The organism is Streptomyces sp. NPDC003027, assembly GCF_053591435.1.
In genome coordinates this window covers 168,455-224,512 of sequence record NZ_JBSFTU010000001.1, presented here as the reverse complement: position 1 = coordinate 224,512, position 56,058 = coordinate 168,455, and the positions used below count along the sequence as shown (strand labels likewise).

Sequence of the window (56,058 nt, the reverse complement as noted above, 5' to 3'; positions counted from 1 at the left end):
GGCGGGGCCGCCAGCGGAAGCCGGCGGCGCGCAGCGACGGCACGAGGGCGAGGGCCTGGAGCGCGATGCCGGCGGTGGTGCCCCAGCCGAGCAGCGCCGTCTCGCCGGGCGTGAGCCCGCCGCCGTCGGTGACGGCGAGGTACAGCCCGAAGACGGCCACGACGACCACGTTGTTGAGGACCGGCGTCCACATCATCGCGCCGAACCGGCCGCGCGCGTTGAGCACCTGCCCCAGCAGCGTGAACAGCCCGAGGAAGAAGATCTGCGGCAGGCAGTACCGGGTGAAGGCGACGGTCATGGACGCCTGCGCGCCGGTGTAGCCGGTGTACGCCTCGACGATCGCGGGCGCCGCGTACACCGCGCCCGCGGTGAGCGCGGCGAGCGCGAGGACGCAGACGGTCAGCAGCCGGTCGGTGTAGGCGGCGCCGCCGTCCTCGTGCTCCTTCGCGGCCTTGACCAGCTCCGGGACGAAGACCGCGTTGAGCGCGCCGCCGAGCAGCAGCATGTACACGATCGTGGGGACGGAGTTGCCGACGGAGTACCCGTCGGCGACGAGCCCGGTGCCGAGTGCTGCGGCGACGACCGCCGAGCGGACGAAGCCGGTGGCGCGGGAGACGAGCGAGCCGGCGGCCATGACCGCGCCGCTGCGCAGCACGGACGGGGCCCGGCGCTCCGTCGGGCGCTCCGCGATCAGGGCCGTCACCGGCGGGCCAGGTACGCCTGGAAGGCGCGGTACAGCGTGTGGTTGGTCGTGCCGTCCATCGGTGTCTCCCACTCCCCCAGCGTCTCGACGGCCTCCCCGCCCGTACCGAGCTTCCAGCGCAGCAGTCCGTGGGCGCGGTCGTCCGGATCAAGGGTGGAGGGTATCCCGCGCATGTCGTAGACGTCGGCCCCGAGGGCGTGGGCGTCGACCAGCATCCGCCACTGCAGGGCGTTGGACGGGCGGACCTCGCGGCGGTGGTCGGCGCTGGCGCCGGTCTGGTACCAGACCCGGCGGCCGACGGTGATCATGGTGTGGGCGGCGAGGACCTCGCCCTCGTGGCGGGCGAGGTAGAGCTTCATCCGGCCGGGTTCCTCGGCGTTCAGCACCGCGTACTGGCGTTCGTAGTAGGCGAGGGAGCGGCCGAGCCGGAAGCCGTCGCGCTCCTCGGTGATCCGCAGGAGGCGGTAGAACTCCGGCAGGTCGGCGGCGGAGCCGACGACGACCTCGACGCCCGCCCTGCGCGCCTTGCGGACGTTGCGCCGCCACTCCTGGTTGAGGCCGTTCCACAGGTCGTCGGTGGTGCGGCCGGCGAGGGGCACCCGGTAGACGTGGCGGGGCTGGGCGTCGGCACCGTCCGTGCCCTCGGCGGAGTCCCCGCCGCAACGGCGCCAGCCCCGCGCCCGCAGCCGTTCGGCGACGGCGGTGCCGAGCGGGTCCACCTCGTCGGCGAGGACGTCGGCGAGACGCCGGCCGGGCCCGGTGTTCGCCTTGAGGGTGGCGGCGTTCCAGCGGCGGAAGGCGGGCGAGGGCCCGATGCGTACGGCGAAGGCCCCGGCGGCGCGCAGATGGGCGAGCAGCGGGGTGAGCCAGTCGTCGATGTCCGGGTCGGACCAGTCGGCGACCGGACCTTCGGGGAGGTAGGCGAAGAACTTGCGGGTGCCCGGGAAGGGGCGCAGCAGGACGAGGGCGACGCCGGTGAGTTCGCCGGACTCGGGCCCCCATCCGAGGAGTTGGTGGCGCCAGCCCTCCTTGACCGCGGCCCAGGAGGGGAGTTGCAGGAATCCGGCACCGGCGCCGGTCCTGGTGAGGAAGGAGCGGTACGCCTCGGCGGTGAGGGGCTCCGGGGTGAGGGGGGCGCGGTGCGGTGCGGCCGTCATGAGCAGAGCTGACACAACGTGAGCCTCCTGGTTCCGCCCCTCGGTCGGGGGCGCACAGGATGCTCACAGCCGTCCTTGACCGGTCCGCGCGGTGAATGTGACCGGACGATGACCGTTCCTCTTCAGCCCTTGTCACACGGCGTGGGGGGCGCGTGCGGCGGCCTACAGTCCGGGCATCCCATGACTTTTTCGGAGGCTTCCGTGATTCCCGTACGCATGCGCCCGCGCACCCGGATACGCCCCGCCGTCGCGGCCGTCGCGCTGTGCTCGGCCCTGACCGCCTGTACGGCGGGGGCGGGGGCGGTGGAGTGGGCGGGCACGCCGTCCGCCACCGGGAGCCCGGCCCCTCCGGCGAAGGCGGCCGTGGCGTCCCCGGCGGCCGGCCGGCCGGTGACGGTCACCGCCTCGGGCGGCGCCTTGACGACGGTGAGGGTGGTCGACGCGGAGGGCGGGGTGCTCGCGGGCCGCACGGCCGCCGACGGCGCCTCCTGGGTCTCCGAGCGGAAGGCGGTGCCGGGCGCCTCGTACACCGTGGAGGCCACGGCCCGGACCGCCGACGGCAAGGAGTCGACGACCCGGTCGGCGTTCTCCACACCGGCGGCGAAACTGGTCAACAAGCTGACCCTGGCGCCCGGGAAGGACACCACGGTCGGGATCGCGCACCCGCTGTCGATCGTCTTCGACCGGCCGGTGACGCACAAGGCGGAGGTGGAGAAGCAGCTCAAGGTGACCACCTCGAACGGCACGGCCGGATCGTGGGGCTGGCTGAAGGACTGGTCGGGCAAGGACCGGGTGGACTGGCGGCCCGAGGAGTACTGGAAGCCGGGCACCCGCGTGACCCTCGACGCGCGGCTCGACGGGACGGACTCGGGCGGGGGCTGGTTCGTACGGGACTACCGCACGGGGTTCACCGTCGGGGCGGCGCAGGTCGTCCGGGTCGATCTCGACCGCAAGCGGCTCGCCCTGGTCCGGGACGGCAGGACGGTGCGCACGATCCCCGTCTCGGGCGGTACGCCGGGCGGCGACAAGCGGTCGTGGCGGGGGACGGCGGTGCTGATGGCGAAGGAGGGCACGATCAACATGAACTCGGAGACGGTCGGGCTCGGTGACGCGTACGACAAGATGGTCGACCACTCGATGCGGCTGACGTGGTCGGGCATGTACGCCCACGCGGCACCGTGGAACGCCCGGTGGTTCGGGCGCGCCAACAGGAGCTCGGGGTGCATCGGGATGAGCGACGCCGACGCCGCCTCCTTCTACGCCGCCGTGCGGGTCGGCGACCCGTTCGAGATCACCGGCGCGGACACCAAGGGCACGGTGGCTCCGGGCAACGGCTACGGCGCGTGGAACCTGACCTGGGAGCGGTGGAGGGCGAAGAGCGCGCTCGGCTGATCCCCGCGCCTCACGGCGCGCGCATCTCCCAGAGGAGGACCTCGGCGTCCGTCGTCGCCAGCAGCGCCAGGTCCCGCGCGTCGGTGACGCGGGCCGCGTCGCCGGGGGACAGTTCCTCGCCGTCCAGCCGGACCGTGCCCCGCACGACGTGCGCGTACAGGAAGTCGGCGTCGGGGACCGCGGTCCGCCCGCCCGCCGCCAGGCGCCGGACGTGCAGCATCGCGGCCGCCCGCGGAAGCGCGTACGGGGTCGAGTCGGCGATGCCGGGGACGATCTCGTACGAGGGGTCGCCGCCCGGCTCCAGGGGAGCGAGCCACATCTGGACGAAGACCAGCGGCACGTCGGCGTCGTTGCGCTCCTCGTGCCGTACGCCCGCGGCGGAGCTGAGCCGCTGGACGTCCCCGGGGCGGACGACGGTGGTGTGGCCGGCCGAGTCGCGGTGGGTCAGCTCGCCCTCGACGACCCAGGTGACGATCTCGGTGTGACGGTGCGGGTGCTCGTCGAACCCCGTGCCGGGCGCGAGCCGCTCCTCGTTGCAGGCGAGGAGCGCGCCGAAGCGGAGGTTGTCGGGGTCGTAGTGAGGCCCGAAGGAGAAGGCGTGCCGTGTCTCGATCCCGGAGGCGGGGTCCCCTCCGGGATAGCGGTCCCCCGCGCGCTGAATGCTCATCACGGCAGTCACGGTATCCGCTGTGCCCGCGCGTTCCGGCCCGGCGGAACAAAGGCCCCCAACACCCCAGGCCGCACATCGGCGTCCCGATAAGGCACCCTTGGTCCGTGCCTGAACCCACGAACGCCGCTCATCCGCACCCCGCGACCCTGAAGCGCCTGGAACAGTCCTCCGGGCGGCTCGCCGCCAACGCCATTGCCCGCATGGACGAGACGCTGCCGTGGTACCGCGCGATGCCGCCCGAGAACCGGTCGTGGATCGGGCTGGTCGCCCAGGCCGGTATCGCCGCGTTCACCGAGTGGTTCCGTCATCCCGAGACCCCGCAGGCCATCTCCACCGATGTCTTCGGCACCGCCCCGCGCGAGCTGACGCGCGCGATCACCCTGCGCCAGACCGTCGAGATGGTCCGCACCACGATCGAGGTGATGGAGACCGCGATCGAGGAGGTCGCCGCCCCCGGCGACGAGTCCGTCCTGCGTGAGGCGCTCCTCGTCTACGCCCGCGAGATCGCCTTCGCGACCGCCCAGGTCTACGCCCAGGCCGCCGAGGCACGCGGCGCCTGGGACGCCCGCCTCGAATCGCTCGTCGTCAACGCCGTCCTCTCCGGCGAGGCCGACGAGGGCGCCGTCTCCCGCGCCGCCGCCCTCGGCTGGAACTCGCCCGACCACGTCTGCGTCGTCCTCGGCACGGCCCCCGACGGCGACAGCGAGCTGACCGTCGAGGCGATCCGCCGCGCCGCCCGGCACGCCAAGCTCCAGGTGCTGACCGGCGTCCTCGGCGACCGGCTCGTGGTCATCGCCGGCGGCAACGACAACCCGCTCCAGGTCGCCAAGGCGCTGATCGGGCCGTACGCGGCGGGGCCGGTCGTCGCCGGGCCCGTCGTGCCCGACCTGCTCGCCGCGACCCGGTCCGCGCAGGCGGCCGCCGCCGGACTCAAGGCGTGTTCGGCCTGGCAGGACGCCCCGCGGCCGGTCCTCGCGGACGATCTGCTGCCGGAGCGCGCGATCGCCTCCGACCCCTCGGCTCGCGAACAGCTGGTGGAGGAGATCTACAGACCGCTGGAGGAAGCGGGCTCGGCGCTCCTGGAAACACTGAGTGTCTATCTGGAGCAGGCGAGCAGCCTCGAAGGCGCCGCACGGATGCTCTTCGTCCACCCCAACACCGTGCGATACCGGCTCCGACGTGTGACCGACGTCACCGGCTGGTCACCCTCCGATGTCCGTTCCGCGTTCACGCTCCGGATCGCGCTGATCCTGGGGCGCTTGGCCGACGGAGATCCGCAGTCCTAGACTTTTGTCGAACACCAACAATTCCCCCGACGGTTCTTCGTCCTTGTCCCCACGGGCGCCCGGGACCGTCCCCAAGAGAGAGTGTGAGGGTGCTCGTACTCGTCGCTCCCGGCCAAGGCGCTCAGACGCCCGGCTTCCTGACCCCCTGGCTCGAACTGCCCGGCGCCGCCGACCGCGTCGAGGGCTGGTCCGAGGCCATCGGACTCGACCTCGCCCACTACGGCACGAAGGCCACCGCGGACGAGATCCGCGACACCGCCGTCGCCCAGCCGCTGCTGGTCGCGGCCGGCCTGCTCTCGGCCGCCGCGCTCGGTGCCGTGTCCCCCGGCGCCGTCGCCGGCCACAGCGTCGGTGAGATCACCGCCGCCGCGTTCGCCGGCGTCCTCGACGACACCGCCGCGCTGCGTCTCGTACGGACGCGCGGTCTGGCGATGGCCGAGGCCGCCGCCGTCACCGAGACCGGTATGTCGGCGCTGCTCGGCGGCGATCCCGAGGTGACCGTCCCGCACCTCGAGAAGCTCGGTCTGACCCCGGCCAACGTGAACGGCGCCGGCCAGATCGTGGCCGCCGGAACGCTGGAGCAGCTCGCCGCCCTCGCGGAGGACAAGCCCGAGGGCGTCCGCCGGGTCGTCCCGCTCCAGGTCGCCGGCGCGTTCCACACGCACCACATGGCTCCCGCGGTCGAGAAGCTGGAGGCGGCGGCGGAGGAGCTGACCGTCGCGGCCCCGACCGTGCGCTACGTCTCGAACAAGGACGGCCAGGTCGTCACCGAGGGCGCGGAGATCATCGCGCGTCTCGTCGGCCAGGTCGCCAACCCGGTCCGCTGGGACCTGTGCATGGAGACCTTCCAGGCGCTGGGCGCCACCGCGCTGATCGAGGTGTGCCCCGGCGGCACCCTGACCGGTCTCGCCAAGCGCGCGCTCCCGGGTGTCCGCACGGTCGCCCTGAAGACCCCCGACGACCTCGACGCGGCCCGCACGCTGATCGCCGAGACTGCAAGCGCAGCCTGAGAAGGAGCCGAGAAGCATGTCGAAGATCAAGCCCAGCAAGGGCGCCCCGTACGCGCGGATCCTGGGTGTCGGCGGCTACCGCCCGACCCGGGTCGTGCCCAACGAGGTGATCCTCGAGAAGATCGACTCGTCCGACGAGTGGATCCGCTCGCGCTCCGGTATCGCCACCCGCCACTGGGCCTCTCCCGAGGAGACCGTCGCCGCGATGTCGGTCGAGGCCTCGGGCAAGGCCCTCGCCGCCGCCGGGATCGATCCCGAGCGGATCGGCGCCGTGATCGTCTCGACGGTCTCGCACTTCAAGCAGACCCCGGCCGTCGCCACCGAGATCGCCGACCGGATCGGCGCCGGGAAGCCGGCCGCGTTCGACATCTCCGCCGGCTGCGCGGGCTTCGGCTACGGCCTGACGCTCGCCAAGGGCTTGATCGTCGAGGGCTCGGCAGAGTACGTCCTTGTCATCGGTGTCGAGCGGCTCAGCGACCTGACCGACCTGGAGGACCGCGCGACGGCCTTCCTGTTCGGCGACGGCGCGGGCGCGGTCGTCGTCGGCCCCTCGGACGAGCCGCACATCGGCCCCTCGGTCTGGGGTTCGGAGGGCGACAAGTCCGAGACGATCAAGCAGACCGTGCCGTGGAACGAGTTCCACGTCGGCGACGTCTCGAAGCTCCCCCTCAACGAGCAGGGCGAGATCAAGTTCCCCGCCATCACGCAGGAGGGCCAGGCGGTCTTCCGCTGGGCCGTCTTCGAGATGGCGAAGGTCGCCCAGCAGGCGCTGGACGCCGCCGGCATCTCGGCGGACGACCTGGACGTCTTCATCCCGCACCAGGCGAACATGCGGATCATCGACTCGATGGTGAAGACTCTGAAGCTGCCGGAGCACGTGACGGTCGCCCGTGACGTCGAGACCACCGGCAACACCTCGGCCGCCTCGATTCCGCTCGCGATGGAGCGGCTTCTGGCGACCGGGCAGGCGAAGAGCGGCGACACCGCGCTCGTCATCGGCTTCGGGGCGGGTCTCGTGTACGCCGCGACGGTCGTTACCCTCCCCTAGGCACCCCGGATCTTCCGGAAGCCCTTTACCGAAGCAATCACAGAAGGAGCGCCAACATGGCCTTCACCCAGGAAGAGATCGTCGAAGGTCTCGCGGAGATCGTGAACGAGATCGCCGGCATCCCGGCCGAGGACGTCCAGCTGGACAAGTCCTTCACCGACGACCTGGACGTCGACTCGCTGTCCATGGTCGAGGTCGTTGTCGCCGCTGAAGAGCGCTTCGACGTCAAGATCCCGGACGAGGACGTCAAGAACCTCAAGACGGTCGGCGACGCGACCGACTACATCCTGAAGCACCAGGGCTGATCCGACCCCTGCTGACTCGGTCTGCCACCCGGCGGTGGCGCCGTCATTCGACCATCACACACGTGGAGAAAGAATTCCTGTGAGCTCGACCAATCGCACCGTGGTCGTCACCGGTCTCGGCGCAACCACACCGCTGGGTGGCGATTCCGCATCGACCTGGGAAGGTCTGATCGCGGGACGCTCCGGCGTCAAGCCCCTCGAGGGTGAACGATTCGCCGAACTGCCCGTCCAGATCGCCGCGCCCGCCGCGGTCGACCCGGGTGAGGTTCTGCCCCGTCCGCTGGCCCGCAAGCTGGACCGTTCGGCGCAGTTCGCGCTGATCGCGGCCCGCGAGGCGTGGGCCGACGCCGGCTACACCGCTCCGGCCGGTGAGGACGAGAAGATCGCGCCCGAGCGGCTCGGCTCCGTCATCGCCTCCGGCATCGGCGGTGTCACGACGCTGCTCGACCAGTACGACGTGCTGAAGGAGAAGGGCGTCCGCCGCGTCTCCCCGCACACCGTTCCCATGCTGATGCCGAACGGGCCCTCCGCCAACGTCGGTCTGGAGGTGAACGCCCAGGCGGGCGTGCACACCCCGGTCTCCGCGTGCGCGTCGGGCGCCGAGGCGATCGGCTACGCCGTCGAGATGATCCGTACCGGCCGGGCCGACGTGGTCGTGGCCGGCGGCACGGAGGCGGCGATCCACCCCCTGCCGATCGCGGCCTTCGCCAACATGATGGCGATGTCCAAGAACAACGACGAGCCCACCAAGGCCTCGCGTCCGTACGACACGGCCCGTGACGGCTTCGTGCTCGGCGAGGGCGCGGGCGTCGTGGTCCTGGAGTCCGAGGAGCACGCGAAGGCGCGTGGCGCGCGGATCTACTGCGAGGTGCTGGGCCAGGGCCTGTCGGCCGACAGCCACCACATCGCGCAGCCCGAGCCGACGGGCCGGGGCATCGCGGCCGCGATGCGCAACCTCCTCGACACGACGGACCTCAAGCCGTCCGAGGTCGTCCACCTCAACGCGCACGCCACGTCGACGCCGCAGGGCGACGTCGCCGAGATCAAGGCGCTGCGGAAGGTCCTGGGCGACGACCTGGACCATGTCGCGATCTCCGCGACGAAGTCGATGACGGGTCACCTCCTGGGTGGCGCGGGCGGCATCGAGACCGTCGCGACGGTCCTGGCGCTGCACCACCGGGTCGCCCCGCCGACGATCAACATCGACGACCTGGACGAGAACGTCGACGCGGACATCGTCCGCGACGAGCCGCGCGACCTGCCGCAGGGCACGATCGCCGCGATCAACAACTCGTTCGGCTTCGGCGGCCACAACGTGGTGCTGGCGTTCCGCACGGTCTGACCCGCACTCAGGTGAGAGGCCCACTCCCCGCCCGGGGGTGGGCCTCAGCCATGTCTGCCGGATGGGTCGGTCGGTCAGCGGAACGGCGGCCGTGTCGTGGCCGCCGTGTGCCGGGAGCGGTCGGTCAGACGACCTGGTGGAGCCAGCGGACCGGGGCGCCTTCGCCCGCGTAGCGGAAGGGCTCCAGTTCGTCGTCCCACGGCTTGCCGAGCAGCTTGGCGATCTCCGCCTCCAGCTGCGTCTCGCCCTGCGCCGAGCGGACCAGCGCGGCCCGCAGGCGGTCCTCCGGGATCAGGATGTCGCCGTGCATGCCCGTCACCGCGTGGAAGATGCCCAGTTCGGGGGTGGCGCTGTAGCGCTCGCCCTCGGCGGTGGGGCAGGGTTCCGCGGTGACCTCGAAGCGGAGCATCTGCCAGCCGCGCAGCGCCGAGGCGAGTTTGGAGGCGGTACCGGTCTCGCCCTGCCAGGAGAACTCGGCTCTCCAGGTGCCGGGGGACGCCGGCTGGCGGATCCAGTCGAGCTGGACCCTCGCACCGAGGACACCCGCCACCGCCCATTCGACGTGCGGGCACAGCGCGCGCGGTGCGGAGTGAACGTACAGAACTCCACGTGTCGTCACCGGGACCTCCAGTGTGGGACGAGGTTCGCCTTTCCCAGCGGCCTCAGTAAACAGCATCGGGAGCAAAACTTCGCAAACCCCCGAAAAAGGGACAGCATGTGACGTGATGTAATTTACCGGAGCCGATTGGCAAAGGTGCCTCTGGTTCGACGGGGAAAAGCTACCGTGCCGCGCCGCCCTTGGGGTGACGTACGGTCGGTCCGAGGGCGGGTGAACACCAAGCTTTCACTCGCCAGGACGCCGAACGGACGCCGAAGGAGGGGCCGGGGCATGCGCGGCCGACAACGTTTCCGCACCGCCGTCGCCGCCGCGGCGGCGCTGCTGCTGGGCGCGGGCGCGCTGACCGGCTGCGACACGGCGGCGCCCGAGGCGGCCGCGCCGTCCGTACGGGCGAAGCCGAGGCCCGCCGTTGTCTGGGACCCCTCCCCCTCCTCCGTGGCCGCCGTCGGCGACTCCATCACCCGCGCCTTCGACGCCTGTACGCTCCTGGCCGACTGCCCCCAGGCCTCCTGGGCGACCGGCACGGACGCGGCGGTCAACAGCCTCGCCCTGCGGCTCCTCGGCCCGGAGCGGGTGTCCGCGCACAGCTGGAACCTGGCGCGGACCGGGGCGCGGATGGCGGAGCTGCCGGCACAGATGGAGCAGGCCGCCGCCGCGAAGCCGGAGCTGGTGACGGTGATGATGGGCGCGAACGACGCCTGCCGGGACCGTACGGAACTGATGACCCCGGTCGCGGAGTTCCGCACCTCGTTCGCGGCGGCGCTGGCCGCGCTGCGGGCGGGCGCGCCCAAGGCGCAGGTGTACGTGGCGAGCGTGCCGGACCTGATGCGGCTGTGGTCGACGGGGCGGGTCAGCGCCATGGGCCGGGAGGTCTGGAAGCTGGGGCTCTGCGCCTCCATGCTGGCCGACCCGCAGAATCTGGGCGCGGCGGCCGAGCGGCGCCGGACGCTGGTGCGGGACCGGGTGGTGGCGTACAACACGGTCCTGAGGGAGGAGTGCGCGAAGGACGCGCGCTGCCGGTACGACGGCGGGGCGGTCTTCGCGTTCCGTTTCGGCGGGGCGCAGCTCAGCCCCTGGGACTGGTTCCACCCGAGCAGGGACGGGCAGGCGCGGCTCGCGGAGATCGCGCACCGGCGGGTGACGGCCGTCGAGCCGCCCGCGTAGGGTTCCGGATCATGAGGATCACGGGTGAACCCTTCGGTTCGGTCGACGGTACGGACGTACAGCGCTGGACGCTCGAACGGGGCGCGGTGCGGGTGCGGGTGTTGACGTACGGCGGCATCGTGCAGTCGGTCGCGACACCGGACCGGGACGGCGTGCCGGGTGAGACGGTCCTCGGCTTCCCGGACCTGGGCGGCTATCTGAAGCGCCCGGAGCCGTACTTCGGCGCCCTGGTGGGGCGTTACGCCAACCGGATCGCGGGCGGCACCTTCACCCTCGACGGCCGCACGCACCGGCTGGCCCGCAACGGCGGCCCGCACAGCCTCCACGGCGGCGAGCGCGGCTTCGACAAGCGCGTGTGGGACGCGGAGGAGATCACGGACGGGGTACGGCTGTCCCGGGTGAGCCCGGACGGCGAGGAGGGCTTCCCCGGTCGGCTGGACGTCTCGGTGACGTACCGGCTGACGGCGGACGGGGCGCTGCGGATCGGCTACCGGGCGGGTACAGACGCCCCGACGGTGGTGGCGCTGACGAACCACTCGTACTGGGACCTCGGCGGGGAGCACGAACTGCGGGTCTCGGCCGGGCACTTCACCCCCATGGACGCGACGGGCATCCCGACCGGGGAGATCGCCCCGGTGGCGGGCACCCGGCTGGACTTCCGTACGCCCCGGGCCGTCGGTGCGGGGATCGACGACAACTTCGTGCTCGACGCGGGTGCCGCGGACGCCTGCGAGCTGTACTCGCCGGTGACCGGGCGGGTGGTGAGCGTGCGGACGACCGAGCCGGGGCTCCAGGTGTACGCGGACGCGATGTTCTCCGGGGTCGCGCTGGAGACCCAGCGTTTCCCGGACTCGCCGAACCGGCCGGAGTTTCCCTCCGCGGTGCTGCGTCCGGGCGAGGTGTACGAATCCACCACGTCCTTCCGCTTGGGGACGCGCTGAAGGCCCGGGACGGCTGTCGGGTTCCGCCCCGGGGCCGGTCTGCGCGGTGACGGTCGTCAGACCTCCAGGGTGGCCGTCAGGCGGGTGTCGTCGAGCGCGTGGGCGGCCCTGACCTCGTACGTTCCGGGGACGAACGCCCAGGCGCCCTTCTCCTCGTCCCAGATCTCGAAGGCCCTGCGACGCAGCGGGATCTCGACCTCGACGCTCGCGCCGGCGTCCGCCTCGACGCTCGCGAAACCGGCCAGCCAGCGGGCCGGCCGCTCGACCGGGTCCGCTGCCGGCGCCAAATAGATCTGGACGACCTCCCGGCCGGTGCGGGCGCCGGTGTTGGTGAGCCGGACCGTGGCCCTCTCGGGGGTCGTCTCCAGGGAGTCGTACGACCAGGTGGTGTAGCCGAGGCCGTGGCCGAAGGCGTACGCGGGTACGGCGCCGGTCCTGTCCCAGGCGCGGTAGCCGATGAACAGGCCTTCCTCGTAGGCGAGTTCGCCGTCGGTGGGGGTGGTCTCGGTGACCGGGGCGTCGGCGAGCGCGGCCGGCCAGGTCGTGGGCAGGCGTCCGCCGGGCTCGGCGGCGCCGGTCAGGACGTCGGCGAGCGCGGCGCCGCCCTCCTGGCCGGGGAACCAGCTGAGCAGGACGGCGGCGACGTCCTCGCGCCAGTCCATCTCGACCGGGGAACCGGCGTTGACGACGACGACGGTGTCCGGGTTGGCGGCGGCCACGGCCCGTACGAGATCGTCCTGGCGGCCCGGGAGGGCGAGGTCCGCGCGATCGAAGCCCTCGGACTCGACGCGCTCGGTGGTGGCGACGACCACGACGGCGGTGTCGGCGGCGCGGGCGGCCTCGACGGCTTCGGCGATCAGTTCGTCGGGGTCACGGCGCGGACCGAGGTGGACGAAGGAGAACATGACGGCCGGCAGCGGCGCGGCGAACTCCTTGTCGAGGGAGTGGAGAAGGGAGACACGCACGCTCTCGCCTGCGGTGAGCGCGACCTTGGCGCGTTCGACGGGAGCGCCGAAGAGCGCCTCGAAGGGGTCGGTCTCCGGCCCCATCGCCTGGACGCCGTCGAAGAGGGTCTCGCCCGCGACGGTGAGGGTGAAGGCGCCGAGGCCCCGGGTGCCGAAGGAGTGCTCGCCGCTCTCGCGCGGGGTGAACGTGCCGACGACCTCGACGGAGGCGAGGGCCTCGTGGGTGACGCCGGCCGGGAGGTCGTCGCCGATCCACTGGACCTGGCCGTTGGGCAGGCTGCCGTCACCGAGGATGTTCCCCTCGGCGTCGCGGCAGACCGCGCGCAGGGCGAAGCCCTGGTCGGCGGGGGCGAGTTCGTCGCTGGGGTCGGCGCCGAGGCAGAAGGTCAGGGCGCCGTCGGGCAGGGCGGCGGTGAGACCGTCGAGCGGGGAGACGGTGTGGTCGGGGAAGACCTGGGCGGAGCCGCCGCCGAGGACCCGGGCGTCGCGGGCGGCCGCGCCGGAGAGGGCGACCGTACGGCCGGGGGCGATCGGGAGGGGCGCCCGCCCGTCGCGTATCTCGTTGCGGACCAGGACGAAACCGCGGTGGGCGATCTCGCGGGCCAGCGCGTCGCCGTCGACGGGCGCGGGGGGCTCGGTGACGACCGGCGGGGCTCCGTCGAGGGCGCCGACGCGGGCGGCGAGCCGCAGGACGTTGCGTACCGCCGTGTCGACGGCCGACTCCTCGACCTCGCCGGAGCGGACGGCGGCGGCGAGCGCCTCGCCGTAGACGGTGCGCGGGCCGGGCATGGCGACGTCCAGGCCGCCCTCGATGCCGCCGGTGGTGGAGCGGGCGGCCATCCAGTCGGAGACGTTGAAGCCGTCGAAGCCCCACTCGCCGCGCAGGACCTCGTCGACGAGGTGGTGGTGCTCGGTCATCGTCACGCCGTTGACCTGGTTGTAGGCCGTCATGATGCCCCAGGGGCGGGCGTTGCCGACGATGGCCTCGAAGGGGGCGAGGTACAGCTCGCGCAGCGGGCGCGCGGCGACCTTGTTGTCGACGGTGAAGCGGTCGGTCTCGGCGTCGTTGGCGACGAAGTGCTTGACGGTGGTGCCTACGCCGCCTTCCTGCACGCCCCGGACGTAGCCGGTGCCGATCTCGCCGGTGAGGTACGGGTCCTCGCTGTACGCCTCGAAGTGGCGGCCGCCGAGCGGCGTGCGGTGCAGGTTGACGGTGGGGGCGAGGAGGACGTGGACCCCCTTGCGGCGGGCCTCCTGGGCGAGGAGGCGGCCGGCGCGGCGGGCGAGGGCCGGGTCCCAGGCGGCGGCGAGGGCGGTCGGGGACGGCAGGGCGACGGACGGATCGTCGGCGGTCCAGCGGACGCCGCGGACGCCGATCGGGCCGTCGGACATGACCACGGACCTCAGGCCGATCCCGGGCAGGGCGGGGAGCGACCACATGTCCTGTCCGGCGAGCAGCCGCGTCTTGGTGTCCAGGTCGAGCCGGGCGAGCGCCGCCTCGACGGCTCGCTCCCGGACGGCGTCCCCGCCGGTGTCCGTACCGCCCTCCGCGCTGATCTCCACCACGGCCGTACCTCCTCGTCGAAGTGCTGGGGGCCCATGGTGGCGCTGATACCTGTAGATCGGTAGGTTACGTTATCCCTTCGTTACTTCACGATGACGTACGGTCCTCTGCGACGGGACCTGCGGAAGGGACCACGAAAGGGGCCGGGCGATGGCGCGGGCCAGGAGCGAGGAGCGGCGCGCGGACATCCTGCGGGCGGCACTCGAAGTGATCGCCGAGCGCGGCTACCGCGGCGCCTCGCTGGGCTCGGTCGCCGAGCGGGTCGGCCTGACCCAGCAGGGGCTGCTGCACTACTTCCCGACGAAGGAGGCGCTGCTCGTCGCGGTCCTGGAGGAGCGCGACCGGTGGGACACGAGCGGCGGCCGGGGGCGGGAGGGCTGGCGGCTCGACCTGCTCGACTCCCTCGTGGAGTACAACGCGATGCGCCCGGGGATCGTGCAGACCTTCTCCGCGCTGCTCGGCGAGAGCGTGACCGACGGCCATCCGGCCCGGGAGTTCTTCACCGAGCGGTACGCCCAGGTCCGCGGGGAGATGGCGAAGGTCCTGCGGATGGAGTTCGGCGAGCGGCTGCCGGGCGGCCTCACCCCGGAGCGCGCCGCACCCCTCCTCACGGCGGTGATGGACGGGTTGCAGTACCAGTGGCTGCTGGACCCGGCCGCGGTGGACATGCCGGCGGCGTTCCGGGACTTCCTCGCGCTGCTGCGGGGCGACGGCGAGGCGCGAGGCGAACGGGGGTCCGGGGCCTGAGGCGACCGGGGCGCCTGGGACATATGAGGGCGCCGTAGCGGGAGTCGCGGACGGGACGGGATACTTCGCGGGCCCGTTCCCGGTCCCCAGGAAGGCTCGCCCGTGCCCCGGATACGCACCGCCTCGCTCGGACTCGCCCTGCTCACCACCGCGCTCACCCTCGTCTCACCACCGGCCTCGGCCGACACGGGCGGCGGCACGGGCCGCACCACCGGCACGGTCGAGGAGGCCCGGCTCGACCGCGCCGCGCCCCAGGAGATCCTGCGGCGCAGCGGATTCGACACCGTGGCACCGGAGTTCGCCCGCGCGCTGGCGGGCGCGGACTCCTACCGGGAGGCCGAACGGGCCGTGGCGCACCAAGGCGCCCGCCTGTGGCGGCGCGCGGTCGACCGCGCCCAGGGCCGGGGCCCCGCGCACGGGGACCTCAGCCGGGACGACGACCGGCCGCTGTACTGGGCGCGGCTCGGCATGACCCGCGAACTGCGCTCCTGGCGACCCGAGTTCCCGCTCGACGCCGCCGCTCGCGCGCGGCTGCTCGACCGGCTCGAACGCTCCTCGCGCGGCCAGGACTCGATCCACCACCCGGCGGGCAAGGGCGTCAAGCGGGTGCTGATGACCGGCTTCGACCCGTTCACGCTCGACCGTGACGTACGGATCAGCAATCCGTCCGGGGCGACCGCGCTGGCCCTGGACGGCACCTGGATCCGTACCGCGGACGGCACCCCCGCCCGCGTCGAGACGGCCGTCTTCCCGGTCCGCTGGGCGGACTTCGCCGACGGCACGGTGGAGCGGACGCTGCGCGCACAGCTGCCGCGCGTGGACCTGTTCACCACCGTGAGCCAGGGGCGGGTGGGCCGCTTCGACATCGAGCGGTTCAACGGAGCCTGGCGGGGCGGCTTCCCCGACAACGAGAACGCCTCCCGTACGGAGACGGTCCCGGTGGCGGACCCGGCGACGCAGCCCCAGTGGACGGCGACCACCCTGCCGTACCGGGCGATCGTGGCGGCGGACACCGGGCGCTTCCCCGTGTACGACAACACGGCGGTGACCGAGATCCCGGCCGGATCGACCGTGCCGGTGGCGCGCCCCGACGGGCCGACGGCGGGCTCCACCGCCCGGGCCGGCGGTGGCGGGGACTACCTCTCCAACGAGATCGCCTACCGGGCCACGCTCCTGCGCGACCGCCTCGGACTGACGCGGCTGCCCGGCGGCCATGTCCACACGCCCGTCCTCCGGTTCGGGGCGGGCAACACCGATCCGGCGACGGGCTCGGTCACCGATCCGGAGTTCGTACGGAACCGGCTCGACATCATCGCGCAGGTGCGGGCGGTCATCGGGGTGGCCGCCGCCTCCTCCTGAGAGGGTTCCCCCGGGGCCGGGCGGCGGAGATGATGGGGGAATGATCGTCGCAGCAGCGCAGTTCACCCCGGAACCGGGGGACATCGGTGCCAACGTCCGCACCATGGCGGATCTGATCCGGTCGGCCGGCGCCGAGGGCGCCCGGCTCGTCGTCTTCCCCGAACTGTCCCTCACCGGGTACGAACCGACCCTCGTCCACGGCGATCCGGGCCTCCATCTCGCCGCGGACGACACCCGGCTCGCTCCGCTCCGGGACGCCTGCCGCGCCGTCGCCGCGGCGGCCGTCGTCAACGGGCCGGTACGGACGGCGCACGGCCGGCCCGGCATCACCTCGCTGGTCGTCGGACCGGACGGCGGCCTGCTGACCCGTTACGACAAGCGGCATCTCCACGGCTTCGAGGAGGAGGTCTTCGCCGCCGGCGACCGGGACGGCCGGTTCACCCTCGACGGCGTCCGGTTCGCTCTGGCCACCTGCTACGACAACCGCTTCCCCGAGGTGGCGGAGCGTGCCGCCGCCGACGGCTGCCGGGTCTATCTGGCGAGTTCGGTGCTCACGGTCGACAACGACTCGTTCGAGAAGGTCTATCCGGTGCGCGCGCGGGACTTCGGGCTCCGGGTGGTGCTCGCCAACGTCCTGGGCCGCAACGAGGAGGGCGTGTGCGCGGGCGCGAGCGGCGCCTGGGGGCCGGACGGTGAGCGGATCGCCGACGCGGGGACCGCGGACCCGGGGTACGCCCTCGCCGACGTCTGACCTCGGGGGAACGCATGGGCGGGGGCCCGCCGGCCGCCGCCGGCGGGCCCCCGCTCCCCGTCACTCGTAGGAGAGGTCGGAGGCGGTGTAGCGGCAGGTGACACCGTCGGGACCGGAGCCGATCTGGGTCGGCTCCTTGCCGGTGCTGTTGCCGGTGTAGCGGACGCACGGCTTGATCTTCTTCTTGGCGTCGCCGTGGATACGGACCTGGCGCAGGGCCGCGGTGTCGCCGTAGTTGGCGTTGACGCCGGCGATCGTCCCGCCGGGAGCGGTGACGTCCACGTCGTCGATGACAATCGAGCGCTTGTACTGCTTCTTGCAGTTGCCGCAGGAGCGGACCATCGTGCCGAAGTCCGAGGCCTGGAACCCGGTCACGACCAGCTTGCCCGCGCCGTTGAACTGGAAGACCTTGTCCGAGGCCTTCCGGGCGCCGCCGCCGTACACGGTGTAGACCGCGGAGGCCGAGGTGCCCTTGAACGTGGCGGCGTCCTCGCCGACGTCCTCCCACCAGACGTTCTGCAGGGTGCAGCTGCCCAGGCAGTGGACACCGTCGGCGGCCGGCGAGCCGATGATCACGTTCTTCAGGACGGCACCGTCCTTGAGGACGAAGATCGGCCCCTGGTCCTCGTCCTGGCCGCCGGAGCCGAGTCCACCGGTGCCGTAGAACCGCTTCATTCCGCCGTCGTACGGGCCGGAGACCTCGATGGTGCTCGGGACCGGCTTGCTGTCCTTGGCCTGGGGCCAGGCCGTCGCGGCGCCCGCCGTGGCGAGCATGCCGCTGGTGACGACGGCCGCGCCGGTGACGCCGAGCGCCGCCAGACCGCCGATCAGGGCCCGGCGGCGACCCGTCCGCCGCCTGTGCCGGGTGCGCTCTTCAGCTCGTGGACTCATGCTTTCTTCCTTCAGTGGGGGAGATCGTGCCTCTCCTTGTCGCCACCGGAAGAAGAAAGGTTGCCGCCCGTCCGGGCACCGTTCCCGTCGTCGCCGCGCGCCGGCTCCCCCGTCAGCTCGCGGGCCATCAGCGTGGCCCCGGCGACCGCGCCGGGCATGAGGAGGACGGCGACGAACGGCACCACGAAGGAGACCGCCAACGGGACCCCGAAGCCCAGGGTCATCGTCCGCCGGCCGCGCAACATCCGCAGCCGGTCCTTCAGTTCGACGCCCCGGCGCTGGAGCGCGACGGACGTCAGCTCATGGGCGAGGAAGAAGCCGGACACACAGAAGCCGACGACCGGGACCACCGTCTGGCCGACGACGGGGACGAAGCCGCAGGCGAAGAGGAGCACGCCGTAGAACGCCACCCGGAGCAGCACCTTGAGGCTGTCCCGGGCCGAGATCCACAGCTCCCGCCAGAGCGGCAGACCCGACTCGGGGACATCCCCGCCCTCCGTGCGGTCGACCTGCTCGGAGAGCGACTCGTAGAACGGCTGGCCGACCAGGAGCGTCACGGCGGTGAAGGTCACGACCGCGAGGAAGAGCCCGAAGACGAAGACGAGGGCGGTCAGGAAGCCGCGGAACGCGCCCTGCCAGGGGGAGGTCCAGTCGTCGGCGAACGGGGTCGCCCAGGCCGCCAGGTCGTCGGCGCCGTAGCCGAGGCCGACGAGGGCGCCCGCGTACAGGACGAGGGTGACGAGCCCCGGCAGCAGACCGAACCCGAACCACCGCCCGTGCCGGCCGACCCACTTCTGACCCGCCACCAGATAGCCGAACCCGGCCCCGAAATCGCGCATGCCCTCACCCTATCGGGCGTGCGGTGAAGGCCCTCTTGTTGTCCGGGGCACGACAGGGTAGACCCCTGCGTACTGATCACTCGGCTGATCACCTATGGAGGTTGCGTACGTATGGCGAAACCCGGACCCGTCCTGATCACCGCCGCCTGCACCGCCCTCGGAGCCCTTCTCCTCGGCGCGCTGCCCGCGAACGCCGCACCACCCGGGCCACGGGATCCCCGCCCCGTACGCGAAGGAGCCGGCCGTGACACGGCCGCGCCGCCTCTCCTCGGCCCGCCCGCCGCGCGTGCGGACGGACTTCTCGGGGACGCCTCGCTCACGGACGGCCCCACCGCCGTCCCGGGGGCGTCGCCGCACAAGGACGGCGGGTATCCGCGCCGTACCGTCCTGACCGCCCCGCCCGCCGACCCGGCCGACAAGTCGATCAGACTCGGCCTGGCTCCGTACCACTCCCTCGCCCCGCGCCTCAACGCGCTGCAGAGACTGGGCGACCGGGTGAGCGTCGAGGTCGCCGGGCGCTCGGCCCGGGGGCACGAGCTGTATCTGGTCACCGTCACCGCCCCGGAGTCCGCCGCTCAGGCGCGCGAGCAGGAGCGGATGCGGGAACGGATCGAGAACGCTCCCGCCGCGGCCGCCGAGGACCCGCGCATCAAGGCCGCGTACAAGACGCCGGTCTTCATCAACAACAACATCCACGGCAACGAGTGGGAGGGCACGGACGCGGCCCTGGAACTCGTCGAGGAGCTGGCCCGAGCCACCGACCGCAAGACGGCGGGGCTGCTGGCGACGACCCGCGTCCATCTGAACGTGACCGCCAATCCGGACGGCCGGATCGCCGGCACCCGTGCCAACGGCAACGGCTTCGACCTCAACCGGGACTTCGTCACCGCCTCGCAGCCCGAGACACGCGCGATCCGGCGGATCGCCATCGACCGGCAGCCGGCCGTGATGCTCGATCTGCACGGGTACGTCAACGGCACGCTGATCGAGCCGACGACCCCGCCGCACGGCGAGAACTACGAGTACGACCTCTTTCTGAAGAACTCCTACGCCAACGCGCTCGGCATGGAGAAGGCGGTCAACGCGCTCGGCTACACGGCGGCGAAGGACGGCGTGGAACCGGCGGTCATCCCCTTCCGGGACTGGCCGGAGGGCTGGGACGACTGGCCGCCGATCTTCACCCCGCAGTACATGCCCTTCCAGGGGGCGGTGGCCTCGCACACCATCGAGTTCCCCATGCCGGTGAACAACGCGGCCTACACGTCGCTGCCGGTGGCCGAACTGCGCCGCAGGGCGGCGATCAACGTCGACGTGGCGGGGGCGGCGATGCGCGCCACGCTCGACTGGGCGTACCGCAACCGCGCGTCGGTGATCGCCGACCAGATCGAGACGTTCCGGCGGGGCGCGGCGGGCGAGGCGCAGCGGCCGGTGTCCGAGGAGACGGTGCCGGGCGTGCCCGGGATCGGCCCCGAGGACGTGTACACGACCACCTTCCCGCGGGGATACGTGATCCCGGCGGGCCGGTCGCAGCGGAGCGCGGTGGCGGCCGCCCGGCTCGTCGACCATCTGATCGCCAACGACGTACGGGTCGGGCGGGCGGCCGACGGCTCGTACGTCGTCGATCTGCGCCAGCCCAAGCGCGGGATGGCGAACGTGATCCTGGCCGAGGGCCGGGACATCAGCGCGGACGTGTCGACGATGTACGACATCTCGGGGTGGAGCCTCGGGCTGCTGTGGGGCGCGACGGTGCGGAAGGTCACCGACGGCCCGCTGCCCACCGCCGTGCGCACGGTCCGCTCCGCCGCTCCGACCGGCCGCGTGGCGCCCTTCGGCGATCTGCTGCTGCGGCTCGACGACCCGAGGGAGCTGGCGGCGGTCAACGCGCTGCTGGCGCGGGGCGTGAAGGTGCGCCGGGCGGCGGACGGCTCGGCGGTCGTGCCCGCGTCGGCGCGGGGCGCGGCGCGGGATCTCGCGGACCGCTTCGGGGTGGTGTTCCGGGCGACGAAGGAGCGGGGCACCGCGCCGCTGGAGCGGACGAGGGTCGCGGCCTCGGTGACGGCCGGGGAGCTCTTCGCGCTGCGGGAGATGGGTTTCGAGGTGGTGCCGGTGTCGACGGAGTCGCTGAACGCGGGCTTCGACTGGTCGGCGGCCGACGTCCTGTTCGTGTCGCGGGGGCTGGACCACGGGCGGCTGACCGCGGCGGCGCGCGAGGCGCTGCGGTCGAGCGGCGTGGGGGTGGTGGGCATCGGCTCCGCCGGTGCGGCGTTCAACGCGGCGGCGGGGCTGCTGAAGGCCACGGCCGTGGAGGGCAACGGGGACGCCAACGGTGTGGTGGCGGTCCGCAACGCGGGCGGTGCGATCACCGGCGGCGCGCCGGGGCACACCTTCGTCTACTCCCCGCTGTGGTTCACGGGGCTCGGGGCGGGGGTGCGCGCCGAGCAGTCGTACGGGACGGGCAGCCCGCTCGTCTCGGGCCACTGGCGGGGTTCGGGCGCCGACGGCCGGGGCGGCCCGGCCGAGGCGGCGGGGCAGGCGTCGGTGGTGAGCGGGACGGCGCCCCACGGCGCGCCGGTGGTGCTGTTCGGCACGGAGCCGCTCTTCCGCGATCACCCGAAGGGCGTCTTCGCGCAGGTCGGGCGGGCGCTGCTGACGCGGTAGCGCGGCGCGGGAAGAAGAAGGCCGCACCCCGGTCGGTCGGGGTGCGGCCTCTCCCTAGGGTACGCGCAACTCAGACGGCCAGCTCGACCGTGATGTTGCCGCGCGTGGCCTTGGAGTACGGGCAGACCTGGTGGGCCTTCTCGATCAGGCTCTTCGCGGTCTCGGCGTCGACGTTCGGGATGGTCGCCGAGATCTTGACGATGATGCCGAAGCCGTCGTCGTTCTTGCCGATGCCGACCTCGGCGGTCACCGTCGAGCCGGAGACGTCGGCGTTCTCGTTGCGGGCCACGACGCCCAGCGCGCCCTGGAAGCAGGCGCTGTAGCCGGCGGCGAAGAGCTGCTCGGGGTTGGTGCCGGCGCCGGAGCCGCCCATGGCCTTGGGCGGGTTGACGACGACATCGAGCTGACCGTCGTCGGTGGCGACCCGGCCGTCACGCCCGTTCTCGGCGGTGGCGATGGCCGTGTACAGGACGTCGGACTGCTGTATGGACATCTGAGTCTTCCTTCTGCTGTTTCGCCGCGACTCGCGCCCACGATCGCGACGGCTGAGGAGAGACTAGCCGGTCACCGAAACGATCATCTTCCCGGTGTTGTCTCCGCGGAGCACTCCGAGGAAGGCGTCCACACCGTTCTCGATGCCCTCGGCGAAGGTCTCGCGGTACTTCAGCTCGCCGGAGCGCAGCCAGCCGCCGACCTCCTGGACGAACTGCTCCTGGAGGTCGTAGTGGTCGCCGACGAGGACGCCCTGGAGGCGCAGCCGCTTGCCGATGATCATGGCCATGTTGCGGGGGCCAGGCACCGGCTCGGTGTCGTTGTACTGGGCGATCATGCCGCAGATGGTGGCTCGGCCGTGCACGTTGAGCGAGGAGATCGCGGCCTCGAGGTGGTCGCCTCCGACGTTGTCGAAGTAGACGTCGATGCCGTCGGGCGCGGCCGCGCGGAGCTGGTCCTTCACCGGGCCGTTCTTGTAGTTGAAGGCGGCGTCGAAGCCGTACTCCTCGACCAGGAGCTTGACCTTCTCGTCGGAGCCGGCGGAGCCGATGACCCGGGAGGCGCCCTTGAGCTTCGCCATCTGGCCGACCTGGCTGCCGACGGCGCCGGCCGCGCCGGAGACGAAGACGGCGTCGCCCTCCTTGAAGGAGGCGACCTCGAAGAGACCGGCGTAGGCGGTCAGGCCCGTCATGCCGAGGACGCCGAGGTAGGTGGAGAGGGGCGCCAGGCCGGCGTCGACCTTGGTGGCGTGCCGGGCCTGGACGTCGGCGTACTCGCGCCAGCCGAGGCCGTGCAGGACATGGTCGCCGACGGCGAAGCCCTCGGCGTTGGAGGCGACGACCTCGCCGACCGCGCCGCCGTCCATGGGGTGGTCGAGCTTGAACGGCGGGACGTACGACTTGACGTCGTTCATCCGGCCGCGCATGTACGGGTCGACGGAGAAGTGCAGGTTGCGCACCAGTATCCGGCCCTCGGCGGGTGCGGTGACGGGCGTCTCGCGCAGGGCGAAGTCCGCGGGGGTCGGCCAGCCGTGCGGTCGGGCGACGAGGTGCCACTCACGGCTGGACGCGGGAAGTACGGACATGAGCACGGCCTCCTGGGAAACGTTCACAACGAATGCTTCACGCTGCGGATACTTAATGACGTGAAACAACCATGCTCCTGGATATTTCATGTTGTCAAGTATCTGGGTACGATGAGGTCCATGGCCACCCCACGGACAGATCCCCTGACGCGCGAAGTCGTCGAGCTGATCGGCAGCGTCGTCGCGCGGTACTACGAGGAGTACGAGCAGGTGGCCGGGCAGCACTCGCTGACCGGCGCACAGGCCCGGGTCCTCGGACTGCTCTCGCTGGAACCGGTGCCGATGCGCAAGATCGCCCAGAAGCTCAGGTGCGAGCCGTCCAACGTCACCGGGATCGTCGACCGGCTCGAATCACGCGGCCTGGTGGAGCGGCGTCCCGACCCCGCCGACCGGCGGGTCAAGCTGGCCGCACCCACGCCGGAGGGGCTGGAGACCGCCCGTCGGCTGAGGGAGTCCCTCGACTTCGCCCGCGAGCCGCTCGGGCAGCTGACGGTGGTCGAGCGCACGCTGCTGCGGGACCTGCTCAAGCGGATGCTGGGCGAGGACGCGGGGTAGGGAGCGTCCGCCCGCCTACCGGCACCAGCCGCCTACCAGCACCAGAAGAGGACGCAGGTCGTCTTGACGGGGGCGGGCGTCGGGGACGGGGGTGGTGTCGTCGGCCCGTCGCCGGGGCGGCCCGTGGCCGTCGGAGCGGGCGGCGAGGAGCTGTCCCCCGGGGTGGGCTCACCGGCCGAGGGCGAGTCCGACGCGGACGGCGAGTCGGACGGCGAAGCTTCGCCCGGCGGACCGGTGGCGCCGCCGTCCGAGCCCTCCGAGCCCTCCGAGCCGCCCTCGCCGACCGAACCCCCGGAGCCCGGACCGCCGGCCGGCCCGTCCGAGGGCGCGCCGGAGACGGGCGCACGCGAGCCCGCCGGGGAGACGGAGGCCGGACTGTCGACCGGGCTCGGCCCGTCGGACGGCCCGTTGCTCAGCGAGGGCACCGGAGGCAGCGACGTCTCGACGGCGTCCTCCTCCTCCACCGCGGTGGCGACCCCGCCCTGCTCGGGCTCCAGGGCCAGCTTCGCCATGCTCAGCGTTCCGACCGCGAGCACGATCCCGAGGGTGCCCACCAGGACGTTGCGGCCCTTGCGACTCCGCCCGCGCCGTCCCTTGCGCGCGGCCGCCCGCCCGGCCGCGGCGGGCCCGGCGGCGCCCCGGCGCGCGGCACGACGGCCCGCCGAGGGCGCGCGCGGAGGCTCGACGACGTCCAGTTCGTAGACGTGCTCGGCCTCGGCCGCGTACTCGGTGGCACGAGGGGCTTCGTACCGCAGCTCCTCGACGGGGGTTCCGCACCCCGCACAGGCGAGGGCGCCGTTGAGATGCCGTCGGCACTGTTGGCAGTAGTCCATGGCGCCCGCAGGCTACGTGCCCCGTGGACAACACAGGTAGCCGTGAACGTGAGGATCCTGTGAGGGAATCCCGATTCACCGGCGCGCCGTCACCAATCTCCCGCTTCGGGCAGGATGGACACATGGAGTCACCATCGAGCGGATCGGGCGGACCACCCGAATCGGTCGAACCCTCCCGATCCACCCACTCCGCCGGAGCGCCGGGACGCACCGAACCGACCGGTTCCACCCACTCCGCCGGAGTCCCGGGACGCACCGAACCCACCCACTCCACCGGAGCGCCGGGCCCCGCCCAGTCCACACGCTCCACCCCCTCGGCCGCGCCTTTCGGACCGCGCGAGTTCCAGCTCGTCCTGCTGCGCCGGATGGCCGACCACCAGCCGGACCTGGTCGAGGACGCCCGGCGCGCCCTGGGCGCCTCCCGCACGGAGATGCGGGAGGCCAACCGGCGGTGGCAGGCGTGGAGCCGCGCCCGGCGCGGACCGGGTGAACTCCAGCGGTACCGTTCGGCGCTCGGCGAGCCCGAGTCCCGTCATGTCGTCGAGGCGTACTCCGCCGAGATCCTGCGCTGGCCCCTGCCGCTCTGGCCCGACCTGCGCTGGGAGGTCGCGGTCGGCCCGGTCGGCCGCCGCACGCCCACCCAGGTCTGGGGCTGCGGCCTGGTCCGCGCACCGGGCGCGCCCGCCCCGGAGCCGCGCTCGGAGGCCGATCTGCGGCCGTGGAGCTGCACGCTCGCCGAGGTCGCGAACACCTTCCCGCCGGCCCGCCCCCGCGAGGGCAGCGCGCCCACCCGCCTCCAGCTCGACTTCACCCTCCCCGACGGCACCGGGCGTACGGCCGAGTTCACCTGGGGCCTGTTCCAGCGACTCCTCTGACCTGGTGCCGGCCGCGGGCGCACCCCCGGGCGGCTCAGCCCAGCGCGCGCCGCGCCCGCCGGAAACGCACGATGCGAACAGAACGCCGAAGCACGATCGCGTACCACCTCGCTCCGTGCCAGCACCGCACTCCGGAGGATCCGCCGTGACCGTCAGTCTTGAGCAGCTGCGCCGCTGCCATGTCGCCGTCGACCTGGGCGCCGCCCGCACCCGGGTCTTCGTCAAAGGCGCCGGACTCGTCGTCGACGAGCCCAGTGTCGCCGCCGTGAACACCCGCACCGGCGCGCTGATCGCCGTCGGCGCGCTGGCCGAGAAGATGACCGGCCGCACCCCGGACTACATCCGGGTCACCCGGCCCGTCTCCGGCGGCACCGTCGTCGACATCGAGATGGCCCAGCGGATGCTCCGCCACCTCCTCGGCGAGAAGCTCCGCCGCCAGCTGCGCCGCAAGCCGCGGCTGCGCGCCGCCGCCTGCACCCCGCACGACAGCGACCCGCTCGCCCAGCGCGCCGCCGTCGAGACCCTGGTCGGCCTGGGAGCGCGCCGGGTGGAGCTGGTCGACACCCTGATCGCGGCGGCCGTGGGCTGCGGACTTCCCGTAGAGCAGCCGACCGCCACCATGATCATGGTGTGCGGGGCGGCCACCACCCAGGTCGCGGTGTTGTCGCTGGGTTCGATCGTCACCGCCCAGCGCATCCCGGTCGGCGGCGACGCGATCGACCACGCCGTCATCCAGCACCTGCGCCACCAGCACGAGCTGATGCTGCCCAGCCAGTCGGTCCGGCCGCTGCAGCTGGCCCTCAGCGGCAACGGCCTGACCCTCCAGGGCCCGGCCTCCACCGAGATCCACGGCCGCGACGTCGCGACCGGCCTCGCCAGATCGGTGACCGTCGACACCGCGGCCGTACGGGAGGCCATCCACACCCCCCTGACGGCCGTCCTCGACGGCATCGGCAAGATCCTGCGCGAGTGCCCGCCCGACCTGGTGGCCGACCTCGCCGAGCGCGGCATCATGATGGTCGGCGGCAGCGCGCTGCTGCCGGGCCTCGACCAGATGCTCCGCGAGGCGACCGGGATGCCGGTGCACATCGCCGAACGGCCGGACGTGTGCGCGATCCTCGGGCTCGGCGCGATGCTGGAGGGCAAGATCCAGCCGATGGTCCTCGACCCGCTGGACCCGCTGGCGGACGCGCGGTGACCGCACGGACGTTCCGATTTCTTCCGCTTGTACGACAATGAGCCCATGTCGATCAAAGACGCGGACGGCCCGGCTCCCCGGCTGACGACTCTGCTCGAAGCGGTCCTCAGCGTCGGCACCGATCTCGAACTGCGGGCCACGCTCCAGCACATCGTGGACTCCGCGGCCGAGCTGACCGGGGCCCGCTACGGTGCGCTCGGGGTCGTCGACCCCGAGCGCCGCCGCGTCACCGAGCTGTTCACGGCCGGGATGACGGAGGCGGAACGGCAGCGGATCGGCCGCCTCCCCGACGGGCGCGCCGGGGTCATCGGGGCCCTGATCCAGGACCCCCAGCCGCTGCGGCTCGACGATCTGACGACCGATCCACGCTCCTGCGGGGTCCCGGCGGGGCACCCCGCGATGCACTCCTTCCTCGGCGTCCCGATCCGCGTGCACACCGAGGTGTTCGGCAATCTCTACCTGGCCGAGAAGCGGGGCGGGCCGTTCAGCGAGGAGGACCTGGCCCTGCTGCGGGTCCTCGCCTCCCAGGCCGGGATCGCGATCGGCAACGCCCGGCTCCACGAGACCGCCCGGCAGCGCGAACGCTGGATCGAGGGCGCGGCGGCGGTGACGACGGCCCTGCTCACCGGTGAGCCGGCCGAGGACGCGCTGATGACCGTCGCCGAGCGGGCGCGGCTGCTCGCGGACGCCTCGGCCGGGGTCGTCCTGCAGCCCACAGCCGAGGGCGGGATGGAGATCGTGGCCGCCTCGACGGTCGACGACCCCGGGGACCTGATCGGTACGACGATCACACCCGGATCCCCCGTGCTCACACAACTGCTCGGCGGCGAGCCGGTGTTCGTCGAGGACTCGGCGACCGATCCGCGGATGACGACGCATGTACGGTCGCGCTTCGGGCCCTCGATGATGCTGCCGCTCCAGAGCGGCGGACGGCTCATCGGCACCCTCGCCCTGCCCCGGCGGCGCGGTGACCCCCCGTACTCGGCGGTGGACCGGCTGCTCGCCTCGCAGTTCGCCTCCCAGGCCGCGCTGGCGCTGGTCCTGGCGGACGCGCAGCACGACCGGGAACAGCTCGCGGTGTACGAGGACCGCGACCGGATCGCACGCGATCTGCACGACCTGGTCGTCCAACGGCTCTTCGCGACGGAGATGATGCTGGAGTCGACCCGGCGGCGGGCGGCGGAGTCCTCCGAGGATGCGCTCCTCGGCCGGGCGGTGGACGAACTCGACTCCACGATCCAGGAGGTGCGGACCACCATCTTCGCCCTCCAGCAGCCACCGGCGGACGTGCCGGCCTCCTTCCGGGGCCGGGTGCTGCGCGAGACGGGCGGCGCGGCGGCCCTCCTGGGTTTCCAGCCCTCGGTCCACTTCTCCGGCGCCGTCGACACCCTCATCGAGCCGGAGGAGGCCGACCGGCTCCTCGCCGCCCTGCGCGGCGCGCTGGCGGCGGCCCACCGGCGGCCGGGCGTCACCGCCGTCACGGTCGAGGTGGCGGTGACGCCGGCCGGTCCGCGTCTGACGGTGACGGACGACGCACGGACCCCGACGACGGTGAACTGGCCCTGATCCCCCTGCACCTGCCCGCGCGCACACCCCCGTACGGCCCAGTCCGACGGGCCCGACCGGACGGTGCGGAGGCCGGTACGCGAGCGCGGCGACCGCGGCGAGCGACCGGCCGAGGTGAGCAAGGTCGCAGCGCCCCGTGCCCGAGGCGCGGGCAGAATGCTTTCGGCATCCCTCGACGCGAGGAGAACGACCGATGAGCGCGCTCTTCCCGGCCCTCGCGGCCGGCCCGGCCGGCTCGCCCGGCCCGGCTGCTTCGGCTGGTCCGGTTCCTTCGGCCGGTCCGGTTCCTTCGGCCGGTCCGGTTCCTTCGGTCGGTGGTGACCGGACCGCGCTGTGGTGCGGCGCCGACTCGCTGACGTACGGCGAACTGGCCGCGGCCGCGGGCGCGCTGGCTCCCCGGCTGAAGGACGCGGGCCGGGTGGCCGTCTGGGCGACGCCCACGGCGCGGACGGCGGTCGCGGTCGTGGCGGCGCTCCTCGCCGGGGTTCCGGCGGTCCCGGTCAATCCGCGCACCGGCGAGCGGGAGCTGGCGCACATCGTCGGTGACAGCGCGCCCGGCCTGGTCCTCGCCGGCGCGGAGGACGATCTGCCCCCGGGGCTCGCGGACCTGGAGCGGATCGACGTGGACGTGCGGGCGCGGGGCCCCTTGGCGGTGGAGCCGGAGTCGGCCGAGTCCGCCGCCCTGATCGTCTACACCTCCGGCACCACCGGGCCGCCCAAGGGCGTGGTGCTCTCCCGCCGCGCGATCGCCGCCTCGCTCGACGCCCTGGAGGAGGCCTGGGCGTGGACCGCGGACGACGTACTCGTCCACGCGCTGCCGCTGTTCCACGTCCACGGCCTGATCCTGGGCGTTCTCGGCCCGCTGCGCCGCGGCGGGACGGTACGGCATCTGGGCACGTTCTCGGTGCGGGGCGTGGCCGAGGCGCTCGGGGAGGGCGGCGGCACGATGCTGTTCGGTGTGCCGACGATGTACCACCGGCTGGCGGAGGCGCTGGACGAGGACCCGGCGCTGGTACGGGCGTTGCGCGGGGCGCGGCTGCTGGTCTCCGGCTCGGCGGCGCTGCCCGTCCGCGACCACGAGCGGATCGCGGCGGCGACGGGCCGTCAGGTCGTCGAGCGGTACGGGATGACCGAGACGCTCATGCTGACGAGCGTCCGCGTCGGCGCCGGTCCGTGCCCCGGGTCGGTGGGGTCGCCGCTGCGGGGCGTGGAGCTGCGGCTCGTGGAGGAGGACGGGACGGAGATCGGGAGAAAGGACGGGGAAGCCGTCGGCGAGATACAGGTCCGGGGCCCGAACCTCTTCACGGAGTACCTGAACCGGCCGGAAGCCACGGCCGCCGCCTTCGACGGGGACTGGTTCCGTACGGGCGACATGGCGGTCCGGGATCCCGACGGGTCCGTGCGGATCGTGGGCCGCAAGGCGACCGATCTGATCAAGAGCGGCGGTTACAAGATCGGCGCGGGAGAGATCGAGAACGCGCTCCTCGACCACCCGGCGGTGCGGGAGGCGGCGGTGACCGGCGAGCCGGACCCGGACCTGGGCGAGCGGATCGTGGCCTGGGTGGTCCCGGCGGACGGGGAGCGCCCCCCGGCCGCCGAGGAGCTCGCCGGCCATGTGGCGGCCCTCCTCGCCCCGCACAAACGCCCCCGGGCGGTGCGCTTCCTTCCCGCCCTGCCGCGCAACGACATGGGCAAGGTCCTGAAGAAGGCGCTCCCGGGGACCGACCGTGGCTGAGCCGACGGGGGCAGCGGGGCGGCTCTCGGCCCGGCAGGCGATCGCGCTCGTCACGGACGACTTCGCGGACGGCTTGGGTGCCGACGTAGGGGCGGGTGTCGGGCCCAACGTCGGGGCCAACATCAGGGACGACATCAGGGACGACATCGGGGACGCGCCGCCGGATGGCGCGCCGGATGGCGCCGAGGGGCCGCCGGAACCGGACGGCCCTCTCGCCTGGGCCGGTTACGGCGCCGCACGCGCGCGTGCCCGCGAACTGACCGGGGAGGACGAGTCCGTCGTCCACGGCACGGCGACGATCGGCGGCCGCTCCTGTGTCCTGGTGGCGTTCGAGTTCGGCTTCCTGGGCGGCTCGCTGGGCCTGGCGGCCGGGGACCGGCTGGTCGCCGCCTACCGCACGGCCCGGGAGCGGCGGATCCCGCTGGTCTCGCTCGTGGCGACGGGCGGCAGCCGGATGCAGGAGGGCATGGTCGCCCTGACCCAGCTCCAGCGCGTGGCCGCCGAGACGGTACGTCTGAGGGAGTCCGGGGTCCCCCATGTCGCGGTCCTCCGCGACCCCGCGACGGGCGGCGGCTGGGCCACCGTCGGCGCCGGAGCGGACGTCGTCCTCGCCCTCCCCACCGCACAGGTCGCCTTCGCGGGCTCCCGGGTCCGCCCCCGGGACGCCGACCCGGCGGCCTACACGGCAGAGGACCAGGCGGCCCACGGCCATGTGGACGCGATCGTCCCCCCGGAGGAGCTGAGGGGCACGCTCACCCGCTGGCTCCGCCTCCTGGCGGGCGGCCACGATCCGGACGCGGCGGACCCGCCCGCCCCCGCTCCCCCGCCTCTGGCTCTCGCCGACGCGGTGCCGCCCGGCACCGGGTGGGAGGCGGTCGCTCGGGCGCGGGACCCGGAACGGCCCCGGGCCGGGGCGTATCTCGACACGTACTTCGACGAGCGGGCGGCGATCCGCGGCGACCGCGCCGGCGGGGTGGACCCGGCCGTGGAGTGCGGGTTCGGGCTCCACGGTGGCCGGGTCGTCGCCTACGCCGCGCAGGACGGTACGGCGACCAGGCCCGCCGGTTTCCGGACCGTGGCCCGGCTCGTCCGGCTCGCGGCCCGGCTCGGGATCCCCGTGCTGACCCTGATCGACACGCCCGGCGCCGCCAACGACGCCGAGGCCGAGCGGGCCGGGGCGGGCCCCGCCATCGCGGAGGCGTTCGCCGCGATCGCCGAGGCCCGCACCCCCGTCACCTCGCTCCTCATCGGCGAGGGCGGTTCCGGTGGCGCTCTCGCCCTGGCCGCCCCCGGCAACACCTGGGCCACGCCCAGCGGCTACTTCTCGGTGATCGCGCCCGAACTCGCCGCCGCCATCCTCAAACGCGACGCCACCCACGTCCCGGCGACCGCCGACCAGTTGCGGCTGCGCCCTCAGGACCTGGTGGAGCTGGAGATCGTCCGGGGGATCGTCGGACGCCGGGAAGCCCCCTCGATGTGAGGGGGCTTCCCGGCCGTGCGGTGAGGACGCTCAGCCCTCGTCGCCCTCGCACTCGCTGAAGTCGCCGCAGATGACGATCGTGTGCTCCACACCCACGATGGTGACGTCACTGCCGCCGAAGTCGGGGTCGTCGTAGGCGAGGGCCGTCCCGGAACCGGCGAACACGGCCGCGGCGGCGAGGGCGAACGTAGCGATGGTCTTACGCATGGAAACCTCCTGACGAGCGGGGTTGCTCACTCGGAGCCTCGCCGGGGCACAACTCGCCCGCAAACGCTGGCGGCTGATAGGGGCACAGGATGGTCCGTACGAGGGGTGGCGTCCCGGTCGCGCCCTCGCCGTACGGGAGCTCCAGGCTCCCGAACCCCCGTATGTCGCCCCGTCAGGTCGAGGTCATCAGGTGCCGATAGGTGCGGACAGGTGCCGATAGGTGCGGACAGGTGCGGATGGTGATCCGGTCGGCCATGCGCCGGTTCAGGCCGTCGGGTTGACGGCGTCGTACCGGCGGAAGCCGCGTCCCCAGAGGGCGAGCAGGCCGACGGCGAGGACGCAGGCGATTCCGCCGCCGGTGATGGCGACGGCGGGCGAGGTGAGGTCGGCGACCGAGCCGGCCAGGAAGTCACCGAGCCGCGGGCCGCCCGCGACGACCACGATGAAGACGCCCTGGAGCCGGCCGCGCATCTCGTCGGGGGCCGCCACCTGCATCATCGTGTTGCGGAAGATCATGGAGACGGTGTCGGAGTAGCCGGCCAGGGCGAGGAGGACCAGGCCGAGCCAGAGCTCGCGGGTGAGGCCGAAGATGGCGATCGCGGTGCCCCAGCAGGCGACGGCGAGCAGGATGGCCTGGCCGTGGTGGCGGATGCGGCCCTGCCAGCCGGACAGGACTCCGCCGAGGAGCGCCCCGGCCGCGGGGGCGGCGGCGAGCAGTCCGGTGGTGCGCGCGTCGCCGTCGTACCAGACCACGGCGACGACCGGGAACAGCGCGCGCGGATGGGCGAGGATCATCGCGCAGAAGTCCGAGAAGAACGTCATCCGCAGGTTGGGGCGGGTGGCGAGGAAGCGCAGCCCGTCGAGGACGGAGGCCCTCCCCCAGCCTTCGGCCGGGGGTGCCCCCATGGCGCCGGTCCGGTCGGGGAGCATGGCGGGCAGCCGCCACATCGCGTACAGCGCGGCGAAGAAGGCGACCGCGTCGACGAGGTACGCGGTCTGGTAGCCGGCGACGCCGACGATGAGGCCGCCGAGGCTGGGGCCGACGAGGGTGCCGAACGTCGTCGTCATGGAGTTGAGCGCGTTGGCGGCGCGCAACTGCTCGGGCGGCAGCAGCCGGGGGATCATCGAGGTGCGGGCGGGCGAGTTGAGCGCGGCGCAGACGGACTGCAAGGCCACGATCATGTACAGGAACCAGACCCGGTGGAACCCGGCGAACGCGGCCGTGGCGAGCGCGGCGGAGAGCACGGCGGAGCCGGTGGCGCTGAACAGCCCGAGCTTGCGGCGGTCGACGGTGTCGGCGATGGCGCCGCCGTACAGCCCGAAGACGATCAGCGGGACGAGGGAGAAGAGGCCCACGAGACCGACGGAGAACGGCGAGCGGGTGATGTCGTACACCTGGAGCGAGATCGCGAGGGCGGTCATGCCCTGGCCGACCCAGGAGATCGTGTTGCCGAACCAGAGGCGTCGGTAGTCCGCGGAGGTCCGCAGGGGCGTGAGGTCGGCGAAGAGCCGTCGGCGCGCGGGGGCGGGGGCGGGCGCGCTCACGCGACGTCGAACCGGAGCTCGGGCCTGGCCCAGTAGATCCGGCCGGTGGGCTCGACGGTGCCGGTCCGGCGGGCGCCGGTGCGCAGATAGAAGTCCTCGGCGGGCGGATGGGCGACCACCTTGACGGAGGCGATCCCGGCCGCGCGGGCCTCCCCGGCCATGTGCTCCATGAGCATCCGCCCGATGCCGCGCCCCTGGGCCTCGTCGGCGACGAACGCGAGGTCGAGCTCGGCCTCGCCGTCGCCCCCGAGGACCAGGGCGTAGAACCCGAGCACCCGGTCGCGCTCGTCGACGGCGACGTGCACGCGGTGGTGCTCGATGTACGTTCCGCCGACGACGTATCCGTCGACCATCACGGCGTAGTCACCGCGGTAGGCACCGGATTTCCGGACGAGCCGCGTGAGCCGCTGGGAGTCGTCGGCGGTGGCTCGCCGGAGGGAGAGGGAGGACATGGAAGGGAGTATAGGGGCGTATGCGCCTTAAGGTCCTTACCATTTTGTGATCCCAGGCGGCGCCGGCCGAGGAGGCGCTCGGCACCCGACCGCCCTGACGGTGTACGGCCTCGGCCGCGACCGGTCGTCGCACGGGCCCGGGCGCTGACCCTAGCCGCAGGCGGTCAGGTCGTCCGGGTCGACGGTGTCGAGGCGGGCGGCCAGGTCGGCCAGCTGGGTGCGCAGCGCGCGGATCTCCTCCAGCGACATGCCCGTCGCGGCGGCGATCCGTCGCGGTACGCCGAGGGCCTTCTCGCGCAGCTCGGCTCCGCTCGCGGTGACCCGGGCGGTGACGGAGCGCTCGTCCTCGGCGCTGCGCCGCCGCTCGACGTACCCGGCCGCCTCCAGCCGCTTGAGGAGCGGCGACAGTGTGCCCGAGTCCAGCCTCAGTCGCTCCCCGATCCCCTTCACCGGCAGCTCACCCTGCTCCCAGAGCACCAGCATCACCAGGTACTGCGGGTACGTGAGGCCGAGCTCCTTGAGGGCGCCGCGGTAGATCCCGTTGAACGCGCGGGTGGCGGCGTGCAGCGAGAAGCAGATCTGGTGGTCGAGCCGGAGGAAGTCCTCGTCCCGGGCCGTGTCGAGCGTCTCCATGCCCCCAGTTTACGCGACACCCGATTCAATTGCGCACAACTCAATTGTGCGCTATCAATGACAAGGGCACCCCACCGCACACCCGTGGACAGAAAGAGAAGTCACCGATGAACGCGATCTACACCGCCGTCGCCACCGCCAACGGCCGCGAGGGCCGCGCCGTCAGCTCCGACGGCCACATCGACCTCCCGCTCGCCCACCCCCAGGCCCTCGGCGGCAGCGGCCAGGGCACCAACCCCGAGCAGCTCTTCGCCGCCGGCTACGCGGCCTGCTTCGCGAGCGCCATGGGTGTGATCGCACGGCAGGAGAAGATCGACATCACGGACGCCTCGGTGACCGCCGAGGTCAGCATCGGAAAGGACGAGGCCGACAACGGCTTCGGTCTCGCGGTCGTCATGCGCGCCGAGTTCCCCGACCACCTCCAGGGCGAGCCGGGCCGCGAACTCCTGGAGAAGACCCACGCCTACTGCCCGTACTCCAAGGCCACCCGCGGCAACATCCAGGTGGAGCTCGTCATCGAGTAGTGCCGCACATCAGTCGTCCGAGCGACGGCAGGGAAAACCCCGGCGGCGACTGCCGGCGTACCTGTCAGCCGACGTATCGGCGGGCAGCGGACCGCTGCTGGGACCGGGTCAACGCTCGCAGTCTCGCTTCGACGTCGGGTGGGACCACGCGCCGCTCCCGCAGGACCCAGGGCAGTCCGGCCAGCGCCAGGCCGAATGCCCGCAGTGACGCCGCGTCGCGCGGGACGGTACGGGCCAGGAAGAGCGTCCTGCGCAGGGCGGCGGGAGCCGGGCGGCGCAGCCAGCAGAACCAGAGAGTGTTGCGCAGTCCGTGGACACGCCGGAGCGTGGCGTCCCGCACGACCGACGGTGCGTGGTGGACGGTGACGTCGGACGCGTACACCAGCCACCAGCCGCGTGCGGCCATGTCCGTCGCGAGGAGCTCCTCCTCGCCGCCCAGCCACAGTCGCTCGCTGAAACCGCCCGCCTCGCGGAACGCCTCCGCCCGCAGCACCGTCGCGGCCGCCAGGAAGGAGCCGAGCGCGGGCCCCGGCAGCCATGCCGGCCCGGTGATGGGCGAGTCGCGCAGCTCGGCCACGATGGGATCCTCCCGGCCGTCCGGTTCGACGAGGATCCGCCCGGTGACGGAGGCGAGCCGCGGGTGCCGGTCGAGCAGGTCAGCGGCGGCGGCCAGCGAGCCGGGCTCCCACCAGGAGTCGTCGTCGCAGAAGGCGATGTAGGGGGTACGGACCTGGCGTACCGCGAGGTTCCGGCCCACGGCGCCCAGATTCCGGCCGGGCGTCAGCAGCGTGACCTGCGGGTGCAGGCGGGCGACGGCCTCGGCCGTACCGTCCGTGGAGGCGTTGTCGGTGACGATCACAGGCGGGCGCTCCGGAAGGCCCGCCAGCTTCTCCAGCGTGCGCAGCAGCTCCTCGCGACGGTTGTGGGTGATGACGACAACGGTGGTACGGGGATCCATACCTGGCTCCGTGCGGGTGTGGGTACGGGCATGAGTCACGCGCGTGCTCCCCGCGCGTCCAGGCGGCGGGCCGCGGCCTCCACGGCGGCGGGCAGGGGCCGGCGTTCCCGCAGGGCCGCCGGGAGCCGCTTGAGCGTTTCCCGCAACGCGGCACGGACCTCCGGATCCCGTCGGGCCTTCTCGGCCAGCTCCCTGGTGTGCCGGAGAGCGATGGGCAGTGGACGGCGCAGCCATGCCGTCAGCGCGGCGTTTCGGAACTGGAGAGCGGGGCGGCCCGGCCGCACACCGCCGGTCGGGCAGTGGACGGCGACGATGTCGGCGCAGTGGCACACCCCCCAGCCCCGGGCGACGAGATCGTACGCGAGCAGCGTCTCCTCGCCCCCGAGGAAGAGGAGCGGGTGGTAGCCACCCACGGCCAGGAAGGCTTCCCTCCGCACCACGGCGGCACAGGCCAGGAAGCCGAGGACCTGCGGCCCCGGTAGGTCGGCGGCGAGACCGAGCGGCGAGGCGGCCAGCGTCTCGTTCAGCGGATCGGGCCGGCCCTCCGGGCCGACGTGGACCCGTCCCGCGATGAGCCCGAGCCGCTCGTGCCGGTCCATGAGATCAGCGGCGCGGCTGAGCGAGCCCGGTTCCCACCAGGAGTCGTCGTCACTGAACGCCACGTAGGGAGTGCGAGCGTAGTGGACGCCCAGGTTTCGGCCCGCCGCGCCGAGATTCCGCCCCGGGGTGAGCACGGTGGCCTGTGGGTGGTGGGTGGCCACGGCTCGCGCAGTGCCGTCGGTCGACGCGTTGTCGACCACGACGACCGCAGGCCTCTCGGGCAGCGCGGCGAGTCGGTCGAGCGAGCGCAGCAGCTGCGCGCGCCGGTTGTGGGTGATCACGACGACGGTGGTTCGGTCGTCCGCTCCCACGGACGGACGCCTTACGTCGTACGGCATCGGCTCGCCAGAGCACGCGCCGTCACAGGCGGGTGAATCACACCGAAAACAGGACATCGCGCCAATATAGGAGTTCATGCGTCGATGCGCCCTCAACGCGCCTCGGCGGGACGGCGGCTTCCGGTGTCGTCACGGGGTGAGCGCCATCGCCCGGCCGTGCGTTCGCCCCCGGTCTGGTGCTCCCGGACTTCTGGGAGGTCGGCGCGGGCGGGTTCCCCGGCGCCTACCAGGTCACGGGGAGTGTCTCGGGCCCGCGGATGAGGATGTCGGTCTGCCAGGGGACCTGTTCGCGGGGGACGGCCAGGCGCAGGGTGGGCAGGCGGGCGGTGAGGGTCGACAGGAGTACCTCCGCCTCCATGCGGGCCAGCAGCGGGCCGACGCAGAAGTGGGGGCCGTTGCCGAAGGCCAGGTGTCGGGGACCTTGGCGTTCGAAGTCGATGTGGCCTGCTCGGGGGTAGACGCGTTCGTCCCAGTTGGCGGCGACGTAGGAGACGTAGACGTACTCGCCTTCACGGATCAGTACGTCTCCGACGCGGACGTCCTCGGTGGCGATGCGGGGCTGGCCCACGCCGTGCTTGTGCGGCACCCACCGCAGGAGCTCGTCCACGGCCCGGGGCACGGTGTGAGGCTCGGCGCACAACCGGTCCCACAGACCCTCGCCGGTCAACAGGGCATAGAGCATGTTGGAGGTGTTGTTGCACACCGCGTGCCATCCGTTCAGGCCGATGAGCGTGGCGAGCGCGAGCAGTTCCTCCTCGTCGATGGTCCCGCTGTCCACAGCCCGTACCAGTGTGGTCATGGTGTCGTCGCGCGGATCGGCGCGCCGCAGCCGGGCGAGGCCCAGGAAGTAGGCGCGGCTTTCCCGCTTGACGCGTTCGGCGCGCTGGGCCGCCTGTTCATCGGATGCTCTGCTCAGCAGAGTGGTCGCCCACTCCCGCACGTGGGCGAGGTCGGCCTCGGGGATGCCCATGACCAGACCGATCACGGCGAGCGGGAAGGGGGAGGTGATGTCACGGACGAGATCGGCCGGTCGCTGACCTTGCATGAGCCGGTCGACCATGGCGTCGAGCAGCTCCTGTACGCGCGGCCGCAGACGGCTCGTCGCCGTGCTGCTGAAGGCTGGAGCGACGGCGGCCCGGACGCGGGCGTGTCCGGGCGGGTCGACGAAGCTGACCGCCCGGTCCAGCGGAATGGCGTGCCGGGTCATCTTCGGGATGGGACGGCCGGTGATGTCCCGGCTGAAGCGCGGGTCGGAGGTGACGAACCGTACGAGGTCGTAACTCGTCACGAGCCAGCACTCGCCCTCACCGTGGGGCAGCCGGATCGGGCGAACCGGAGCCTCGTGGAGAGAGGAACGCAGGAACGGGTCGAAGTCCAGCGCTGGAAGGTCATCGACGCGATAGAGGATCGCGGGCTCGCTGTTCACTGGTGCCTTTCCGAGCGAGGGGCGACGGTGCAGCCGCCGAGGTACGCTCCGAGGCTGCCCCTCACCAGGCCATGACGACCCTTTTACACCCATGCGGGCGCAGGAATCCCATCCGCGGTGCCGTCGGCTGACCTCAAGTCTGGTACGCGGGACCTCCGCTCGAAGCGAGGTGACACCTGATGACCCAGCCCATGCGTCCGACCCCGCCCGCCCCGGCTCCCTCGCGTCGTTCGTACGGCTGTTCACCGAGCCGGCGATCGTACGCGCCCGGGAGCACCTGGACGACAGCGTCCGCACCGGTGACATCGCCTGCGACGCCGTCTTCGGCACGGACTTCTTCAGCCACCTCGCCCAGCACCCCGAGCTGTCCGCGGAGCTCAACGCGGCGATGATCCAAGCCGTCTCAAAGACCGCCGCCGCGGTGCCGTACGCCTTCGACTTCGGCCGGTTCACCAAGGTCACGGACGTCGGTAGGGCGACGGAACCCTCCTGGCCGGTGTAACACGCCGGCGGCGATGTGCCCTTCCCAGGGCCGCAACCCCCCGGCGTACGGAAGAGGTGCCAGAGGGCGGACGCGTCCAGAAGGTACGTGATCACTCGAAGGCAGCCCGCCGGGCGTGAGGGAAACCCAGGCCACGGGGGACACGGGGGCCAGGGCCCGGCGGTGCGCGCGGAGAAGTAAGCGTCGACGTGATGACGGCGTGTCGCTACAACGCCCCGAACCGCAGACGGTGCACCCTGGCGTGAAGAAGCCCGTGGGCGCAGGGGAAACCTTCCTGCGAAACCACGGGCTGTGGTGGGGCGGGTGGGACTCGAACCCACGGCCGACGGATTATGAGTCCGCTGCTCTAACCGGCTGAGCTACCGCCCCTTGACGGCGTGGCGCGTACATGTGTGCGCGCCGTCTGCCGCAGCATAGCCGCTCATACGATCTCCTGCTGTGGATGGTCGGCTACGCCCGACCATGAGGACTTCCCCCGGCGCGGCACGGTTCCCGGAGACGAGAAAAAGGACCCCGAAGGGTCCTCTTTCTCTCTGCTCCCCCGGCTGGACTCGAACCAGCAACCCTCCGGTTAACAGCCGAATGCTCTGCCAATTGAGCTACAGGGGATCGCGCTCCCCCGACTGGACTCGAACCAGTAACCTGCCGGTTAACAGCCGGCTGCTCTGCCAATTGAGCTACAGGGGATTGCTGCGGTTGCACCGAACGTACCCACTCCGGATCTTCCCGGGCGGCGCTCGTTCGCTGCGACACATACATTAGCGCAAGCAGGGGGGTGCTCCGCCAATCGGTATGCCGTGGGCCCTCGTGGGCACCAGTGAGACATCAGGGAAGCTCCAGGGAAGGGTGGTGCCGCCGTGCGGTACAAGCTGACGTTCGTCGTGGGACTGGCCCTCGGTTACGTCCTCGGCACTCGGGCCGGTCGCGAGCGCTACGAGCAGTTGAAGAAGTCGGCGCGAGATCTCTCCCAGAACCCGGCCGTGCGCAACGCGGCCGAGTCGGCCGCGCAGACCGGGCGCGAGGTCGCGGGCAAGGCGATGCACGTCATGAGCGACAAGGTCGGCGACAAGCTGCCCGCGTCGGTCAGCGACCGGGTCCACGCCCTGCGCCGGCACAACGGGCATGTCAACACCAACGCCCCCGAGGACGACTGGGGGACCAGCAACACCTGACGATCCGGTGATCACCCGAGCGGGCGGGGCCGGCGGCGCACTCGGAAACGCGCCCCTTACCCCCCGCTCGGTCCCCCTACTCCTCCGCGTGCGGCAGAATCTTTCGCATGGGGATAGTCGCCGGTCTGGACAGCTCTGCAGGTTTCACACGCATCGTCGTCTGCGACGCGGACACGGGAGCCGTACTGCGGCAGGGCCATGCCCCGCATCCCGGCGAGCCGAAGGCGGCCGACGTCGATCCGCAGGCCTGGCTGCTCTCGCTCGGCGAGGCGGCGTCCGGCGGGCTCCTCGAAGGCGTGCAGGCCATCGGCGTCTCCGCCCAGCAGCACGGGCTGGTACCGCTCGACGCGCAGGGCGGCCTGGTGCGGCCCGCCATGGTCGGCAACGACAAGCGGGCGCAGGTGGCCGCCGCCGACCTCGTCGAGGCCCTCGGCGGACGGCAGGCCTGGGCGGAGGCCGTCGGGTCGGTCCCGCAGGCCGGGCAGCCCGTCGCCAAGCTCCGCTGGCTGGCCCGTACCGAGCCGGAGAACGCCCAGCGCGTCGCGATGATCCTCCAGCCGCACGACTGGCTGGTCTGGCAGCTGCTCGGGCGGCCCGTGCGGCGCACCACCGACCGCGGCGCCGCGTCGGCGACCGGCTACTGGTCGGCCGGCTCCGGCTCGTACCGCCCCGACCTGGTCGAGCTGGCCCTGGGCCACCAGGCCGCACTGCCGGAGGTGCTCGGCCCCGCAGATGCCGCCGGCACCACCCCCGAGGGGCTGCTGATCTCCGCCGGAACGGGCGAGACGATGGCCGCCGCGTTCGGGCTCGGCCTGGCGCCCGGCGACGCCGTCGTCTCCCTCGGCGCCTCCGGCTCCGTGATGGCGGTGCACCACCAGGCGCTCGCCGACCCCCAGGGCATGATCACCTCCTTCGCCGACGCGACCGGCATGCACCTGCCCGTGGTGCACACCTCCAACGCGGTACGGGCGCTGCGCGGCAGCGCCGAGATGCTGGGCGTGGAGAACCTGGAGGAGCTGTCGGCGCTCGCCCTGAAGTCGACCCCCGGCGCCTCCGGGCTGGTCCTCCTGCCCTATCTGGAGGGCGAGCGGACCCCGCGGCTGCCGCACACCGCCGGCACGCTCAGCGGCCTGCGCCGCGAGTCCATGAAGCCCGAGCACTTCGCGCGGGCCGCGTTCGAGGGCATGCTCTGCTCGCTCGCCGACGCCATGGACGTGCTGCGCGGCCGGGGCGTCGAGGTGCGCCGGGTGTTCCTGCTCGGCGCGGCGGCCGAGCTGCCCGCCGTCCAGGCCCTCGCCCCGGCGGTCTTCGGCGCGCAGGTCGTCGTCCCCCAGCCGGCGGACTACACCGCACTCGGCGCGGCCCGGCAGGCCGCGTGGGCGCTCGGGGTCTCCCGTGGCACGCTCTCCCCGGGCGCTCCCCCGGCCTGGCAGGGGGCCGTCGCCCAGGTCTTCGAGCCGGGTGAGGAACTGGCCCTGGGACAGGCGGTGCGGCAGCAGTACGCGGCGACCCGGGACCAGATCCACCCGGGGGCGTTCAGCTCCTGAACACGCGCTTAAACGAGTCGTCACGTCCGGGGGGCGCGGGCGATAGTAGAGCCCGTGCTCATAAGACTTCTCCGAACCCATCTCGGACCGTACAAGAAGCCCATCGCCCTGCTGGTGCTCCTGCAGCTGCTGCAGACCTGCGCCTCCCTCTACCTGCCGACCCTGAACGCCGACATCATCGACAACGGTGTCGTGAACGGCGACACCGGCTACATCCTGCGCTTCGGCGCGCTGATGATCGCGGTCTCCGTGCTGCAGGTCGTCTGCAACGTCGGGGCGGTGTACTACGGAGCACGGACCGCCGCCGCGCTCGGCCGGGACGTGCGGGCCGCGGTCTTCGAGCGGGTGCAGTCCTTCTCGGCCCGGGAGGTCGGCCAGTTCGGCGCTCCCTCGCTGATCACCCGTACGACCAATGACGTCCAGCAGGTGCAGATGCTGGTCCTGATGGCGTTCACCCTGATGGTCTCCGCGCCCATCATGTGTGTCGGCGGCATCATCATGGCGCTGGGGCAGGACGTGCCGCTGTCGGGCGTGCTGCTCGCCGTGGTGCCGGTCCTGGGCATCGCGGTGTCGCTCATCGTGAAGAGGATGCGGCCGCTGTTCCGGACCATGCAGGAGCGGCTCGACACGGTGAACCGGGTGCTGCGCGAGCAGATCACCGGCAATCGGGTGATCCGGGCGTTCGTCAAGGACGACTACGAGCGCGAGCGGTTCAAGGGGTCGAACACCGAGCTGACCGATGTGTCGATGGCGACCGGCCGGCTGATGGCGCTGATGTTCCCGACCGTGATGACGGTCGTGAACGTCTCCAGCGTCGCGGTGGTGTGGTTCGGGGCGCACCGCATCGACAGCGGCGGGATGGAGATCGGCGCGCTGACCGCCTTCCTCGCCTATCTGATGCAGATCGTGATGGCCGTGATGATGGCCACCTTCATGTTCATGATGGTGCCGCGCGCCGAGGTGTGCGCCGAGCGCGTCCAGGAGGTGCTGGCCACCGACAGCAGTGTCGTACCGCCCGCGGAGCCGGTGCGCGAGCTGCGGCGGCGGGGGCATCTGGAGGTCCGGGGCGCCGACTTCCGCTACCCGGGCGCCGAGGAGTCCGTCCTCAAGGGGATCGAGCTGGTCGCCCGGCCGGGCGAGACGACCGCGATCATCGGCTCGACCGGCAGCGGCAAGTCCACGCTGCTGGGTCTGGTGCCGCGGCTGTTCGACGTGACCGGCGGCGAGGTCCTCGTCGACGGGGTGGATGTGCGCAGGCTCGATCCCGGGCTGATGGCGCGGACGGTCGGGCTCGTCCCGCAGAAGCCGTATCTGTTCTCCGGGACGGTGGCGACGAATCTGCGGTACGGAAATCCCGACGCGAGCGACGAGGAGCTGTGGCACGCGCTCGAGGTGGCCCAGGCGGCCTCGTTCGTGAAGAAGCTGGACGCCGGGCTGGACGCGCCGATCGCGCAGGGCGGGACGAATGTGTCCGGCGGGCAGCGGCAGCGGCTCGCGATCGCCCGGACGCTGGTGCAGCGGCCGGAGATCTATCTCTTCGACGACTCGTTCTCGGCGCTCGACTACGAGACGGACGCCCTGCTGCGGGCCGCGCTGGCCGAGGAGACGGCGGACTCGACCGTGGTGATCGTCGCCCAGCGGGTGTCGACCATCCGGGAGGCCGACCGGATCGTGGTCCTGGACGAGGGCCGGGTCGTCGGCAGCGGACGCCACCACGAACTGATGGCGGGCAATGACACGTACCGGGAGATCGTCCTCTCCCAGCTGACCGAGGCGGAGGCAGCCTGATGGCCGGTCCTGGCGGACGGATGATGGCCGGGGGCGGCCCCGACCAGCGGTCCATGGACTTCAAGGGCTCCGGCAGACGGCTGCTGAAGGCCCTGGCGCCCGAGCGGGGGGCGCTGTGGCTGATGCTGGTCGCCTGTCTGCTCAGCGTGGCCGGCGCGGTGGTCGGTCCGATGATCCTCGGCAGGGCGACCGACCTGGTCTTCGCGGGCGTGGTCGGCCGGCGGATGGCCGACGGCACCACCAAGGCGCAGGCGCTCGACGGACTGCGGGCCGGGGGCGACCACGGGATGGCCGACATGCTGTCCGGGGTCGACTTCACCCCCGGCCGTGGCATCGACTTCACGGCGGTCGGCCATGTCCTGCTGTGGGCGCTGGCCATCTATGTGGCGGCCGGGCTGCTGATGCTGGTCTCCACGCGGATGTCGATCAGGGTGATCAACCGGACGGTCTACCGGATGCGGGAGGACGTCCAGGCGAAGCTGGCGCGGCTTCCCCTGTCGTACTTCGACAAGGCCAAGCGCGGCGAGGTGCTCAGCCGGGCGACCAACGACATCGACAACATCTCGCAGACGCTCCAGCAGTCGATGGGGCAGCTGATCAACTCGCTGCTCACCATCGTCGGCGTCCTCGCGATGATGTTCTGGATCTCGCCGCTGCTCGCGCTGGTGGCGCTGGTGACCGTGCCGGTGTCGGTGGTCGTGGCGACGCGGATCGGCAAGCGCTCGCAGCCGCACTTCGTGCAGCAGTGGAAGTCCACGGGCAAGCTCAACGCCCATGTGGAGGAGATGTACACCGGTCACGCGCTGGTGAAGGTCTTCGGGCGGCAGGAGGAGTCGGCCGCCGGCTTCCGGGAGCAGAACGAGGCGCTGTACCAGGCCGGGTTCAAGGCGCAGTTCAACAGCGGTGTCATGCAGCCGGTGATGTTCTTCGTCTCGAACATCAACTATGTGCTGGTCGCCGTGGTCGGCGGGCTGCGGGTGGCCTCCGGCACGCTGTCGATCGGCGATGTGCAGGCGTTCATCCAGTACTCCCGGCAGTTCTCGATGCCGCTGACGCAGGTCGCCTCGATGGCGAACCTGGTCCAGTCGGGTGTCGCCTCGGCGGAGCGGATCTTCGAGCTCCTCGACGCCGAGGAGCAGACGCCGGACGCCCCCGTGAGCGGGCGGAGCGAGATCGGGGCGCCCCCGGCCCGAGGCTGGCGGAAGGCGTCCGAGGTCAAGGGCAAGGTCGCCCTGGAGCGGGTGTCCTTCCGCTACGAGCCGGAGAAGCCGCTCATCGAGGATCTGTCGCTGACGGTGGAGCCGGGCCAGACGGTCGCGATCGTCGGCCCGACCGGCGCGGGCAAGACCACCCTGGTCAATCTGCTGATGCGGTTCTACGAGGTGACCGGTGGCCGGATCACGCTCGACGGCGTCGACGTGGCGGAGATGTCCCGCGACGACCTGCGGTCCGCGATCGGCATGGTCCTCCAGGACACCTGGCTGTTCGGCGGGACGATCGCCGACAACATCGCCTACGGCGCGGCCGGTGAGGTCACCCGGGAGCAGATCGAGGAGGCGGCCCGGGCGGCGCACGCCGACCGGTTCATCCGCACCCTGCCCGACGGGTACGACACGGTCCTGGACGACGAGGGGTCGGGCGTCAGCGCGGGCGAGAAGCAGCTGATCACCATCGCGCGGGCGTTCCTGTCGGACCCGGTGATCCTGGTCCTCGACGAGGCGACGAGCTCGGTCGACACCCGCACGGAGGTGCTGATCCAGAAGGCGATGGCCCGTCTGGCGCACGGCCGGACGAGCTTCGTCATCGCGCACCGGCTCTCCACCATCCGCGACGCGGACGTGATCCTGGTGATGGAGAACGGCTCGATCGTGGAACAGGGCACGCACGACGAGCTGCTGACGGCGGGCGGGGCCTACGCCCGGCTGTACGCCGCCCAGTTCGCCCAGGCGGTCGCCGAGGTCGACTGAGGCGCATCAGTCGAGGTAGCCGCGCAGCTGGTCGGCGAAGGCGTGGTCCCGCAGCTTGCTGAGGGTCTTGGACTCGATCTGGCGGATGCGTTCGCGTGTCACGCCGAAGAGCTGTCCTATCTCCTCCAGGGTGCGGGGCCTGCCGTCGTCGAGGCCGTAGCGGAGCTGGACGACCTTGCGTTCGCGCTCGCCGAGGGTGGAGAGGACCGCCTCCAGGTGCTCGCGCAGCAGCAGGAAGGCGGCGGACTCGACGGGGGACGCGGCGTCGCCGTCCTCGATCAGGTCGCCGAGCGCGACGTCGTCCTCCTCGCCCACGGGGGCGTGCAGGGAGACCGGTTCCTGGGCGAGGCGCAGCACTTCGCCGACCCGCTCGGGGGCCAGGTCGAGCTGGGCGGCGACCTCTTCCGCGGTGGGTTCGTAGCCGCGTTCCTGGAGCATGCGGCGCTGGACGCGGACGACCCGGTTGATGAGTTCGACGACGTGGACGGGGACGCGGATGGTCCGGGCCTGGTCGGCGAGGGCCCGGGACATCGCCTGGCGGATCCACCAGGTCGCGTACGTCGAGAACTTGAAGCCGCGGGCGTAGTCGAACTTCTCCACGGCTCTGATCAGGCCCAGGTTGCCCTCCTGGACGAGGTCGAGCATGGTCAGGCCGCGCCCGACGTACCGCTTGGCGACGGAGACGACCAGGCGCAGATTGGCCTCGATGAGCCGCCGTTTGGCCATCCGGCCCATGACGACGAGCCGGTCCAGGTCGTGCGCCAGCCGGGAGTCCAGGTCGGTGGCCGAGGCGAGTCTCTCCTCGGCGAAGAGTCCGGCCTCCACCCGGCGGGCGAGGTCGACCTCCTCGGCGGCGGTGAGCAGCGGGATGCGGCCGATCTCCCGCAGGTACTGGCGGAAGAGGTCGGAGGAGGGCCCGTTACCGCCGGGGTCGGCCCGTCGGGGGACGGGTGACTCGGGCGGCTCGGGGGCCTCGTCGACGAAGTCGTCGGGGGCGGCCGCCTCGGGGTGGCCGGCGACCGGGTGTTGTTCGGGCACGACAGGGGCCGGGGGCAGGGTCCGGGTCTGCACGGGGGCGACCTCCAGGGTGATCGCTGCCGGGTCGGGGGCGTGCGGCAGCGGGACGGGGGCGGCCGGGCCGCTGTGCTCCGTCCCGTACACGATGACCGGAACCGCGGGGGTGATCGGCCCATGGTCGATGGGCCGGCCGCGCTCCGAGGCCTCGGGCACCGGATCCAGTGTGGGGTACGACACATCACCCCCACGAGGGGCGTGCGGTGACTTTTTGAGTCCGGCCGACTACGAAGGGGGACTTCATCCGCTGGACCGGCGGGACGGCGGGCGGCTGGGGTGGGAGCCCCCGAGGAGGTCCGGGCGCTGGTGCCTCGCCCATCGGCCGACCGGCGGGCTACAGCGCCGCGGCTCCGTTGTTGCGGAGCGACTGGCCGTACTGGGTGAGCACCCACAGCTCGTTCTGTACGGCCGCGACCCGCTCGGGGTCGCCGTTGGCGCCGAGGCGGGCCAGGGTGCCCTGGATGTCGCGGATGCGGCGGTCGACGGCGCGCAGGCGGACCGTGACGAGCTGGTCGCCGGCGTAGTTCTCGTCGACGGTCCTGGCGAAGATCGCCTCGACGGCGAGTTCGGTGACGAGCGCGCGGACGGTGTCGTTGGGCGCGGCCTCGCGGACGGCGGTCAGATAGTCGGCGGGGGCGCCGGTGGCGCCGCCCGCGTCCTGGATGCACTGGCGTACGGCGGCGTAGGGCGGGGCCGTGAACTCGTCGATGCCGTACGCGTCGAAGGCCGGGGAGACCAGTTCGGGGCGCTGGAGGGCCAGCTTGAGCAGCTCGCGCTCGGTGCGGTGGGCGGGGCTGCGCAGGTTGAGGGCGGGGCCGGTCTGGGGGGCGGGTGCCTGGATCGGCGGGGCCGCGTGGCGGTTGCGGTCGGCGGGGGCGGGGCCGCGTCCGCCGCGGTCGCGCGACCAGCGGGCGATCTGGGCGACGCGCTTGACGACGAACTGGGTGTCGAGGATGCCGAGCATGCCGGCGAGCTGGACGGCGACCTCGTGCTGCGAGGCGATGTTCTTGATCCGGGCGACGATCGGCGCGGCCTCGTCGAGGGCGGCGGCGCGGCCCGCCGGGGTCTCCAGGTCGTAGCGGTTCACGATCTGCCGCAGGGCGAACTCGAAGAGCGGGGTGCGCGGCTCGACGAGTTCGGCGACGGCCTGGTCGCCCTTGGCGAGGCGCAGCTCGCAGGGGTCCATGCCGTCGGGGGCGATGGCGATGTAGGTCTCGGCGGCGAACTTCTGGTCGTCCTCGAAGGCGCGCAGGGCGGCCTTCTGGCCGGCGGCGTCGCCGTCGAAGGTGAAGATCACCCGGGCCGAGCCGTTGTCCATCAGGAGCCGGCGGAGGATCTTGATGTGGTCGCCGCCGAAGGCGGTGCCGCAGGTGGCGATGGCGGTGGTGACGCCGGCGAGGTGGCAGGCCATGACGTCGGTGTAGCCCTCGACGACGACGGCGCGGCTGACCTTGGCGATGTCCTTCTTGGCCAGGTCGATGCCGTAGAGGACCTGGGACTTCTTGTAGATCGGGGTCTCGGGGGTGTTCAGGTACTTGGGGCCGTTGTCGTCGTCGCGCAGCTTGCGCGCGCCGAAGCCGACGACCTCGCCGCCGACGTCCCGGATCGGCCACATGAGCCGGCCGCGGAAGCGGTCGATGGGGCCGCGGCGGCCGTCCTGGGAGAGCCCGGAGAGGATCAGCTCCTTGTCGGAGAAGCCCTTGCCGCGCAGGAAGCGGGTGAGGTGGTCCCAGCCGGCCGGGGAGTATCCGACGCCGAAGTGCTCGGCGGCGGCCTGGTCGAAGCCGCGCTCGGCGAGGAACTTGCGGCCGATCTCGGCCTCGGCGCCGCCGAGTTGGTCGGCGTAGAACTGGGCGGCGGCCTGGTGGGCCTCGACGAGGCGGATGCGCTCGCCGCGCTGGTGACCGGGGTTGTAGCCGCCCTCTTCGTACCGCAGGGTGATGCCCGCCTTGGCGGCGAGGCGCTCGACCGTCTCCGAGAAGGAGAGGTGGTCGATCTTCATCACGAAGGCGATCGTGTCGCCGCCCTCCTGGCAGCCGAAGCAGTGGAACAGGCCCTTGCTGGGGCTGACCTGGAAGGAGGGCGACTTCTCGTCGTGGAAGGGGCAGAGGCCCTTGAGGTTGCCGCCGCCGGCGTTGCGCAGCTGGAGGTACTCGGACACGACGGCGTCGATCGGGACCGCGTCCCGTACCGCCTTCACGTCGTCATCGTTGATCCTGCCTGCCACGCGTGAAGTCTACGGGGGCGGCGGGCTGATCAGATCAGACTCTCCAGGGGTACGGAGGGGTCCGCGAGGGCATCGGTGTCCACCGGGGACTGGGTGCGGACGAGCCGCTGGACGGCTTCTGTGACGTCCCACACATTCACGTTCATCCCGGCGAGCACCTGGCGGTCCTTCAGCCAGAAGGCGATGAACTGCCGCTTGCCGACGTCGCCGCGCAGGACGACCTGGTCGTACGTCCCGGGCGGCGCCCACCCCGAGTACTCCATGCCCAGGTCGTACTGGTCGGAGAAGAAGTACGGGACGCGGTCGTAGGAGACCGGCTGCCCGAGCATGGCGCGGGCGGCGGCGGGGCCGCCGTTGAGGGCGTTGGCCCAGTGCTCGACGCGCAGCCGGGTGTGCAGCAGCGGGTGGGGGACGGCGGCGACGTCGCCGGCCGCGTAGATGTCCGGGTCGGAGGTGCGCAGCGACGCGTCGACGGCGATGCCGCCGCCGTGGGCGCGGTCGACGAGGTTGAGCCCGGCGGTCTCGGCGAGGGCGGTGCGCGGGGCGGCGCCGATGGCGGCGAGGACGGCGTGGGCGGGGTGCTCCTCGCCGTCGTCGGTGCGGACGGCGAGGACCATGCCGTCCTGGCCGACGATCTCGGTGAGCCGGACGCCGAAGCGGAAGCGGACGCCGTGCTCGGCGTGCAGGTCGGCGAAGAGCTGGCCGAGCTCGGGGCCGAGGACGTGGTGGAGCGGGGTGGGCTCGGACTCGACGACGGTCACCTCGGCGCCGTAGCCGCGGGCCGCGGCGGCGACCTCCAGACCGATCCAGCCGCCGCCGGCGATCACCAGATGGCCGTTGTCGCGGCCGAGGGCGGCCAGGACGTGGCGGAGCCGGTCGGCGTGGGCGAGCCGGCGCAGGTGGTGGACGCCGGCCAGTCCGGTGCCGGGGACGTCGAGGCGGCGCGGCTCGGCGCCGGTGGCGAGGAGGAGCCGGTCGTAACGGATGACGGTGTTGTCGCCGAGGCGCACGGTGCGGGCCTCGCGGTCGACGGCGGTGACGGGCTGGCCGAGGTGGAGCTCGATGTCGTTCTGCGCGTACCAGGCGGGCTCGTGGACGAAGACGGTGTCCCGCTCCTCCTTGCCGGTGAGGTAGCCCTTGGAGAGTGGTGGGCGCTCGTAGGGATGGTCGCGTTCGTCTCCGATGAGGATCACCCGGCCGTTGAACCCCTCGTCGCGGAGAGTCTCCGCCGCCTTGGCCCCGGCGAGTCCTCCGCCGACGATGACGAAGGTCTGATCTGCGTCGACCACGTTGATTCCTCCTCGTTACGACCGGTTCCACGCTACGCCTCCGGGCGTTCGGCGAGCCGTACCGCCCCGAGCCCCCGAACGAGCGTCCCGCACGCAGCGTGATGGCGGAAGGGGGCGAGTCGGGGACGTCCGGCCAAGATCCGGCGGACGCCCTAGGGGTGGAGGCGGAGGCGGGCGTGGAGGGTGCGGGCGGAGGCGTCGGTCAGGGAGGAGATCTGGTCGACGATCACCCGCTTGCGGGCGCGGTCGTCGCCCGCCGTGTCGAACAGGGCGCGGAACTGCGGGTCGAGGCCCTCGGGTGCGCGGGCGGTGAGCGCCTCGGCGAGTTCGGCGAGGACGATGCGCTGGTCGGCGCGGAGGGCTTCCTGCTCGGCGCGCTGCATGACGTACCGGTCGGCGACGGCCTTGAGGACGGCGCATTCGTTGCGGATCTCGCGGGGGACGACGAGTTCGGCGCCGTACCGGGTGAGGCGGCCGCTGCCGTACCGCCGGCGGGTGGCGCCCTCGGCGGCGAGGCAGAAACGGCCGATCAGCTGGCTGGTGGCGTCCTTGAGGCGGGCCTGCGCGACGGCCGATCCGTCGTACCCGTGCGGCCACCACTCCTGTTCGACCAGGCGGTCGAGGGCGTCGGCGAGTTCCTGCGGGTCGGTGTCGCGCGGGACGTAGCGGCCGATGGCGACGGTCCAGATGTCGGCGCGCTCGGGCTCGGAGAAGAGCATGTTCGGGTCGATGTGGCCGGCGTGCAGGCCGTCCTCGAAGTCGTGGACGGAGTAGGCCACGTCGTCGGACCAGTCCATGACCTGGGCCTCGAAGCACTTGCGGTGTTCGGGGGCGCCTCGCCGGGCCCAGTCGAAGACGGGGAGGTCGTCCTCGTACACGCCGAACTTGGGCGAGTGCGGGTCGTCGGGGTGGCCGCCGCGCGGCCAGGGGTACTTGGTGGCGGCGTCCAGGGCGGCGCGGGTGAGGTTGAGGCCGACGCTGACGAGGTCTCCGCCGGCGTCCTGGACGAACCGCTTGGGTTCGATCCGGGTGAGGAGGCGGAGCGACTGGGCGTTGCCCTCGAAGCCGCCGCAGTCCTTGGCGAAGTCGTTGAGGGCCTGTTCGCCGTTGTGCCCGAAGGGCGGGTGGCCCATGTCGTGGGAGAGGCAGGCGGCTTCGACGAGGTCGGGGTCGCAGCCGAGGGCGGCGCCCAGTTCGCGGCCGATCTGGGCGCACTCCAGGGAGTGGGTGAGCCGGGTGCGGGGGCTGGCGTCCCAGGCGTGGCTACGGGTGCCGGGGGTGACCACCTGGGTCTTGCCGGCGAGCCGTCGCAGGGCGCTGGAGTGCAGCACGCGCGCGCGGTCCCGCTGGAAGGCGGTGCGCCCGGGGCGCTTGTCGGGCTCCTCGTCCCAGCGCTCGGTCGCGGTGTCGTCGTAGCCCGGGGTGTCCGTGATGCCTTCCATGCACCGAAGGTAACCGCCGGGACCGACAGACATGCCCTCAGGCGGAGGTGAGTTCCCGCGCGGAGGCGGGGGTGGGCGTGGCGAGGGAGCGGTCGTAGCGGTGGAGGATCAGGCGGGCCAGGGCGGGGTGGGCGCCGAGGGGGGCGGCGGCGATCCAGGGGGCGTGGGCGGCGGTGCGGCCGGCGAAGAGGCCGGGGGCGGTGAAGCAGGAGGCGACGGCGATCCGGTGCCGGCCGCGGGCGGCGAGGAGGCGCAGGGCGTCGGGGACGGTGGGGGTGGCGGCGGAGGCGTACGCGGGGACGACGGGCACGCCGCCGAGGCGTTCGCCGAGGAGGGCGGCGGTGCGGCGGATGTCGGCGAGGGACTCGGGGTCGCGGGAGCCGGCGGCGGCGAGTACGACGGCGGCGGAGCGCGAGGCGCTGTCCTGCGGGGTCCAGCCCGCCTCGGCGAGCCGGTCCGCGAGGGCCTCGACGAGCAGCGGGTGCGGGCCGAGCGGGGCGGCGGTCCGGGTCCGTACGGCGGGAGCGGTGGCCGCGGCGGCGGGCAGGTCGTGCTTGACGTGGTAGCCGCGGCCGAAGAGGAGCGGTACGAGTACGGCGTCCCGGCCGCCCTCCTCGGTGAGGGCGGCGAGGGTGTCGGTGAGGAGCGGGGCGTTCAGCTCGACGTGGGCGAGGCGGACGTCGAGGCCGGGGCGGAGCTCGCGGACCCGGTCGAGCAGCAGGGTGAGGGTGGCGCGGGCCCGGGGGTCGCGGCTGCCGTGTCCGACGGCTATGAGGGTGGGGGCGGTGCCGCTCATGAGCCCGCGCGTCTCGTCGGGATGCTCGTGGGCTGCGTGCTCCTGGGCGGCGTGCTCGGGGGCCGCGTCGGGTCGCGGGCCGGGGCGGCCGGTCGGGCGCCTCTGGCCCAGCTGGACGCCGAGCTGCGCCGTGATCCGGCCGAGCAGGTCGGCGGTGCTGTCGAACGTGCTGTCCGGATCCGTCATGGACCGATCCTGACGTCCGCACGTTGCCTGCCCGTTGCGCGGGCGTCACGAGTGTTTACCGCGCCCTCACCCTGCGCCTCTCCGTCGTGTCAGGAGCAGGGCCGGAGTCGGGGTCGGGTCGTGGCCGAGGCCGGGATCAGGGCCGAGGCCGGGATCAGGCGCCGGGGCCGGGATCAGGCGCCGGTGTCCAGCCAGACGCGCAGCGGGCCGATCTCCTCGAAGCCGACGGAGAGGGCGGGCGCCAGGTCGTCCCCCGACTCGTAGCCGACGGCGGGGGCGCCGTCGGCCACCAGGCCCAGGCAGCCGGTCCACACGTCGGCCGGGTCGGTGCCCTCGGCGGTGAAGAGGTTGGAGAGGCCGGTCACCGGGCCGCTGTCGCTGAGCACCGCCCCGCCGACGATCCGGCCGTCCGCGCCGTACCCGGCGACCACGCGCGTCGCCGGGTCGGCGAGCAGCTCGGGGCGGAACAGGGCGGCCTCGCCGGGGTCGTCGCCGCTCCAGGCGGCCGCCCAGGCGGCCAGCTCCTCCGGGGTGCGGACCGGGCGCCACGTCGCGGTGGGCCGGGGCAGGGCGAGTCCGGCGGGCCGGTGGATCCATCGGGCCTCGAACAGCAGCCGGAAGCCGTCGGCGGCCAGGTCGAGACGGGCGAAGCCGTCCTTGACCGAGGCACCGGGGGTGGTGCGGTCGATGCCGTCGAGGACGTCCCGTACCGACGCGTCGGCGGCGAGCGTGACGGCGTCGGGGTAGTACGGCGGGGTGCGGCGGCCGTTGGTCCAGGCCCGTGGGCCGAAGGCCCCGGGCCGGCCGTGGGCGCGGCACATCGTGTCGCACCACTCGGCGTTGTTGCGGACGGCTTCGATGATCATGCGCGGATGGTACGGCCGCCCTCCGAACCTCCACCCCTTCTTTTCACGCTTCCATATTACGGAATATATTTTCCACTATGAGAAGGTCTTCCTCCGCTCTCCCGACGCTCCCCCGGCGCCTGGTCGCCGAACTCGTCGGCACCGCCGCCCTGGTGGCCGTCATCATCGGGTCCGGCATCCGCGCCGGTGATCTGAGCCAGGACATCGGCGTGCGCCTGCTCGCCAACTCGCTCGCCTCCGCCATCGGGCTCGGGCTGCTCATCACGCTCTTCGGCCCCCTGTCCGGCGGCCATCTCAACCCGGTCGTCACCCTCGCCGACTGGTGGTCCCGCCGGGGCGAGGACGGCGCCCCGGGCGGCCGAGAGGTCGGCCTCTATCTCGCCGCCCAGCTCACCGGGGCCGTCACCGGCGCCCTGCTCGCCGAGGCGATGTTCGGTCGGGCGCCGGGGGCCTGGTCCACCCAGGTGCGGTCCGAACCGCACCTCCTGCTCGGTGAGACGGTCGCCACCATGGGGCTCGTCCTGCTCATCGAGGGCCTGCGCCGCGCCGGCCGCACCGCGTTCACGCCCGTCGCCGTGGCCGGGTACATCCTGGCGGCGATCTGGTTCACCTCCTCCGGCTCCTTCGCGAACCCGGCGGCCACCGTCGGCCGCGCGTTCTCCGACTCCTTCACCGGGATCGCCCCCGGCTCACTGCCCGGTTTCATCGGGGCGCAGCTCCTCGGCACCCTGCTCGGCATCGCCCTCGCGGCCGCGCTCCACGGCCCCGGGCACGGTTCCGGGCGCCACCCCGGCGAACCGAACGGTCCCGTTCTGCGTCGAACACGTGGAACGGGGTGACGGGGCGGGCGAGATCCACGGAGGTCGATCGATGCGAGGTGTACGGCTTCGGGCGCGGGTCCCCGCCCGGCTGCTCCGGGTCCCCGCCCGGCTGAGGCGGGCGTGCGCCCGGCTCCTCCGGGTCCCGGCCCGGCCGAGCGGCGCCGTCCGGCCGAGCGGCGCCATTCGCCTGCCGCGCTCCACCCGGGCCCGTCGCCGGACCGTGCAGGCCCTCATGCTCGGCGCCGTCCTCGCGCTCGCCCCGGCCACCTGGACGCACGCCGTCGCCGACAGCCGGCTCCGTACCACCGCCGACGTGCCCGCGCGGGACGTCGCCGTCGTCTTCGGCGCCGGCCTGTGGAAGGGCCGCCCCACGCCGTACCTCGCGCACCGGCTCGACACCGCCGCCGAGCTCCACCGCGCGGGCAAGGTGAAGGTCGTCCTGGTCACCGGCGACAACAGCCGGGCCGAGTACGACGAGCCCGACGCCATGCGCGCGTACCTGAGGGAACGCGGGGTGCCGGACGACCGGATCGTCAGCGACTACGCCGGTTTCGACACCTGGGACTCGTGCGTCCGCGCGAAGAGGATCTTCGGCGTCGACCGGGCCGTCCTCGTCACCCAGGACTTCCACGTCGAACGGGCCGTGGCCCTGTGCGGGGCGGCCGGTGTCGATTCGTACGGCGTCGGGGTCGCCGAACCCCACGACGCCACCTGGTACTACGGCGGCGCCCGGGAGCTGTTCGCGGCCGGCAAGGCGGCCCTCGACGCCGCGCTGCGCCCCGACCCGCGCTTCCTCGGCGAGCGGGAGCCGGGCGTGGCGGAGGCGCTGGCCTCGGGGCGCTAGGGCCGTTCGTTTGCCTGATCTGATCCGAACGAAAGGCCCAGCCCTCACCCCGGGGCGGACCGCCGGCTGAGCACGATGCACCGTTGCCGTAATCCGGCGCGCCCCCGGCCGTAACACGCCCGTCGCACGCTCTGGTACATGTCCGAGGCTGTCACCATCCCCACGCACTGCCCCTACTGCGCCCTCCAGTGCGGTATGTCGCTGAGCCCCGCGGCGGGCTCCGTGGAGGTGGTCGAACGCACCGACTTCCCCGTCAACCGGGGCGCGCTCTGCGGCAAGGGCCGCACCGCCCCGGCCGTGCTCTCCTCCCGGGTCAGGCTCACCGAGCCCCTGGTCCGATGCCCTGACACGGGTGCTCTGAAGCCCGCCACCTGGGAGGAGGCCCTCTCCGCCGTCGCCGACGGTCTGCACCGGACCCGCGCCGACCACGGTCCCGACGCCGTGGGGGTCTTCGGCGGCGGCGGTCTCACCAACGAGAAGGCGTACGCCCTGGGCAAGTTCGCCCGGCTCGTCCTCGCCACCTCGCAGATCGACTACAACGGCCGCTTCTGCATGTCGTCGGCGGCGGCCGCGCACCACAGGGCGTTCGGGCTCGACCGGGGCCTGCCCTTCCCCCTGGAGGACATTCCGCGCACCGGCTGTGTGATCCTCGTCGGCTCCAACCTCGCCGAGACCATGCCGCCCGCGCTGCGCTACCTCACGGAGCTGAAGGAGAACGGCGGCAAGCTGATCGTCGTCGACCCGCGCCGCACCAGGACCGCCGAACACGCCGATCTCCATCTCGCGCCGCGCCCCGGCACCGACCTGGCGCTCGCGCTCGGGCTGCTCCATCTGGTCGTGGCCGAGGGCCGCACGGACGAGGAGTTCATCCGGGAGCGCACGGAGGGATGGGAGGCCGCGCGGGCCGGGGCGATGTCCCACTGGCCCGAGCTGGTGGAGCGGATCACCGGGGTGCCGGTGCCGCTGCTGCGCGACGCGATGCGGATGTTCTGCGACGCGGAGAGCGGCATGGTGCTCACGGCGCGCGGCCCCGAACAGCAGTCCAAGGGCACCGACACGGTCGGCGCGTGGATCAACCTCTGCCTGGCGACCGGGCGGGCCGGCCGGCCGCTGAGCGGGTACGGCTGCCTCACCGGGCAGGGCAACGGCCAGGGCGGCCGCGAGCACGGCCAGAAGGCCGACCAGCTGCCGGGCTACCGCAAGCTGGACGACCCGGCCGCCCGGGCGCATGTGGCGAAGGTGTGGGGGGTGGCGCCGGAGTCGCTGCCGGGCCCGGGCCGCAGCGCGTACGAACTCCTCGACGCGCTCGGGCGCGATGTGCGTTCCCTGCTGCTCATGGGCTCCAACCCGGTGGTCTCCGCGCCGCGCGCCGCGCATGTCGAGGAGCGGCTGCGCTCGCTCGACTTCCTGGCCGTCGCGGACGTGGTCCTGTCCGAGACCGCCGAACTGGCCGACGTGGTGCTGCCCGTCACCCAGTGGGCGGAGGAGACCGGCACCACGACCAGTCTGGAGGGCAGGGTGCTGCTGCGGCAGCGGGCGATCACCCCGCCGCCGGGGGTCCGCAGCGATCTGGAGGTGCTGCACTCCCTGGCCGGGCTGCTCGGCTGGGAGAAGGGCTTCCCGAC

Annotated in this window: 49 protein-coding genes, 3 tRNA genes and 1 pseudogene (2 of these 53 only partly in view); 27 read left to right on the top strand and 26 right to left on the bottom strand. The window is 72.7% G+C overall.

Annotated elements, in window-relative coordinates:
* Together murJ and ACWDX6_RS01040 are read right to left on the bottom strand one after the other, a co-directional pair.
* Positions 1-703 carry the start of a murein biosynthesis integral membrane protein MurJ gene (gene murJ, locus ACWDX6_RS01045; RefSeq protein WP_451482825.1) on the bottom strand. Its footprint begins 1,055 nt before the window's first position, so the window shows 703 of its 1,758 coding nt (coding positions 1-703); the start codon lies at positions 701-703; the stop codon falls past the left edge of the window.
* Entirely contained in the window at positions 700-1,875 is a 1,176-nt protein-coding gene (locus ACWDX6_RS01040) for a lipid II:glycine glycyltransferase FemX (protein WP_451482824.1), read from the bottom strand. Before ACWDX6_RS01040 ends, murJ begins: the two co-directional genes overlap by 4 nt.
* A gap of 186 nt (positions 1,876-2,061) precedes the next feature.
* On the opposite strand from ACWDX6_RS01040, the gene ACWDX6_RS01035 reads away from it, so the two are divergent.
* Entirely contained in the window at positions 2,062-3,252 is a 1,191-nt protein-coding gene (locus ACWDX6_RS01035; protein ID WP_451482823.1) for an Ig-like domain-containing protein, read from the top strand.
* Between the two features lie 10 nt (positions 3,253-3,262).
* On the opposite strand, the gene ACWDX6_RS01030 is transcribed toward ACWDX6_RS01035, so the two are convergent.
* On the bottom strand, positions 3,263-3,919 hold the full coding sequence (locus ACWDX6_RS01030) for a pirin family protein (RefSeq protein WP_451482822.1): 657 nt from the start codon (positions 3,917-3,919) through the stop codon (positions 3,263-3,265).
* A gap of 107 nt (positions 3,920-4,026) precedes the next feature.
* Between ACWDX6_RS01030 and fasR the strand changes: the two genes are divergently transcribed.
* From fasR to fabF, 5 genes are all read left to right on the top strand, one after another.
* On the top strand, positions 4,027-5,208 hold the full coding sequence (gene fasR / locus ACWDX6_RS01025; protein ID WP_356888707.1) for a fatty acid biosynthesis transcriptional regulator FasR: 1,182 nt from the start codon (positions 4,027-4,029) through the stop codon (positions 5,206-5,208).
* 89 nt (positions 5,209-5,297) lie between these two features.
* The gene (locus tag ACWDX6_RS01020; protein WP_451482821.1) at positions 5,298-6,218 is read left to right on the top strand and encodes an ACP S-malonyltransferase; all 921 of its coding nucleotides are present in this window, start codon (positions 5,298-5,300) and stop codon (positions 6,216-6,218) included.
* A 16-nt stretch (positions 6,219-6,234) separates the two neighbouring features.
* Entirely contained in the window at positions 6,235-7,266 is a 1,032-nt protein-coding gene (locus ACWDX6_RS01015) for a beta-ketoacyl-ACP synthase 3 (RefSeq protein WP_451482820.1), read from the top strand.
* Between the two features lie 56 nt (positions 7,267-7,322).
* Positions 7,323-7,571, top strand: coding sequence for an acyl carrier protein (locus tag ACWDX6_RS01010; protein WP_215067269.1), 249 nt, complete (start codon positions 7,323-7,325; stop codon positions 7,569-7,571).
* 79 nt (positions 7,572-7,650) lie between these two features.
* The gene (gene fabF, locus ACWDX6_RS01005; RefSeq protein ID WP_451482819.1) at positions 7,651-8,913 is read left to right on the top strand and encodes a beta-ketoacyl-ACP synthase II; all 1,263 of its coding nucleotides are present in this window, start codon (positions 7,651-7,653) and stop codon (positions 8,911-8,913) included.
* A gap of 124 nt (positions 8,914-9,037) precedes the next feature.
* Here the strand turns inward: fabF and ACWDX6_RS01000 are convergent, their stop codons facing one another.
* A complete protein-coding gene (locus ACWDX6_RS01000) occupies positions 9,038-9,532 on the bottom strand; it encodes a DUF3145 domain-containing protein (RefSeq protein WP_451482818.1) in 495 nt (164 codons plus the stop codon).
* A gap of 270 nt (positions 9,533-9,802) precedes the next feature.
* On the opposite strand from ACWDX6_RS01000, the gene ACWDX6_RS00995 reads away from it, so the two are divergent.
* Together ACWDX6_RS00995 and ACWDX6_RS00990 are read left to right on the top strand one after the other, a co-directional pair.
* Entirely contained in the window at positions 9,803-10,696 is an 894-nt protein-coding gene (locus tag ACWDX6_RS00995) for an SGNH/GDSL hydrolase family protein (protein ID WP_451482817.1), read from the top strand.
* Between the two features lie 11 nt (positions 10,697-10,707).
* Positions 10,708-11,637, top strand: coding sequence for an aldose epimerase family protein (locus tag ACWDX6_RS00990; RefSeq protein WP_451482816.1), 930 nt, complete (start codon positions 10,708-10,710; stop codon positions 11,635-11,637).
* A 56-nt stretch (positions 11,638-11,693) separates the two neighbouring features.
* Here the strand turns inward: ACWDX6_RS00990 and ACWDX6_RS00985 are convergent, their stop codons facing one another.
* Positions 11,694-14,159, bottom strand: coding sequence for a beta-glucosidase (locus ACWDX6_RS00985; RefSeq protein ID WP_451482940.1), 2,466 nt, complete (start codon positions 14,157-14,159; stop codon positions 11,694-11,696).
* 157 nt (positions 14,160-14,316) lie between these two features.
* Between ACWDX6_RS00985 and ACWDX6_RS00980 the strand changes: the two genes are divergently transcribed.
* The 3 genes from ACWDX6_RS00980 to ACWDX6_RS00970 all read left to right on the top strand — a co-directional run bounded on the left by ACWDX6_RS00980 (position 14,317) and on the right by ACWDX6_RS00970 (position 17,023).
* Entirely contained in the window at positions 14,317-14,913 is a 597-nt protein-coding gene (locus tag ACWDX6_RS00980; RefSeq protein ID WP_451482815.1) for a TetR/AcrR family transcriptional regulator, read from the top strand.
* Between the two features lie 102 nt (positions 14,914-15,015).
* The gene (locus ACWDX6_RS00975; protein WP_451482814.1) at positions 15,016-16,272 is read left to right on the top strand and encodes a pyroglutamyl peptidase; all 1,257 of its coding nucleotides are present in this window, start codon (positions 15,016-15,018) and stop codon (positions 16,270-16,272) included.
* A 40-nt stretch (positions 16,273-16,312) separates the two neighbouring features.
* A complete protein-coding gene (locus tag ACWDX6_RS00970; protein WP_451482813.1) occupies positions 16,313-17,023 on the top strand; it encodes a carbon-nitrogen hydrolase family protein in 711 nt (236 codons plus the stop codon).
* A 60-nt stretch (positions 17,024-17,083) separates the two neighbouring features.
* On the opposite strand, the gene ACWDX6_RS00965 is transcribed toward ACWDX6_RS00970, so the two are convergent.
* Together ACWDX6_RS00965 and ACWDX6_RS00960 are read right to left on the bottom strand one after the other, a co-directional pair.
* Positions 17,084-17,914 carry a pectate lyase gene (locus ACWDX6_RS00965; protein WP_451482812.1) on the bottom strand — a complete coding sequence of 277 codons (831 nt, stop codon included), beginning with the start codon at positions 17,912-17,914 and terminating at the stop codon, positions 17,084-17,086.
* An 11-nt stretch (positions 17,915-17,925) separates the two neighbouring features.
* Positions 17,926-18,753: an EI24 domain-containing protein gene (locus ACWDX6_RS00960; RefSeq protein WP_451482811.1), complete on the bottom strand. Its 828-nt coding sequence runs from the start codon at positions 18,751-18,753 to the stop codon at positions 17,926-17,928.
* Positions 18,754-18,864: 111 nt separating this feature from the next.
* Between ACWDX6_RS00960 and ACWDX6_RS00955 the strand changes: the two genes are divergently transcribed.
* Entirely contained in the window at positions 18,865-21,411 is a 2,547-nt protein-coding gene (locus ACWDX6_RS00955; RefSeq protein WP_451482810.1) for a M14 family zinc carboxypeptidase, read from the top strand.
* A gap of 70 nt (positions 21,412-21,481) precedes the next feature.
* Here the strand turns inward: ACWDX6_RS00955 and ACWDX6_RS00950 are convergent, their stop codons facing one another.
* Together ACWDX6_RS00950 and ACWDX6_RS00945 are read right to left on the bottom strand one after the other, a co-directional pair.
* Complete coding sequence (locus ACWDX6_RS00950; RefSeq protein ID WP_451482809.1) at positions 21,482-21,904, bottom strand: organic hydroperoxide resistance protein; 423 nt, start codon at positions 21,902-21,904, stop codon at positions 21,482-21,484.
* Between the two features lie 63 nt (positions 21,905-21,967).
* Positions 21,968-22,987, bottom strand: coding sequence for an NADP-dependent oxidoreductase (locus ACWDX6_RS00945; RefSeq protein ID WP_451482808.1), 1,020 nt, complete (start codon positions 22,985-22,987; stop codon positions 21,968-21,970).
* Positions 22,988-23,107: 120 nt separating this feature from the next.
* Here ACWDX6_RS00945 and ACWDX6_RS00940 point away from each other — a divergent pair, with 120 nt between their 5' ends.
* Entirely contained in the window at positions 23,108-23,542 is a 435-nt protein-coding gene (locus ACWDX6_RS00940; protein ID WP_451482807.1) for a MarR family winged helix-turn-helix transcriptional regulator, read from the top strand.
* Between the two features lie 32 nt (positions 23,543-23,574).
* Here ACWDX6_RS00940 and ACWDX6_RS00935 read toward each other — a convergent pair whose 3' ends face one another.
* On the bottom strand, positions 23,575-24,375 hold the full coding sequence (locus tag ACWDX6_RS00935) for an SCO2400 family protein (protein ID WP_451482806.1): 801 nt from the start codon (positions 24,373-24,375) through the stop codon (positions 23,575-23,577).
* A 365-nt stretch (positions 24,376-24,740) separates the two neighbouring features.
* On the opposite strand from ACWDX6_RS00935, the gene ACWDX6_RS00930 reads away from it, so the two are divergent.
* From ACWDX6_RS00930 to ACWDX6_RS00910, 5 genes are all read left to right on the top strand, one after another.
* Entirely contained in the window at positions 24,741-25,250 is a 510-nt protein-coding gene (locus ACWDX6_RS00930) for a hypothetical protein (RefSeq protein ID WP_451482939.1), read from the top strand.
* A 145-nt stretch (positions 25,251-25,395) separates the two neighbouring features.
* Complete coding sequence (gene mreB, locus ACWDX6_RS00925) at positions 25,396-26,448, top strand: rod shape-determining protein MreB (RefSeq protein ID WP_451482805.1); 1,053 nt, start codon at positions 25,396-25,398, stop codon at positions 26,446-26,448.
* Positions 26,449-26,493: 45 nt separating this feature from the next.
* Positions 26,494-28,014 (top strand): GAF domain-containing protein, encoded by a 1,521-nt coding sequence (locus tag ACWDX6_RS00920; protein WP_451482804.1) that lies wholly within the window; start codon positions 26,494-26,496, stop codon positions 28,012-28,014.
* Between the two features lie 193 nt (positions 28,015-28,207).
* Positions 28,208-29,749, top strand: a complete 1,542-nt coding sequence (locus tag ACWDX6_RS00915) for an acyl-CoA synthetase (RefSeq protein WP_451482803.1) — start codon at positions 28,208-28,210, stop codon at positions 29,747-29,749.
* Positions 29,742-31,229 (top strand): carboxyl transferase domain-containing protein, encoded by a 1,488-nt coding sequence (locus ACWDX6_RS00910; protein WP_451482802.1) that lies wholly within the window; start codon positions 29,742-29,744, stop codon positions 31,227-31,229. The genes ACWDX6_RS00915 and ACWDX6_RS00910 overlap by 8 nt, the downstream gene beginning before the upstream one ends.
* Positions 31,230-31,259: 30 nt before the next feature.
* Here ACWDX6_RS00910 and ACWDX6_RS00905 read toward each other — a convergent pair whose 3' ends face one another.
* The 4 genes from ACWDX6_RS00905 to ACWDX6_RS00890 form a co-directional block, all read right to left on the bottom strand.
* Positions 31,260-31,436: a hypothetical protein gene (locus ACWDX6_RS00905; protein WP_451482801.1), complete on the bottom strand. Its 177-nt coding sequence runs from the start codon at positions 31,434-31,436 to the stop codon at positions 31,260-31,262.
* A 264-nt stretch (positions 31,437-31,700) separates the two neighbouring features.
* Positions 31,701-32,981 (bottom strand): MFS transporter, encoded by a 1,281-nt coding sequence (locus ACWDX6_RS00900; protein ID WP_451482800.1) that lies wholly within the window; start codon positions 32,979-32,981, stop codon positions 31,701-31,703.
* A complete protein-coding gene (locus tag ACWDX6_RS00895) occupies positions 32,978-33,433 on the bottom strand; it encodes a GNAT family N-acetyltransferase (protein ID WP_451482799.1) in 456 nt (151 codons plus the stop codon). Before ACWDX6_RS00895 ends, ACWDX6_RS00900 begins: the two co-directional genes overlap by 4 nt.
* A 150-nt stretch (positions 33,434-33,583) precedes the next feature.
* On the bottom strand, positions 33,584-34,066 hold the full coding sequence (locus ACWDX6_RS00890) for a MarR family winged helix-turn-helix transcriptional regulator (protein ID WP_451482798.1): 483 nt from the start codon (positions 34,064-34,066) through the stop codon (positions 33,584-33,586).
* Positions 34,067-34,173: 107 nt separating this feature from the next.
* Here ACWDX6_RS00890 and ACWDX6_RS00885 point away from each other — a divergent pair, with 107 nt between their 5' ends.
* Positions 34,174-34,590: an organic hydroperoxide resistance protein gene (locus ACWDX6_RS00885; protein ID WP_451482797.1), complete on the top strand. Its 417-nt coding sequence runs from the start codon at positions 34,174-34,176 to the stop codon at positions 34,588-34,590.
* Positions 34,591-34,654: 64 nt separating this feature from the next.
* On the opposite strand, the gene ACWDX6_RS00880 is transcribed toward ACWDX6_RS00885, so the two are convergent.
* The 3 genes from ACWDX6_RS00880 to ACWDX6_RS00870 form a co-directional block, all read right to left on the bottom strand.
* Positions 34,655-35,548 (bottom strand): glycosyltransferase family 2 protein, encoded by an 894-nt coding sequence (locus ACWDX6_RS00880; protein ID WP_451482796.1) that lies wholly within the window; start codon positions 35,546-35,548, stop codon positions 34,655-34,657.
* Positions 35,549-35,583: 35 nt separating this feature from the next.
* Complete coding sequence (locus tag ACWDX6_RS00875) at positions 35,584-36,486, bottom strand: glycosyltransferase family 2 protein (protein ID WP_451482795.1); 903 nt, start codon at positions 36,484-36,486, stop codon at positions 35,584-35,586.
* 223 nt (positions 36,487-36,709) lie between these two features.
* Positions 36,710-37,912 (bottom strand): cytochrome P450, encoded by a 1,203-nt coding sequence (locus ACWDX6_RS00870; protein ID WP_451482794.1) that lies wholly within the window; start codon positions 37,910-37,912, stop codon positions 36,710-36,712.
* Positions 37,913-38,114: 202 nt separating this feature from the next.
* Here ACWDX6_RS00870 and ACWDX6_RS00865 point away from each other — a divergent pair.
* Positions 38,115-38,413: pseudogene (locus tag ACWDX6_RS00865) on the top strand (methyltransferase); the annotation flags it as partial.
* A 293-nt stretch (positions 38,414-38,706) separates the two neighbouring features.
* On the opposite strand, the gene ACWDX6_RS00860 reads toward ACWDX6_RS00865, so the two are convergent.
* The 3 genes from ACWDX6_RS00860 to ACWDX6_RS00850 all read right to left on the bottom strand — a co-directional run bounded on the left by ACWDX6_RS00860 (position 38,707) and on the right by ACWDX6_RS00850 (position 39,101).
* Positions 38,707-38,783, bottom strand: a tRNA-Ile gene (locus tag ACWDX6_RS00860).
* A gap of 167 nt (positions 38,784-38,950) precedes the next feature.
* Positions 38,951-39,023, bottom strand: a tRNA-Asn gene (locus ACWDX6_RS00855).
* A gap of 5 nt (positions 39,024-39,028) precedes the next feature.
* Positions 39,029-39,101 (bottom strand) — tRNA-Asn (locus ACWDX6_RS00850).
* A gap of 170 nt (positions 39,102-39,271) precedes the next feature.
* On the opposite strand from ACWDX6_RS00850, the gene ACWDX6_RS00845 reads away from it, so the two are divergent.
* From ACWDX6_RS00845 to ACWDX6_RS00830, 4 genes are all read left to right on the top strand, one after another.
* Complete coding sequence (locus tag ACWDX6_RS00845) at positions 39,272-39,586, top strand: YtxH domain-containing protein (protein ID WP_451482793.1); 315 nt, start codon at positions 39,272-39,274, stop codon at positions 39,584-39,586.
* A 107-nt stretch (positions 39,587-39,693) separates the two neighbouring features.
* Complete coding sequence (locus ACWDX6_RS00840) at positions 39,694-41,133, top strand: FGGY family carbohydrate kinase (RefSeq protein ID WP_451482792.1); 1,440 nt, start codon at positions 39,694-39,696, stop codon at positions 41,131-41,133.
* A 54-nt stretch (positions 41,134-41,187) separates the two neighbouring features.
* On the top strand, positions 41,188-42,921 hold the full coding sequence (locus ACWDX6_RS00835) for an ABC transporter ATP-binding protein (protein ID WP_451482791.1): 1,734 nt from the start codon (positions 41,188-41,190) through the stop codon (positions 42,919-42,921).
* Positions 42,921-44,888, top strand: a complete 1,968-nt coding sequence (locus ACWDX6_RS00830; protein ID WP_451482790.1) for an ABC transporter ATP-binding protein — start codon at positions 42,921-42,923, stop codon at positions 44,886-44,888. Before ACWDX6_RS00835 ends, ACWDX6_RS00830 begins: the two co-directional genes overlap by 1 nt.
* Positions 44,889-44,894: 6 nt before the next feature.
* Here ACWDX6_RS00830 and ACWDX6_RS00825 read toward each other — a convergent pair whose 3' ends face one another.
* The 6 genes from ACWDX6_RS00825 to ACWDX6_RS00800 all read right to left on the bottom strand — a co-directional run bounded on the left by ACWDX6_RS00825 (position 44,895) and on the right by ACWDX6_RS00800 (position 52,768).
* On the bottom strand, positions 44,895-46,118 hold the full coding sequence (locus tag ACWDX6_RS00825; RefSeq protein WP_451482789.1) for a sigma-70 family RNA polymerase sigma factor: 1,224 nt from the start codon (positions 46,116-46,118) through the stop codon (positions 44,895-44,897).
* 178 nt (positions 46,119-46,296) lie between these two features.
* Positions 46,297-48,189 carry a DNA primase gene (gene dnaG, locus ACWDX6_RS00820; RefSeq protein ID WP_451482788.1) on the bottom strand — a complete coding sequence of 631 codons (1,893 nt, stop codon included), beginning with the start codon at positions 48,187-48,189 and terminating at the stop codon, positions 46,297-46,299.
* A gap of 29 nt (positions 48,190-48,218) precedes the next feature.
* Positions 48,219-49,478: an NAD(P)/FAD-dependent oxidoreductase gene (locus tag ACWDX6_RS00815; protein WP_451482787.1), complete on the bottom strand. Its 1,260-nt coding sequence runs from the start codon at positions 49,476-49,478 to the stop codon at positions 48,219-48,221.
* Between the two features lie 152 nt (positions 49,479-49,630).
* On the bottom strand, positions 49,631-50,920 hold the full coding sequence (locus ACWDX6_RS00810; RefSeq protein WP_451482786.1) for a deoxyguanosinetriphosphate triphosphohydrolase: 1,290 nt from the start codon (positions 50,918-50,920) through the stop codon (positions 49,631-49,633).
* A gap of 37 nt (positions 50,921-50,957) precedes the next feature.
* Positions 50,958-51,902 (bottom strand): sirohydrochlorin chelatase, encoded by a 945-nt coding sequence (locus ACWDX6_RS00805; RefSeq protein ID WP_451482785.1) that lies wholly within the window; start codon positions 51,900-51,902, stop codon positions 50,958-50,960.
* Between the two features lie 173 nt (positions 51,903-52,075).
* Positions 52,076-52,768, bottom strand: coding sequence for a hypothetical protein (locus tag ACWDX6_RS00800; protein ID WP_451482784.1), 693 nt, complete (start codon positions 52,766-52,768; stop codon positions 52,076-52,078).
* 77 nt (positions 52,769-52,845) lie between these two features.
* On the opposite strand from ACWDX6_RS00800, the gene ACWDX6_RS00795 reads away from it, so the two are divergent.
* From ACWDX6_RS00795 to ACWDX6_RS00785, 3 genes are all read left to right on the top strand, one after another.
* Positions 52,846-53,607 carry an aquaporin gene (locus ACWDX6_RS00795; RefSeq protein ID WP_451482783.1) on the top strand — a complete coding sequence of 254 codons (762 nt, stop codon included), beginning with the start codon at positions 52,846-52,848 and terminating at the stop codon, positions 53,605-53,607.
* 31 nt (positions 53,608-53,638) lie between these two features.
* Complete coding sequence (locus ACWDX6_RS00790) at positions 53,639-54,433, top strand: SanA/YdcF family protein (RefSeq protein WP_451482782.1); 795 nt, start codon at positions 53,639-53,641, stop codon at positions 54,431-54,433.
* A gap of 138 nt (positions 54,434-54,571) precedes the next feature.
* Positions 54,572-56,058: the 5' portion of a molybdopterin oxidoreductase family protein gene (locus ACWDX6_RS00785; RefSeq protein ID WP_451482781.1), read on the top strand. Its footprint extends 718 nt past the window's final position; the window shows 1,487 of its 2,205 coding nt (coding positions 1-1,487); it begins with the start codon at positions 54,572-54,574; its stop codon lies off the right edge, out of view.

What these genes read in the sequence shown, in the direction of transcription:
- ACWDX6_RS01010 (WP_215067269.1), top strand. Translation starts at nt 7,323, where the DNA reads ATGGCCTTCACCCAGGAAGAGATCGTCGAAGGTCTCGCGGAGATCGTG.
- ACWDX6_RS00950 (WP_451482809.1), bottom strand. Translation starts at nt 21,904, where the DNA reads ATGTCCATACAGCAGTCCGACGTCCTGTACACGGCCATCGCCACCGCC.
- ACWDX6_RS00795 (WP_451482783.1), top strand. Translation starts at nt 52,846, where the DNA reads ATGAGAAGGTCTTCCTCCGCTCTCCCGACGCTCCCCCGGCGCCTGGTC.
- ACWDX6_RS00935 (WP_451482806.1), bottom strand. Translation starts at nt 24,375, where the DNA reads ATGGACTACTGCCAACAGTGCCGACGGCATCTCAACGGCGCCCTCGCC.
- ACWDX6_RS00970 (WP_451482813.1), top strand. Translation starts at nt 16,313, where the DNA reads ATGATCGTCGCAGCAGCGCAGTTCACCCCGGAACCGGGGGACATCGGT.
- ACWDX6_RS00805 (WP_451482785.1), bottom strand. Translation starts at nt 51,902, where the DNA reads ATGACGGATCCGGACAGCACGTTCGACAGCACCGCCGACCTGCTCGGC.
- ACWDX6_RS00890 (WP_451482798.1), bottom strand. Translation starts at nt 34,066, where the DNA reads ATGGAGACGCTCGACACGGCCCGGGACGAGGACTTCCTCCGGCTCGAC.
- ACWDX6_RS00960 (WP_451482811.1), bottom strand. Translation starts at nt 18,753, where the DNA reads ATGCGCGATTTCGGGGCCGGGTTCGGCTATCTGGTGGCGGGTCAGAAG.
- ACWDX6_RS00930 (WP_451482939.1), top strand. Translation starts at nt 24,741, where the DNA reads ATGGCCGACCACCAGCCGGACCTGGTCGAGGACGCCCGGCGCGCCCTG.
- ACWDX6_RS00905 (WP_451482801.1), bottom strand. Translation starts at nt 31,436, where the DNA reads ATGCGTAAGACCATCGCTACGTTCGCCCTCGCCGCCGCGGCCGTGTTC.
- ACWDX6_RS00980 (WP_451482815.1), top strand. Translation starts at nt 14,317, where the DNA reads ATGGCGCGGGCCAGGAGCGAGGAGCGGCGCGCGGACATCCTGCGGGCG.
- ACWDX6_RS00840 (WP_451482792.1), top strand. Translation starts at nt 39,694, where the DNA reads ATGGGGATAGTCGCCGGTCTGGACAGCTCTGCAGGTTTCACACGCATC.
- ACWDX6_RS00965 (WP_451482812.1), bottom strand. Translation starts at nt 17,914, where the DNA reads ATGAGTCCACGAGCTGAAGAGCGCACCCGGCACAGGCGGCGGACGGGT.
- ACWDX6_RS01030 (WP_451482822.1), bottom strand. Translation starts at nt 3,919, where the DNA reads ATGAGCATTCAGCGCGCGGGGGACCGCTATCCCGGAGGGGACCCCGCC.
- ACWDX6_RS00945 (WP_451482808.1), bottom strand. Translation starts at nt 22,987, where the DNA reads ATGTCCGTACTTCCCGCGTCCAGCCGTGAGTGGCACCTCGTCGCCCGA.
- ACWDX6_RS00875 (WP_451482795.1), bottom strand. Translation starts at nt 36,486, where the DNA reads ATGCCGTACGACGTAAGGCGTCCGTCCGTGGGAGCGGACGACCGAACC.
- ACWDX6_RS00880 (WP_451482796.1), bottom strand. Translation starts at nt 35,548, where the DNA reads ATGGATCCCCGTACCACCGTTGTCGTCATCACCCACAACCGTCGCGAG.
- ACWDX6_RS00955 (WP_451482810.1), top strand. Translation starts at nt 18,865, where the DNA reads ATGGCGAAACCCGGACCCGTCCTGATCACCGCCGCCTGCACCGCCCTC.
- ACWDX6_RS00790 (WP_451482782.1), top strand. Translation starts at nt 53,639, where the DNA reads ATGCGAGGTGTACGGCTTCGGGCGCGGGTCCCCGCCCGGCTGCTCCGG.
- ACWDX6_RS00830 (WP_451482790.1), top strand. Translation starts at nt 42,921, where the DNA reads ATGGCCGGTCCTGGCGGACGGATGATGGCCGGGGGCGGCCCCGACCAG.
- ACWDX6_RS00990 (WP_451482816.1), top strand. Translation starts at nt 10,708, where the DNA reads ATGAGGATCACGGGTGAACCCTTCGGTTCGGTCGACGGTACGGACGTA.
- ACWDX6_RS00810 (WP_451482786.1), bottom strand. Translation starts at nt 50,920, where the DNA reads ATGGAAGGCATCACGGACACCCCGGGCTACGACGACACCGCGACCGAG.
- ACWDX6_RS00920 (WP_451482804.1), top strand. Translation starts at nt 26,494, where the DNA reads ATGTCGATCAAAGACGCGGACGGCCCGGCTCCCCGGCTGACGACTCTG.
- ACWDX6_RS00940 (WP_451482807.1), top strand. Translation starts at nt 23,108, where the DNA reads ATGGCCACCCCACGGACAGATCCCCTGACGCGCGAAGTCGTCGAGCTG.
- ACWDX6_RS00885 (WP_451482797.1), top strand. Translation starts at nt 34,174, where the DNA reads ATGAACGCGATCTACACCGCCGTCGCCACCGCCAACGGCCGCGAGGGC.
- ACWDX6_RS00895 (WP_451482799.1), bottom strand. Translation starts at nt 33,433, where the DNA reads ATGTCCTCCCTCTCCCTCCGGCGAGCCACCGCCGACGACTCCCAGCGG.
- ACWDX6_RS01015 (WP_451482820.1), top strand. Translation starts at nt 6,235, where the DNA reads ATGTCGAAGATCAAGCCCAGCAAGGGCGCCCCGTACGCGCGGATCCTG.
- ACWDX6_RS00800 (WP_451482784.1), bottom strand. Translation starts at nt 52,768, where the DNA reads ATGATCATCGAAGCCGTCCGCAACAACGCCGAGTGGTGCGACACGATG.
- ACWDX6_RS00915 (WP_451482803.1), top strand. Translation starts at nt 28,208, where the DNA reads ATGAGCGCGCTCTTCCCGGCCCTCGCGGCCGGCCCGGCCGGCTCGCCC.
- ACWDX6_RS00995 (WP_451482817.1), top strand. Translation starts at nt 9,803, where the DNA reads ATGCGCGGCCGACAACGTTTCCGCACCGCCGTCGCCGCCGCGGCGGCG.